Below are 56,218 nucleotides of genomic sequence, written 5' to 3' on the forward strand. Positions count from 1 at the left end.
GGCGGCAAGACGCAATGGCAGGCCGGGCAAAAAGATCAGCGATGCCCCAATCTGACTGCCCGAGCCGAATGCGCCCGCATTGCCGCCAAACGCATACGACACCTCGCCCGTCAGGTATTGCCAGCGCGCCGCGTACTTGACCATGTTGCTGGTCCACACGCCCTGGGCCATCATCACTTCCGGCCGAAACTGGTAGTAGGTCGGGAGCCAAGGGTTGGTAATGAAGGCGCTCAGCACGGCGTCAGCCAGCGGGTTGATCTGCCGCCCCATCGTCAACTTTCCGTACGTGCTCGACTGGAGGCCGACAAACGCTGTATTGAAGAACGGATAGGCGGGGTCGGTCACGCCGGAGTTCGGGAAGAAGCGGCTTTCTAATTGGAACAGGACCTTCGTTCCGCCGCCGATGTCTTCCACGCCCTTGAATCCGAAGTGGCTTTCGCTTTCGCCGCTTTGCATCTGGACTTGAGAATCGCCTTTCGTATTCGCGTGGGTCGTATAGCGAATGCCTTGGTCGACGAGACCATAGAGCGTGACCGTCGATTGCGCGGCTGCCGTGACGGAATACAGCGTCGCGGTCGACATGATGGCGGCCAACAGGCCCGCCTTGTGCCGATACCGCTCCTTCAATCTCCTTACCTGCCTCATGTAAAAGCTCCAGTCTTATGATTATGTCGTACTGCAAACTATACGAACCACATCCACTACGCTTTGATTACCCGCTGACCGTGCTGCTCCGGTCAAGGCGTCGCGCCCAAAACCACACGTTGCCGGGAAACCTTGGCGTCAACTGCCAGAAAATTTACATTCCGCGGCGCGAACGCATCGGCCGCCGCGGCACCCTTATTCCATCGCCTAGACAAGGCGTGGGGGATTTCCCTAGGGCTTGGCAAGAAGCCGGCCGATCCGGCCGGCGGCCTCAGGATCGAGGGTTTCGACTCCGCGTTTCCTCTTCCTGCAGCAGTCTCCACTGGATCTTTCCGCTCGCGGTGCGAGGCAAGCTCGCTGCAAACTCGATGATGCGCGGAACCTTGTAGGACGCCATGCGCTCGCGGGCCCACGACACGATGTCGTCTTGCGTCGCGTGCTCGCCGTTCCGAAGCACGATGACCGCCTTGACCGATTCGCCGCGACGCGGATCGAGCGTCGCAATGACACACGCTTCCTGCACGGCGGGATGCTCGAACAGCATGGCCTCGACCTCGGCAGGCCAGACTTTGTAGCCGGAGGCATTGATCATCCGCTTCAGCCGGTCGACGACGAAGAAATAACCGTCGCTATCGACGTAGCCGAGATCTCCCGTGCGCAAGTAACGCTGCCCGTCGATCAGAACGAATGCCTCGCGCGTGGCTTCCGGCGACTTCCAGTACCCATCGAACACTTGGGGACCGCTCACGAGAATCTCGCCTGTTTCGCCAACGCCCAGCGGTTCGAGCGTTTCTGGGTCGACCACGAGCGAATGCGTGTTGAAGACCGGCACCCCCATGCACTGCGGCTTGCTGCGCTTCGGCGGGTTGATGTGCGTCGCCGCCATCGTCTCGGTGAGGCCGTACCCTTCGACGTACGGAATACCCCAACGCTGCTGGATCTGCTGCGCGACCGCCTGCGGCATCGCAGCCCCGCCGCCGCTCAAATACGCAATGGAGCGCAGGTCGAACTGGTCGACGTCCGCGAGATTCAGCAGGTCGATGAGCATCGTGGGGACGGTGATCCATGCGCTGACGCGGTGGCGTTCTATCAGATGCGCGGCACAGGTCGCGTCCCAGCGGGTCATGACCGCCATCGTGGCGCCGATGAAGATCGGCATGTTCATGCAGTTCTGCATGCCCGTGACGTGAAAGAGCGGAACGGAGCACAGCATCACGCTCTCGCTCGCGAGGTCCGGCCACTTCGCACACGAGACCGTCGAATGCATCACGCTGCGATGGGTGTGGATGCAACCTTTGGGGCGGCCCGTTGTGCCGGAGGTGTACGGGATGCACGCCAGATCCTCGGGCCCGGATTCATGTTCGCGCGGCGTGCAGGCACGTGAAAGCGCGTCGTTCCAGCCGATGAGGGCAGCATCGCCGTCGATCTTTTCCGCATGAGGCTGCGAGCAAGACGATGTCAGCACGTCGGGCAGCGGCAGATCGATCCCCTCACGAAGATAATCGGCGTAGCGCGCGGGGATCACATGGTCCAACTGGCCGCGCGGCAGCGACCACACATGCTCCATGAGCTCTTCGCCGACGAAGGCGACGCGAGCCCCGCTATCTTCAAGAATGTGTTGCAGCTCCGCGCTCCGGTTCATCGGATTGACGGGCACGACCACCGCATCCGCGCGCAGCACCGCATAGAACGCGATGACGAACTGCACGCTGTTCTGCATGTACAGGACGACGCGGTCGCCCCGCGCGACGCCGCAGTGCTGCTGCAGGAATCCGGCCATCGCATCGACTTCGGAGCGCAACTGCCGATAGCTGACCGTACCGCCGTAGTAAAGGATGGCGGCCTTGTCCGGATGCCGGTTCGAGGAGACTTCGAGATTCGTGTAAAGCGATGTCCGCGGCGCGTCGACCAGCCGACGCGTTGAGTTTGCCGTCATGTCTACTCCGGGCTTGAGACGAAATGCAGTGAGTTGGCGCGAAAGTCGGTACAGACTGCGCCGCCGCATCCGAACCTGGCGCCGTGCGCCAGGCGGATGCGCCTTGCTACTTCTGAAGGAGCTGCCGGCTCCACTGGCCGATTGCTTCGAGCGTCTCGGCGGTTTCCGGCAGGAACGGGAACAGCGTGAACACGTGAACCGAATCGGCCACCATCTTCAACTTCACGTTCGCGCCCGCTGCCTTGGCCCGCTCCGCGAAGCGCGTCGTATCGCTTTCCAACACCTCTCCCTCCACGGCCGAAAGGAATACCGGCGGCAGATCCGCGAGGTCGGCGAACAGCGGCGACACCATCGGATCGGTCGGCTCGTGGCCCTGGAAGTAAGACGCGACGAGGTTCGAAAGCGTCTCGCGATTCGCGGCCGGATCGTCTCCTGAGTTCGCCTTGACGGAAGGACCACCAAGCGTGAGGTCGGTGAGCGGGCAGATCGCGATGACGCCGGCCGGCAACGGCAGCCCCGCGCGACGCAACGCGGCAGCCAGCGCCAGGGCGAGACCGCCGCCCGACGATTCGCCGCTCAGGAAGACCGTCGACGGATCGACACCTGAGGCGAGCAAGCCGCGATAGGCGCTGAATGCATCGTCGAAGGCCGCCGGATACGGATGTTCCGGCGCGAGGCGATAGTCGACCGTGTAGCACGGCCCGTTCAGGGCGTGCGACAGACGGCTTGCGTATTCGACCGAGCTTCTCGCCGAACCGAGCACGTAGCCGCCGCCGTGGAAATGCAGCACGGTCGCCTTTTGCGAAGCCCCTGCCGCCATCACCCGCAACGCGCTCACCCCATGGAGATCGACATCCGTCACTTCGGTGCTTGCCGGCGCAGGGAACTGCTCGAGCAGAAACCGTTCGTAGGCGGCACGCTGCCCCCGGTCGCCGCGCGCGATGTCATCCGGCTTGAACACGCCCTTCCAGAGATCGAACGCGCGCTGGCTCTCGGGCCGCGCCATCCGCTTGCCTTCGCGCGCCGCGCTCAGGCCGACGACCTCGCCCGGCGGCAGCTTGACGGCCTCGAGGATGTCGTGCCCCCAGGCGAACGACCACGACGCTTCAGCCAGCGGATCGATGCGCGAGAGGCCCTTCAGGCGTCCATTGCGTTGACGCACCCGCGCCTCGTCGGGCTCATGCGCCCAATCGACGACGAACCGCGCGCCCGCCTGAATCCGCGTCGTACGCGGCTGGCGCCGCCGCTCGTACTCGAGCAGCGCGTCCTGAACGCCAGACCGCCCATGGTTCTTGAGACAGGTGGCAAGCACCCACGCGTCTTCGATCGCCTGGCAGGCGCCTTGCGCGAGATACGGCACCATCGCATGCGCCGCGTCGCCGAGCAGCGCGATGCGCCCCGTGCTCCAGTGTTCGATCGGGTCCCGGTGGTACATCCCGGTGATGAACGTCGAGTCCACGGCATCGAGCATCTTCTGGACGGTCGGCTCGCAACCCTCGAACGAGCGCCGCAGTTGCGCGACGTCCCCGGATTGCGTCCACGACTCGCGGCTCACTTCGGTGGCCGGCACCGACGCAAGAATGCTGTAGAGGTCCTTGCGCACCCAGTACGAGACGATGTTCCTGCCCACGCCGAACCAGTTGTTCCCCGCCACCGGCAACTTCAGGCCGGTGAGCCTGTCGGCGGGGATCAGCGAGCGCCACATCAGAATGTTGGCGAACTGCTTCTCTTCGGGTCCCCGCAGGGCCGTACGAACGGCGGAGTGAATCCCATCCGCGCCGATCACGGCGTCTCCTCGGATCACCTCGCCGTTTTGCAGCGTGACGTAAGCGCCTTCGTCATCCTGAGAAACCGACGCGCACTCCACCCCGAGCCGCACCACATTGGGCGGCAAAGCCTTCGCGAGCAAATCGATCAAATCGGCGCGGTGAACGTTGTAGAGCAACGCGCCATACCGCGCCTCGGCCTCCTTGCCGAGCGGGGCGACGTACAAGAGACGCCCCGTCGACAACTCGAGATAGTCGAAGCGCTCGGGCACCGTCGCGACCTTCGCGAGCGCCGGTTCAAGCCCCAATTCCCGCAGCACGATCGTGCCGTTCGCGGCGATCTGGACGCCCGCCCCCACCTCGGTCAACTGCGGCGCACGCTCCAGTACAATCGGCTCGATGCCGTGGCGCAGCAGCGCCAGAGCGGTCGTGAGCCCGCCAATGCCTCCTCCAACGACGACAACTTTCATGCTAAGTTTCTCCTACTGGGTTAGTTAACCCAGTGTAGTTAATTAACTCGACACGGTAAAGTAATGGCGACGTCAGGGAAAACCCTTCGCTCGGATGGAGCGGAGACGCGGGCTCGACTCAAAGAAGAAGCCCAACGCTTGTTCGCGCTGCGCGGATTGGATGGGGTGTCCGTGCAGGACATCATCTCGGCCGCGGAGCAGCGAAACAGCGCCTCGCTGCGCTACTACTTCGGGAACAAGCTGGAGCTGGCGCGCGAGTTGGTGGTCGACGGCGCGCGTCTCATCGACGAGGACCGTCAAGCTCGGCTCGACAGACTGGAGGCAGAGGGCGCGATCAACGTGCGCTCGGTCTTGGGCGCGCTGCTCTATCCGATGCTCGAGTTGGCGGATCGCACGGGGCAGGCGACGTACATTCGCATGATCGCCAATCTGCAGTTGAACAATCGCGCGTTCTTGCGAGAGGCCCTGGAAAACAAGTGGAATCTGAGCTATCAGCGCTGCAACGCCCTGCTCCGTGAGCTGCTTTCAGAGATTCCGCCGGCGATCGTCGATCACCGGCTGTCGCTCGTGGGCATCTATGGCAATGCCGCGTTGGCTGCGTGGGAAGCCAGTCGAGACAATGAGGATTCCGGAACGCTTTGGTCTCCGCAATATGCGGTGTCGAGCTTGATGGACACCTTCGAAAACGTGCTTACCGCGGAGCCATCGGGAGAAACGCAGTCGCTCTTGGGAGCGACTCCAACGACATCGGCCTGATGATAAAGGCGCTGCTCTCGGACGATAACCGCTGGAGCTGGCCGGCCTCGTCTGTGCGGAATGACTGTGCCGCTGATGCACACTTGCAGCCCGCGGAATATCCACTCTCCGACGCGTGTTTACGTAGGCATGAGCGGCTTCCAGCCTCCTGATCGCGCCGCGCCGCTCGCCTCGCAACGCGCCGCCAGGAGCAAATCGCCATGTTCAACGTTCTTTCCAACCGGATCCTGATCTGCGGCAACGCCTATCACGAGTACACATTCGTGCCGTCGCTGAACCGATACGTATACCGGCGCACGGTCGATCTGAGCCGGGTTTGCATTCAATAAGCCATCCGCCAACCACCGGCTAGCACGTCGACGGTTCGTTCTGCCAAATCACGTCGGCTTCTTCATACGAATGGCATTGGGTAGGCAGACTTTCCCCCGCGCTTCGATTGCCTTGCGAAGTCCGTCGTTTAGCGCTTCCGCGATCTTCTGTCGACGTGTATGCCCAAGCTATGTCCACGATCTCACACTTCAATTGGGATTCGGCCTAGCGGGCACAGCGAATGCTCCACCTGCATTGTGGGCGGCGACTCCGTCAAGATCGGCCACGAAGATGGCGAGCGTCTTCATAGCTCAAAGGCCTACGATTGAAAACTTGGCACACCGCTCCAATTGCCGTGGCGGAAAGCAAGGGGACGGCACATGAATGTAGCGAATGGAAGGATCAGACGAAACGCTCCGAAGCGTGTTGTTCTGTTCAGGCAGGCCGAGCTTGCGCACTCGGGTGCAGGTAGCCCGGATGCACACATCAAGGTCGCTCCGCATGCGCGGGGCAGACGTCTTGCGCTTTGGGTTGCGTTGGCTGTCGGGGTCATGGGTATCGTCGCGTATGGCGATCGGTTCGACTATGATCAGCTGCTCGGGATCATCGGACCCACGTCGCCAGCGCAACACACTTCTTGGTCCGGTCCTGTCGCGCTACCATCGCCGCCTCCCGCTCGCGACACCGCGGTTGCCAGTGCTGCGCTCGCCCCGCCTGTGTCTTCCGCTCCGTCCGATTACCGCGCTGGACCTGGTCCGGATTCTGTTGCGCCGCAGTCGGTTACGCGAGCGCCTGGTCAAGCAAGCCATGCCGCCACACAGAATCGCCGCCATTCGGCGCCGCACGTGAGTGCAATCGCGCGGCATGCGCCCGAGATCACCCAACCCACATCTCCGACGCAACAAGCGTCTTCGTCCGGTGATGTCGCGGAATCATCGTCACCTCCTGCCCAGGGAACTGAAAGTGACAGTGCTGAGCTCGCCCCGCCCGTGCCTTCCGCTTCGTTCGATCACGGCGGTGCGCCTTCCCCGGATTCTGCTTCATTGCGGATGGCTGAAGGACAGCCTGTAGGCGTTCACGGCGGAGGTACTTCGGGGGCAGGCAGTTCGGGCGCAGGCAGTTCAGGCTCAGGCAGTTCAGGCTCAGGCAGTTCAGGCGCAGGCAGTTCAGGTGCAGGCAGTTCGGGCGCAGGCAGTTCAGGTGCAGGCAGTTCGGGCGCAGGCAGTTCAGGCGCAGGCGGTTCAGGCGCAGGTAGTTCGGGCGCAGGCGGTTCGGGCGCAGGCACGGGCGGTCACGGCACAGGCACTTCGGGCGCAGGCACTTCGGGCGCGGGCACTTCGGGCGCGGGCACTTCGGGCGCAGGCACTTCGGGCGCAGGCACTTCGGGCGCAGGCACTTCGGGCGCAGGCAGTTCGGGCGCAGGCAGTTCGGGCGCAGGCAGTTCGGGTGCAGGCACTTCGGGCACAGGCACTTCGGGCACAGGCACTTCGGGTGCGGGTAGTTCGAGCGCGGGCGGTCACGGCACAGGCAGTTCAGGCGCGGGCAGTTCAGGCGCAGGCAGTTCGAGCGCAGGCAGTTCAGGCGCGGGCAGTTCGGGCACAGGCAGTTCAGGCACAGGCAGTTCGGGCGCGGGCAGTTCGGGCGCGGGCAGTTCGGGCGCAGGCAGTTCAGGTGCAGGCAGTTCAGGCGCAGGCAGTTCGGGCGCGGGCACGGGCGGTCACGGCTCAGGCAGTTCAGGTGCAGGCAGTTCGGGTGCAGGCGCGGGCGGTCACGGCGGAGGCGGTTCGGGCGCAGGCGGGTCAAAGTAATCATCGGCCGCCTTGTTTTCAGCCGCCCTTTCGTGCAAGAGACGAAGGTCATGGCGGCTCGCGGCGCCTGACGGGATGTCGTGCCATACTCCCAGACCGTGTCCATCCGCAACGCCACGTTGGTGATGACTCCATCTTCCGCATCCATCGGCTTTAACTACAACCCGCTCGATCGCCGCTCCGAAAGTCGCGACGATCACGCCTTCATCGAGTCTCTCCGCAGCGCCCCGTCCGCGCGCTTTCTCGTGTTCGAGGCCGATATCCCCTTGCTCAAACACGGCAGTGAGCACGACGCATGGTTCCTGGCAAGCGAAGCGGCCACTTTCGGCGAACCGCTTCACTGCGTCTTCCTCGGGCAGGAGAGCGATGGCAGCGGACGTTTCGCGCTCGATTTCAAGCTCGGCCTCGAACTATCCGACCCATTGCCAGGCGCGGTCCACCATCGGGTCGACCTGCGCTCGATCGCCCTGCAAGGCCTCGTCTCTCCCGCGGTCCTGGGAATACTGGGCCAGGCGAAGTCGATGCTCGACTGGCATCGCCGCCATTCCTTCTGCGCCAACTGCGGCTCGATGAGCCGCGCCACGGCGGCCGGCTGGCAGCGAATCTGCGATGCCTGTGGCGCCCGCCACTTTCCGCGGGTCGACCCGGTCGTGATCATGCTGGGGATCGACGGCGAGCGTTGCCTGCTCGGACGTCAACGCCAATTCGCCCCTGGAATGTACTCGGCGCTCGCGGGTTTCCTCGAGCCCGGCGAGACGGTGGAAGACGCGGTGCGCCGCGAGGTGCTCGAGGAAACGCGCGTGAAGTGCACACAGGTCGTCTACTTCGCTTCGCAACCGTGGCCGTTTCCTTCGTCGCTCATGATCGGCTGCTTCGCTCAGGCGAGCGATATGGAAATCGTTGTCGATACCAGGGAACTCGAAGACGCCCGGTGGTTCTCCCGCTCCGAAGTCGCGGCGATGCTCGCGGGCACGCATGCGAGCGGACTTTCCGCGCCCAAGCCGTTCGCCATCGCCCATCATTTGCTGCAGGCGTATGTTTCGCAGGGTCCCTCAATATTGCGCAGCTGATCGAGTCATCGAGTGCGGCAGCCGCTCAACCAAAGACGCGCCGCCGCTTTCGTCACTCAGGCGGCGAAGTCGGTCGACGTCGAAAGCGCCTTCCACGTTTCCGTTTCCTCCGTCACGTAAGCGTTTTTCGCAGCGATCGCAGCCAGGGTGTCCGTGCCAAGCGGAAGGCGCAACGGCGGGTTCGACGCGTCGACCAGCGTAATCATCGCGGCCGCGAGCTTCGTCGGGTCGCCAGGCTGGTTGTGATTCATTTGCACGGCCTTGCGGCGAACCGTACCGGAGGTTTCGTCGTAGTCGTCGATCACGTCCGGCGCAACGACCAGCGACGACGCATCCAGAAAGTCCGTGCGAAAGTACCCTGGCTCGACCACTGTCGCGTGAACGCCCAGCGGTTTCAACTCGGCATACAGCGCTTCCGTAATGCCTTCGACGGCGAACTTCGTCGACGAGTACACGCCAAATCCCGCTGCGGCCCGATAGCCGCCAATCGATGAAATATTGATCACGTGGCCCGAGCGTTTCGCGCGCAGGGTCGGCAACACAGCACGCGTGACGTTCAGCAAGCCGAACACGTTCGTGTCGTACATGCGACGGACGTCCTTGTCGGCGGATTCTTCCACCGCACCCAGCAGACCAAAGCCGGCGTTGTTGACCAGCACGTCGACACGGCCGAATTTCTCAACCGCCGCCTGCACCGCCGCCTTTGCCTGGGCCTCGTTGGTCACGTCCAGCTCAACCGCCAGCAACGCAGCCGAGTCGCCAAGACGCTCGACGATGGCCCGGACATTACGTCCGGCGGCCACGACTGCGTTGCCGTCCGCGAGCGCCGCTTCGGCGATCAATGCGCCGATCCCTCGCGACGCGCCGGTGATGAACCATACGCGCTTGAAACCACCTTGTTGAAGGCTAGCCATGATGTCTCTCCTACGTGTGTGATGAAGTGATGCCATGGTAGGCGTGACGATTGACACGAACTAGCCGTAAATAACTAGAGTGATAATCAACTTTTATTTGCGAATCCAGGGCCCCGGAAATGAACGGAATTCGTGCCATCACCACTTTCGTACGCGCCGCGGCGCTCGGAAGCCTGCGCAGCGCGGCGGTCGATCAAGGTATTTCGCCGCAGGCCGCGAGCCATGCGGTGTCGCAATTGGAGAAGGAGTTGGGTGTGCGGCTCTTTCATCGGACCACGCGCAAGCTGAGCCTGACTGAGGAAGGCCAACGACTTCTCGACAGCGTGCAGCCGGCGCTCGCGACTCTGTCGTCCGCGCTCGACGAGGCGCGGCGCTCGAAAGAAGAAGTGGGCGGCATGCTGCGCGTAAGCGCGCCGCGCGCACTCGGGCTCCCGGTTCTGTGGCCGTACTTCGAGGAATTCCAGAGGCTCTATCAGAACGTGCAACTCGAAGTGCAATTCGACGATCAGTTCACCGATCTCGTGGCCGATCGCTCCGATGTGGGATTTCGCGGCGGACCGCCGCCATCGGGCGGCTCGATCGCACGCCGGCTGGTGCCGATTCAGCTGATCGTGTGCGCGTCGCCGGAATATATCGAGCGCAACGGCGCGCCGCAGACTATCGATCAACTGGCTCAGCATCGCTGCACGGGGTACCGGCGCGCCAACACGGGCAAGCTCGCGCAGTGGCAGTTCCGTATCGGCGATGAGATCGTCTATCGCGACGTGCCCGCCGCCATCTGCGTGAACGACACGGAAATGGAAACGCAGGCGGTGCTGTCGGGGCTCGGCATCGGGCAGTTGGGCAGCTTCAACGCAACGGCTCATATCAGAAGCGGCCGGCTCATTCCGTTACTGACGCAGCACGTCACGGAATACGGCATGGTCTACATCTACTACAAGCATCGAACCGAGCAGTCGCTGCGCGTGAAGACGTTCATTGACTTCATGGTCGGGCGTATGGACGGCAACCGAAACTTCTTCCTCGATCCGTCCGAGCTTCGCGCGGGGTAAATGCACGATTGTGCACGTTTACATTCTTGATTGTGCACGGTATGATGCGCCCATGAACGACAATGTCCCCCTCGCACGACGCGACGAGATTGCACATCGGCTCGCCAACGGCCAGCCGGTTGTAGCGGCTACGCTCGCCGTCGAATTCGATATTTCGGAAGACGCTATCCGCCGCGATCTCCGCGCACTCGCCGCCGCGGGACTGTGCCGCAGGGTCTACGGAGGCGCCTTGCCCATCACGCCCGCGTCCGCTCCCATGGCGGCTCGGATGGATGAGGCGCGTGAAAGGAAAGCGGCATTGGCTCGCGCAGCAGTGGCGCTGATCCAGCCAGGCGAGCTCCTGTTCTTGGACAGCGGCAGCACCAATCTCGCCCTCGTTGAAGTCCTGCCCGAAGACAGCGAACTCATCGTGGCCACCAACTCCATCGACATTGCCGCCGCCGTGCTTCGCCGCTCCGATCTGCAACTCATCATGATGGGTGGAGCGGTCGATCCGGCAGTCGGCGGGTGCGTCGATGCGAGTGCTGTGCAGAGCGTCTCGCAAATGAATATCGACCGATGCTTCATCGGTACGTGCGCCATCTCGTCAAAAGGCGGTATCAGCGCATTCAGTCTCGCCGACGCGACGTTCAAACGTGCGGTCCTTGCTGCCAGCGCGCGCAGCGCGGTTCTGGCGACGACTGACAAGTTCACCACCCGGGCAGCTCATCGGGTGACAGCCATCGGAACGATCGAATGCATCGTCGTCGAACACGATCTGCCGCGTGCGGAGCATGCGTCCCTGTCCAAGGCGGGTCCGAAGGTGCTGGTGGCCAAGCCTGCCGACCTATGACCTATAGGCGGGCGCCATATCGCCCCTGCCCCCCTGCAACCGGGAATATTGAGTGAAATGACTTCAGATCAACCGGCAGCCAGGCTTGCCACTCGTCTTGCATTCCTCGTGGCCGGATTCGGCGTCGCCTGCTGGGCACCGCTCGTGCCATTCGCCAAGCATCGGCTTGGCGCCAATGACGGCGTGCTCGGCATGCTGCTGCTTTGCATCGGCCTCGGCTCGGTGATTTCCATGCTATTCACGGGTGCGATCAGCGCGCGATATGGGAGCAAATCCGTCATCGCAATTGGAGGGATCGGACTGGCGGTCATCCTGCCGTTGCTGACCGTGGTCAGTACGCCGCTGACGCTGGCTATCGCCTTGCTTGCGTTCGGTGCGGCTCTTGGCTCACTCGACGTCGCCATGAATATCCACGCGATCGAAGTCGAACGCATGGAAGCACGCCATTTGATGTCGGGGTTTCACGCGTTATTCAGTGTCGGCGGATTTATCGGCTCCTCGTTGATGACGTTTCTACTTTCCATGCACATCGGAACGCTCGCGAGCACCGTGCTCTGTGCCGTCCTGATGTTTGCCGCCATCACGACTGCGCGACCGCGGTTGCTCGACACCGCCCAGGAAAATGACGCCCCTCTGTTCGTCATGCCGCGTGGTGTGGTCCTGTTGCTGGCCGCGCTCACCGCCATCACGTTTCTGGTCGAAGGCGCGCTGCTCGATTGGAGCGCCTTGCTCATTACCGGAAAAGGGCTAGTGGATGCCGCTCGCGGCGGCGTGGGCTATATGCTGTTCTCGATCGCGATGACCGTAGGCCGCTTGAGTGGCGACGCGATAACGGCGCGTCTGGGCGATCGCACTGTGATGTTCTGGGGCGGCGTTCTCGCGACGGTGGGTTTCGTCATCCTGTTGACGACGCCGGTTTTCGTGGTCGCGATGTCCGGCTTCCTGCTGGTCGGCATCGGTGCATCCAATGTCGTACCGGTGTTGTTCCGCAAAGCGGGCGCGCAACGCGCGATGCCGTCCGCACTCGCAGTCGCGGCGGTCACGATTACCGGCTATGCCGGTAATCTCGTGGGTCCGGCGGGTGTCGGCTTCGTCGCCAATCGAGTCGGATTACCCGGGGCATTCTGGGGATTGGCTGCGCTGCTCTGTCTCGTGCCTTGTTGCGCTCGCATGGTGACAACTCCGCGCAGCACTCAATCCTGATTAGAAGTGCGGAACAGTCGATGCGAAGGCGTCGATCTTCATTGCGCGCTCGGTCAGCGCCGCCAGGCGCGGAAAATTCTTCGCGGTGACGTGTTCGGGAAGGACAAACATGGACGCTGCCTGATAGCAGATGGCGGTCATGATATCGGCCTGGCCGAACGTGTCGTTCACGAGCCAGCCGTCTCCGGTCTCCTTTTCGAGCAAGGTCAACCCGATGATCGCCTGTTCGGCGAGGCCCTCGAACACCGATTGCAGTTGATGCTCTTTCGGGCGAAGGGTTTCGTCGTATAGCAAGCTGAGCTTCGGGTAGATGTTCATGCCAATTCCCACGAGCCGCAACGCCCTGAAACGCGCCGGGCCGGACGGTGGGATGAGCGCCTTCTCGGGCCCGGCCATCTCGTGCAACACGTCGATGATGGCGCTGCTATCGATCATGGTTTCGCCGTTATCGAAAACAAGCGCCGGCACTTTACCCATCGGGCTGTAGCGACGCACCTCGTCTTTATCGGTGTAGGCGTTGAGGTTGAGATGCTCGAATGGAATGCCGAGCAGTTTCATCGTGATCGCAGTCCGGCGCGTAAATCCGGAAAGCCAAGGGCCAACAAGCTTCATCATTTTCTCCATGTCACGGTTAGTGTCAGAGCATCAGAACGGTTCTTTGAACGGGCGGACATCCAACTCCTGCGTCCATGCAGAGGGATGCTGGAGATGGAGCTGCCAATAAGCCTCGGCGATCGCGTTGGTATTGAGCATGCCGTTCTCGCCGAGTTGGTCGAAGGCGCCAGGGAACAATGATCGCACCCGGTCGCCGTCGATCGCGCCATCGACGACGACGTGCGCAACATGAATACCCTGCGGTCCGAACTCGCGCGCCATGCTCTGCGAGATCATGCGCAGACCCGCCTTGCTCGCAGCGAAATGGGCAAAACCAGGCATGCCGCGCAGCGCCCCCGTGGCCCCGGTGAAGAAGACGGAACCGCGACCGAGCGGCACAAAACGCCGCGCCGCCTCACGGCCCACCAGAAAGCCGCCAAGCGTGTTCATCCGCCAGAAGTCCTCGAACGTCGAGGCATCCATCTGCCGAAAGTCGATCTTCAGGTTCTTGCCGGCGTTATAGGTGACCAGGTCGGCGGGAGCGCCATTCTCGTCGTGGGTCATTGCGGCGTCGAACAGCCCGATTACCTCATCTTCCCGCGTCGTGTCGATGGCATAGGCGGTCGCGCGGCCACCGTTTCGCCGGATCGTGGCAGCAACCTTCTCCACTTTCTCGAGCGAGCGTCCGGCGACCAGGACGTGGCGATTGTTGGCCGCGTAGCAACGGCTGATCGCCGCCCCAAGACCATCCTCGGCGCCGACACCCACAACTACAGCCTTGGCAAGCGACATAAAGCCCTCCTTTTCCTCGAGTTCGTCAACGATTGCGATGGATGAACAATACCGAGGGCGCGCAAAGGGATAAACCGCTGCTACGAGTCCACATTATTTCGCCTGTGAAACAATGCACGTCAGTGGAGAAAGCGAGGAGTCGGATCGTGGACAAGTTTCAGGCCATGCAGGCGTTCATTCGAGTGGTCGAGAGCGGAACCTTCACCAAAGCTGCGCAGATGCTCGATTTACCCAAGACGGCCGTCACCCGTCTGATCGCGTCGCTCGAAGTCGAGCTGGGAACGAAGCTGCTCAACCGGACGACGCGCAAGGTGTCGACGACAGCGGATGGCGCCGCGTACTACGAGCGCGCGCTGCAATTGATGAGCGATCTCGCGGAGCTCGAGGGCTCGATGTCGCGTGCGAAGAGCAGCCCTCGAGGACGCCTGCGTGTCGATTTGCCTGTGCCGTTGGGTCTATCCGTGATCCTTCCCGCGTTACCGGCATTCGTCGAGCGTTATCCGGACATCGAGTTCGAGTTTGGACTCAGCGACCGCCCGGTCGACCTCATTGCAGAGAACGTCGACTGCGTCGTGCGCGCGGGGGATATCTTCGATCAATCGCTCGTGGCGCGACAGATCGGCGACGTCAAGCAGATGCTGTGTGCGACGCCGGCATACTGGGACAAGCGCGGGCGGCCTTCGCATCCGTCGGACCTCGAGCAAGGCCATGTCGTCATCCGAACCATCGCTTCGCGAACCAACCGGCCCTTTCCGATTGTGGTAACGAAGGATCGTGAACGCGTGGAAGTGCAGAATCGGCGCGGACTCACCGCGAACGACATCATGGCGTGTCTGACCATGAGCCTGGCCGGGCTCGGTGTCGTACACGCGTTGACGTTTTCCGCCACACCCCACCTTCGAAGCGGCGCGCTCGAAGCCGTCCTGCACGACTGGGTATCGGATTCCGTTCCCGTTTTCGTCGCGTATCAGCCGAACCGGCACTTGAGCACGAAGGTTCGCGTGTTCATCGACTGGCTCGCCGAACTGTTCGCGAGCAATGAATCGACTGCGAAGAGCCAGCGCTCATGACGACTTCTTCGCGACGCGAGCGATCAGCTCATCCACTCTCGAAAGGAACAGCTTGAGAATCGGAGAGGTATTGGCCTGGCTGTAGCCGATGACCAGGTCGATCGTCGGCGCCTCGCCTTCGAGCGGACGACTGACGACCGACCAGGGCATCAGGCTCTCGACATAGGCCGGGATCAGCGCCAGGCCTCGCGTCGAGGCGACCAGCGACATGACCATCGCCGGGTTGTCCACACCCTGTGCCGGCGTGACCTGAACGCCTGAGCGGTCCAGATAGCCGTCGATCACCGCGCGCGCCACTCTAGCCTTGTTAGCCATCGCGATGAATGGTTCGCCAACGAGGTCTTGCGGACGGATTGCCGCGCGAGACGTCAGCGGATGGTCACTCGGCATGAGCACCACGATCGGTTCCCGGCCAACGACCCGGTAGCTGAGATCGAAGTCCGGTTCGGCTCGCAGGAATGCCAAATCCAGCTTGCCGCGCGCGAGTCCTTCGGCGAGGTCCGGCGAATAGTCGCTGGATACGGTGACATCGATGTTCGCTAACTCGCCGCACAGAATGTGCATGGCCTCGGGCAGCCACGTCATTTCCTGCCCGGTGAGGAAGCCGAGGGCGAAGCGCGGCTTCGTAGGTTGCGCTGCCCTGCGGGCCGCTTCGACTGCCGCTTCCACTTGGGTCAGCGCCAGCCGTGCGTGATCGAAGAACGCCTTGCCTGCCGGGGTCAGCTCCACACCGCGCGCGCTGCGACTCAGCAACTCGACCCCGACCTGATCCTCCAAGTCCCGAATCTGCCGGCTCAGTGACGGCTGCGACGTGTGCAGCCGCCGTTCGGCTGCCTCCGTCAAGCTGCCCGTCTCGGCAACGGCAATGAAATACCGCAGGTGTCGCAGTTCCATTCAGGTCCCATGCCTCCGAGGTATGCCATCCAGCCTACAAAGTCTTTTTCAATCTTGCCACAAGTGCCTAGATTTCCTCCTGTGGCGACGTGATGACTAGTGCTTCCAGCGCTCGAGCCGGTTGCGGGTCAGTCATCCTCATACGTCCCGGTTATACCTCACAGGAGCTTGAACATGACCGCCTATACCCATCAAACAGCTCCGACGCAGTATGTCGAAGCCAAAGGCATCCGCTTTGCCTATCGCCGCTTCGGCAAGCCGGGCGGCGTGCCGCTGGTATTCAACCAGCACTACACGGGGACCATGGACTACTGGGACCCAGCGGTGACCAACGGCCTCGCCAAGACCCGGGAGATCATTCTCTTCAACAACGCCGGCGTCGCTTCGAGCTCAGGCGTTGTTCCCACCAGCTTTCCGGAGATGGGCGCCAATGCGATCGTCTTCATCAAGGCGCTGGGTCTTTCCAAGGTCGACGTTCTGGGCTTTTCCATCGGCGGCATGGTCGCTCAGGAAATCGCCTTGCAGGGCGGCGATCTGGTACGTCGAGTGATCCTGGTCGGCACGGGTCCACGCGGTGCCGATATGGCGGCCAGCCAGTCGCAAGCGATCTTCTCCGGCACCTACGATCCGCCCGAGCACCTCTGGCTGTCCGTCCACTTCTCGCCCACCGCCTCCAGTCGCGCAGCGGGCCTGGCCTTTCTCGAGCGCAAGTGGGAGCGCAAGGATCGAGATCCGGAGATGAGCGCGGAAGGCATCGCCCACCAGGGCGAGGCCATCGGCAAGTACATGGCCCAACAAGAAGGCGTCCTCGATTACTTGAAGAGCATTCGCCAGCCCACCCTCGTCGTGCAGGGAAGCAATGACGTGATCATCCCGACGCACAACTCCTACGTTCTGCAGCAAAACCTGCCTAACGCCCAGTTGATCGTCTACCCGGACTCCAATCACGGCTCTTTCTATCAATACCCGGAGCTGTTCGTGGCCCAAGCCACCCAGTTCCTCGACGCGGCATTCGAGACGCCCGACGGCGCGGCCGAAAGCCTGCCTTTCCCTTCACAGCCGTCTTCCAACTGAGCTTCGACTCTCTCCCCAACTTGCGAGGACACATCTCATGGCAAACCTGACCAACAAGACAGCGCTCGTCACCGGCGCATCCCGTGGCATCGGCGCGGCCATCGCTAAGCGGCTCGCCGCCGACGGCGCCAGCGTGGCGATCACCTATACCAAGGGCGCCGATGCCGCCGCTCAAGTCGTGAAAGCGATCGAAGCCGCCGGCGGCAAGGCCGTCGCGATCCAGGCGAATGCGACCGACGCCAAGGCGGTCAACGCCGCGGTGGAGCAAACCGTCAAAACCTTCGGCCGGCTCGACATTCTGGTGAACAACGCAGGCACAGCGATCCCCAAACCCTTCGAAGAGGCCACCCTCGAAGAGATGGATCAGATGCTCGACCTCAACGTGCGCGGCGTATTCATCGCCACCCAAGCCGCACTCAAGCACCTGAAGGACGGAGGCCGCATCGTCAACATCGGCTCCTGCGTGGGCGAGCGGGCGACGACGCCAGGCCTGGCGGCCTACTCGGCGACCAAGGGCGCCGTGAAAATGTTCACGCAAGGCCTGTCGCGCGAAGTCGGGCCACGTGGCATCACGGTCAACAACGTCCAGCCCGGCCCCATCGATACCGACCTGAACCCCGCCGCAGGCGACTGGGCGGTACCGCAGATCGCCAATACGGCGCTAAAGCGGTACGGCCATGTCGATGAGATCGCCGCGCTCGTGGCCTTCGTCGCCGGCCCGGAGGCAAGCTACATCACGGGTGCCAACCTCACAGTCGATGGCGGCACCATCGCTTGAGAACCGCTTTGCTGCACATCCCAAGTACGAGCCGACAAAGCGTTGCAGAGCACCTGCAACCCTTAGTCGGCTCGTCAAGGAGAAGCCCATGGCTAACCAACCTGTTGTACTGATCACCGGCGCGCTTGCCGGCATCGGCCGCGCGACCGCCGTCGCCTTCGCCCGCGAGAAGGCAAACGTCGTCGTCTCCGGCCGCCGCATCGAAGAAGGACAGCAACTCGCCGAAGCGCTGCGTTCACTGGGCGCTCAAGCCGAGTTCCTGCAATCGGATGTGCGCTTCGAAGACGACGTGCGAAAGCTGATCGACGGCGTCGTCGCACGCTTCGGGCGCCTGGACGTGGCAGTGAACGCAGCCGGCACGGAGGGCAGCCCCGCTGTGCTGTGGGAACAAACGCCCGAGAGTTACGCAGCCGTGTTCGACACCAACGTGCTAGGCACGCTCCTAGCGATGAAACACGAACTGCGCGTCATGTCGGCGCAAGGCAGCGGCAGCATCGTGAACATCTCGTCGACGATGGGCGCGCGCGGCGCGGCGAATCTTTCCCTCTACACCGCCAGCAAGCACGCGGTGGAAGGACTCACCCGGTCAGCGGCCATCGAGGCCGCGGCGTTCGGGGTGCGCGTGAATGCCGTCGCACCGGGTCCTGTCGAGACCGAGATGCTGAACCGCCTCACCGACAACGCGGAACGCAAGGCGGCCTTTCTCGCGGCTTTGCCGCTCAAGCGGGCGGGCACTCCGGAAGAAATAGCGGACGCCATCCTCTTCGTCGCCTCGCCCAAGTCGAGCTTCATGACGGGCGAAGTCCTCAGAGTCAACGGGGGCAAGACCGCCTCCTAAGGAGGGTTTCAGATGCTTTACGAAATTCGCACTTATACGTTTAAGCCGCTGCACGGCGCCGATTGGCTGGCTCTGTACAAGAGCGAAGGCCTGCCGCTTCAGCAGGAGTTTCTCGGCGAACTGATCGGCTTCTTTACGACTGAGATCGGCGATATCAGCCAGATCGTGCACATCTGGGCCTATAAGAGTCTCGACGATCGACTAGAGCGTCGAGACCGGATGGCAGCGGATAGCCGCTGGCAGGAATTCGGCCGCAAAGTGAAAGCGCTCGACATTTTCCTCAGCATGGAGTCGCGCATCATGCGTCCGACAGATTTATCCCCTCTTAAGTAGTCTTTCTTGGCAAACGGATATTGAGCTCATGCCAAGCTGACGATCAACAGGAAGGAATCCGAATCATGTCCAATCTTTCGGGTAAAACCGCGCTGGTTACCGGCGCGTCACGCGGCATCGGACGCGCCAGCGCGCTCGCGCTGGCAAAGGCCGGCGCCCAAGTCCTTGTCCACTACGGCAGCGGAGAAAAGGAAGCGGCGGCGGTTGTCGCCGAAATCCGCGAAGCAGGCGGGAAAGCCGAGAAGATCGCAGCCGACCTGCGAGCACCGGACGGTCCGCACGCGCTGGCCGCGCACGTTCGCACCATCATCGGCGGCCGATTGGACATCCTCGTCGCCAACGCTGGCATCGCGAGAGTGGGCACGATCGAGGAGATCACGGTCGAGGACTTCGACGATCTCTTCGCGGTGAATGTGCGTGCGCCCTATTTCCTCGTGCAGCAGTTGCTTCCGGTCATGTGCAAGGGCAGCAGTGTCGTGCTGCTCTCCTCGCTCGCTGCACGCGCCTCCGTGGGAACGCTGGCCGCCTATGCGGCCACCAAAGGCGCCATCGACACCCTGGTCAAGCATTTCGCCTCAGCGCTGGGCGAACGCGGCATCCGGGTCAACGCCGTGGCGCCGGGCGTGGTTCCGACTGACATGTCCAGTTTCGCCAAGACCGACGCAGGGCGGGATTTCACCCTGAGCATCCAGGCGCTCAAGCGCATGGCCGAGCCGGACGACATCGGCGCCGCCGTCGCGTTCCTCGCTTCCGACGATGCTCGTTGGATCACTGGCGACACGTTGCACGTCGATGGCGGCTCGAAGCTGTGAGCCTTGCCGGCATTTCGCCCACTTTCAGGAAGAAATATGAGCACGCTATTTTCTCCGTTCACGCTGCGCGGCGTGACGCTCCCTAACCGCATCGTCGTATCGCCGATGTGCCAGTACGTGGCCATCGACGGCAAGGCGCATTCCTGGCACATGATTCACCTCGGCAGCATGGCGCTGTCCGGCGCGGGGATGCTGACCATCGAGGCAACCGCTGTGGAGGCCGACGGACGCATCACGCCCGGCGACCTCGGCCTCTGGGACGACGCCACCGAAGCCGCGCTGAAGCCCATCATCGAGGCGATTCGCCAGCACTCGAAAGTCGCCGTCACCCTGCAACTCGGCCACGCCGGACGCAAAGCGTCGAGTCACGTTCCCTGGGAAGGTGGGCAGTTGATCCCGGTAGCCGAAGGTGGATGGGTCACGCATGGGCCTTCCGCGTTGCCGCAGAAAGAAGGCGAAGCGGCGCCGGTCGCGCTCGATGCGGCTGGACTGGAACGCGTTCGCCATGCGTTCGCTGAATCGGCCAGACGGGCCCAGCGGCTTGGCGTCGACGGCATTGAACTGCACGCCGCGCATGGCTATCTGCTGCATCAATTCCTGTCACCCATCGCCAATCAGCGCGACGACAATTACGGTGGCTCACTGGAAAACCGCATGCGCTTTCCGCTCGAGGTGTTCGATATCGTCCGCGCGATTATCCCGGCGCACAAGCCTGTGGGCGTAAAGGTTTCGGCGACCGACTGGATCGAAGGCGGCTGGGACGTGGAGCAGACCATCGCGTTCGCCCGCAAGCTCAACCTGCGCGGCGTCGATTGGGTGACTGTCTCATCAGGCGGCATCTCGCCGCTGCAGAAAATCACCGTCGGTCCTGGCTATCAGGTGCCGTTCGCGCAGGCCATCAGGGAAGCCACGGGGGTCAACACGATGTCCGTCGGCCTGATCACCGATGCGGAGCACGCGGAGGCGGTGGTGGCGAACGGTCAGGCGGATCTCGTCGCGATTGCCCGCGGCATGCTGTACAACCCGCGTTGGGGCTGGCACGCGGCAGCCAAACTCGGCGCCCATGTCGACGCGCCGCCGCAATACTGGCGCGCGCCTCCTCATGAACACGCGTCGCTTTTCGGCGACGTCGCGCACGGCGCGCGCTAGTCATCGTGCTACTAGCGCACTACCGCGGGCTTAGTGGTTACCGGTTGATTTGTCGGTCACATCGCTAAAACGACTTTGCCAAACGGCCGATCCTCTATCAGGTGACGCAGAGCTTCGCCTGCTTCGGCAAGGGGGTAGACCCGTTCGACGATCGGCTTGACTGATCCGCTTACGATCAACGGGATGATGTCCCGCCACGCCGTGGTGATCGTGGCCGGCGACTGGGCGAACAGGGAGAAGCCAGCCATCCACGCGCGTTTCCAGATCAGGTCCGTGACATCGATCGTCGTTCTGCGGCCAGCCGAGTAGCCCAATGTGATCAAGACGCCACCGGGAGCCAGGCTGCTCAACGCCTCACTCGTCACGGCGCCGCCGATGCTCTCGATGACGATATCGACGCCCTTGCCGTCCGTCATCCGGTGAACGCCGTCGGCGAGACCTTCCGCGCTAAGGTCGACCACATGCTCGAAACCAAGCTCGCGCGCCCTGGCGGCTTTCGCCGCGCTGCCGGCCGTCGAAAGCACCTTGCCGGCGCCCTTCGCCCGCGCAAGTTGATAGGTCGCGTTGCCGACCGACCCGCCGATCCCGGGCGCCAGCACCGTCATGCCCGGCTTGAATCCGGCCAGCGTCAGCGTGATCTGTGCCGTCAGATAGGCCACTGGAAGGCTGGCCGCGAATACGTCGTCGATCGTGTCGGGCACGAGCGCCAGCTCATCGGGTCTCACCAGCAACCATTCTTGCCACGCGCCATGCTCACGAACACCGTAGGGTCCGGTGAACATCACACGGCTGCCCACCGCAAGTCCTGAATCGCCCGCATCCTCGATGACACCGGCCCCCTCGTTGCCGAGGACCAGCGGCGCCTTGGCTCGAGGGTGGCCGCCCGACAGGACGGTGTATTCGAGCGGCGTGACGCCGGCGGCCGTCACTCGAACCAGCACCCGGTCCTTCACCGGTTGCGGCTTGGATAATTCGATCTGCCGCAATCCGCCATAGCCCGACAAGGTTTCCGCTTCGATCACACGCATGGATAGAGTCCTATAAAGTGACAAACCTGTAAGTTACTTTTATACTAGGTACAGATCTGTTACTTTGTCAAACAGAAAATCCGAATAAAAGGAGTTGGCGGATATGAAAGCAGAAGCACGACCTCGGCGAGGAGCCCCGCGCAAGGGCGAAGCGAGCGCACGCGAGCGCATCCTCGCGACGGCAAGCGACCTGTTCTACCGCGAGGGCATCCGTGCCATCGGCATCGACACGGTCGTCGAGCAATCCGGGGTGTCGAAGACGAGCCTCTATCGCGTATTCGACTCCAAGGACGCTTTGATCTCCGCCTTCGCCGCCGAGAAAGATCAATCGTTCTGGGCGTGGTGGGATGGCGTCGAAGAGAAGCACGCTGAAGATCCGCGCGCTCTGTTGGACGCGCTGCTATCTGGAATCGCGAAACGGATTGCGCATCCGGCCTTTCGTGGCTGCCCCTTTCTTAACCTGGTGACGGAGTTTCCCGACGACGACCATCCTGGCCGGGTTATCGCTCGAAACAACAAGGAGGAATTGCGAGCGAGGCTCGCGACGATCGTTGCAAAGCTGGGTGTCAGTGATCCCAAGCGCACCGCGTCACAGATAGCGCTGCTCATCAACGGCGCATACGTCACCGGTTTGATAGCGGAATCGAAGGATCTGAAGCGCGACCTCATCGACGCTGCGACGAAATTATTGGCCTAGTCGAACGCGATCATTTGCCGGAAGCGGTTCTTACACATGCCGCGGCCGAGAGCCGATGAATCCGATGTCCAAATTCACCTCCATCCCGACGCGATTAGCCGCTTTGCGATGTCAACACGACAGCGGCTTGCGGCGCGGCACGACCATGTTCACGACATGCACCAGCACGGCCTCGTCGTCCTGGTTCAGCGTGGTCGTTCGGAGCTTGATCAGACCCTGCTCCGGACGAGACTTTGATGGCCGCACCTCGAGCACCTCGCACTCGACGCGCAACTCGTCACCGGGACGCACTGGCCGGGGCCAGCGGCACTCGTCGAGCCCAGCGCCGATGAAGCCGCCAGCCGGCCTGAGTTCGGTTTCGATCATCAACCGCATCGTCACGGCTGCGGTGTGCCAGCCGCTGGCGGCCAGTCCGCCGAAAATCGAGTCGCGCGCCGCCGCCTCATCGAGATGGAAGGGCTGCGGATCGAACTCGGCAGCGAACGCCAGGACCCGCTCCTTGTTGATGCGCAGCCGCCCTGATCCGAACGTCTGCCCCACTGCAAAATCTTCCAGATAGCGCTCGGAGCCTGACAGAGTCTCTGCTTCTCCCATTTGCATGGCCGCCCTTCATAAAGTGACTAACCTGTAAGTTTCTATATAGTAGAAACAGGTCTGTAACTTTGTCAAGCGAGAAATCGGATCGGGAGGAGCGTGCAGCCGCGCCTGTATGTTTCCAGCGCCGCTACGAGTTTGCACTTGTGTGCATATTCATCGGATTGGGTCTTCGTTTCGCAATTGCGGATGCTAAGAGCGTCTCGCGTAACCCCTACTCCAGTTTCCCCGCCGCTCGAGCGAGCATCGCGTCGGCAATCTGATGGTTTTCGCGCGCTTTGAGCGCTTCGCCCGCGCCCTGTATGTCCCTTGTTTCCTTGTTCTGGCTGAGCTTGGTTTTGCCGACCAGTCGCGTGATGTCGATCTGCAGGCCGACAATCGACTTGAGCAGGGTATCGATGTAGTCACTCGGGGCGTCGCCCATCTTCCAGGGCTTGGCTTCCGAAGCCTCGTGCGTACGAGTCAACCGGCCAACGAGGCCTCGCACAAACCGTTCGTCATCCTGAATGGTGATGCGTCCGTACGCGTGGACGACGATGTAGTTCCAGGTCGGCACCTGCTTGTGGAACTCGTGTTTGCTCGGGTACCAGGTTGGGGAGATGTAGGCATCGCCTGCCCGAAAGACCACGAGCACCTCGTCGCCGTTCGCGACGTCCTGCCATACCGGATTGGCCCGCGCGACATGCGCGCGCAGCACGCCCAGGTCGCCTTCACCCGATGCCAGCTCGAACGGAATGTGATTGGCGTCCAGTCCGCTTTTCCCATTTGTGATCAGCGTGCCGAATGGATATTCGGCAATGCGCGCGTGCAGGATCTCGGTGCGAGACTCATCGAAGTGGGCGGGTACGTACATGCTGGTTCCAAGAAGTGTTGAGGTGTTGAACGGTACTGTTTCGAACTTCCCCTGTACGCATTCTGGCGCAGAACTGGTTTATCCTGAAGAGCCAGTTTAGACCTTTTTTATTGGACCAGAATTATGGCGAGAACGGCCCGGGTCGCGGACATTCCCTCTCTCGGCACCTTGGACCGCGCGGCGGGCAGCCTGAGCCGCCAGCTGGCGCAGGCCTTGCGAGAGGCCGTGCGCCAAGGCGATATCGAGCCCGGCGATGCGCTGCCTTCCACGCGCTCGCTTGCGGCATCGTTGCAAATGGCGCGCGGCACGGTGGTCGACGCCTACGAGCAGTTGATCGCCGAGGGCTTTCTGGAATCGAAGGGAGGCGCAGGCACGCGCGTCGCACAAGCGCTGGCCGAACCACATCGCGCAAGCGCACTACGCGCAAGTGCCGCCGCCCGGCGGACAGCCCGATCCAGCTTGCCCGAGCCCGCCGCGGCGTTCGCGCAGATCGCGCGCGAGTTCAGGCCGCTGCCTCCGGCACCATTCGCGATTTCCGTACCGATGGGTTTGACGGCGCCCGCCGACATCTGGCGCCGGCTCGGCAACCGTCTGCGTGCCAAGGGACCCGGAGCGCCGGCCGGTTACACCGATCCGCTCGGCGCGCTGCCGCTACGTGAAGCGATTGCCGGCTATGTGCGCAAGTCGCGCTCGGTGCGCTGCGAACCCGATCAGGTCATCGTTACCAGCGGGACACAGCAGGGACTCTATCTCGCGCGCCAGGTGTTACTGGGTTCGCGCGATCAAGCCTGGGTAGAGAACCCGGCCTATCGTGGCATTACGGCCATCCTCGAGAGTACTGGGCATCGCGATGCGATGGTCCGCGTACCGGTCGACGCCGAAGGCATCGACGTCGAGGCCGGAATCCGTTTGGCGCCTCATGCCCGGGCTGCGTTTGTCACGCCGTCGCATCAATATCCGTTAGGGATGCCGATGAGCATGGCTCGGCGCAACGCGCTGCTGGCTTGGGCGCGTGTCAACCACGCGTGGGTCGTGGAAGACGACTACGACAGCGAACTACGCTACGAGGGCTATCCGTTTCCATCGCTGCAGGGATCGGCCCCGGATCGCGTGGTTTATCTCGGCACGTTCAGCAAGATCCTGTTTCCGTCGTTGCGGGCAGGCTATGTGATCGTCCCCGATGAGCTGGTCGATGCCTTCTGTGGTGCGCGGGTGCTGATGGACCGCCATCCGCCGAACGCCGACCAGCACGTGCTGGCGGCCTTCATGGCAGAGGGCCATCTGGAGCGCCACATCCGCAGAGTTCGAACCGTGTATGGCGAGCATCGAGCTCAGTTGATAGAAACGCTCGAAGCGCTGCTCCCCAAGGATTGGGCATGGCTGGAACCCGGCGATCAGGGCATGCACCTTGTGCTTTGGCTGACGGAGGGCGTGGACGACCGCACGGTGGTTGAATTAGCCGCCCGCGCTGGAGTGGCTGTGCGCGCCGTATCGCCGATGTTCGCGCCGGGAACAGGGCGGCCCGGCCTGGTGCTTGGATTCGGGGGATTCAGCAGTGCGCAAATGAAGGCGGCTGCGCAACGTCTTGCCGCGGTGATCGCTGAAGTGATGAATTCACGCAAACGAAAACGGCGCGCTATACGAAAGCCATCCGTCGTGAGTGGCTGAGATCGAAAGCAAGGCGGCCAACTTTAGCGGCCACCTTACTGACGCACCGAATGCCGCCGCGCATCCTCAACAACGCAATTAAACGATCTTTATGTCGGCGTCGAAACCGCGTGGGCCAGTGTGAGGACGTTTCTTCAGCTCCACTTCCGGCTCACCGGCACGGAGGCGGTGGGCCAGTTCCTCGGGGTCGACGTCTACACCGATCGGGTTCTCGGTAAACTCGGGCGAATAGAGGAACGCCATGGACTCCTCCACCGTGTCGAAATTTTCGACCTGGAGTTCAAGCTGATTGCCGTCCGGATCGCGGTAGTAGAAGGAAGTGGTCGGCCCGTGATTGGTGCACCAGACAGGCTCGATTCCGTGTTGCTTGGCGCGCTCATAGTTGGCGATAAGATCGGCCAGCGTGTCGTAAGTGAACGCGACATGGTGTACGCCCGCTACCCCCGCTTGCTGATCCTGAAGTCCCGGAAGGTTCAGCACCGCAATCCGGTGATGTTCCTCGTCGTAGGTGAGAAAGTTCAGGACTTCGTTGGAAAAAGCTGAATGCGCACAAAGCAGGGCTTTGTAGAAGTCGACGACCTCCTGATAGCGTGACGTGCGCACGACAAAATGCGCCAGCTTACTCGGGGGCGTTGGCGTTCTCGTTTCTTGCATCGTTATCTCCGTAAGCCGGCCGAACCGGCCGAACCGGCAGGTTGCAGTGGATCAATGAGCCGTGCCAGACCATCACGGCCTTGACCTTGCCACGAGGGTTACGACAAGGCCGATCAGACTTGAGCCGGATTGCATCAACAGAACACTTTGTCGGCGCCACTATTCCGCGCTTGCTTCACATTCATGCAGGCGAGCTTTCAGCGAAAAGCCCCTTCCCCAAGAAGGGAAAGAGGCTGAACAGCGCTCCAGAAACGGTTAGGCGAGGTCAATCAGTTTCCGGGTCTTCAAGCACGTCATACGGATTCAAGCCTGCCTTCTCACGCCTGCCAGGCGTACTGCTGGAACATCTCCTCGAGCGGCGGGTTGGCGACGCTGGCGGCATAGTTCGTCATGGTCGATGCGGCGACGACCAAAACCACTTCGAGCACCAGCACCTGGTCGAAACCTGCCGCCGTGAACGAAGCAACATCTTGATCGTCGAGGCGGCCACGCTTGTCGATCAGCGTGCGAGCGAGGTGTGAAAGCGCAGCGAGCTTGGGGTCCTGCGGCAAGCGGCGTGCGCGGATTGCCTGAACGTCCGCCTCGCTGAGACCTTCCTTAAGCGCAAGGAAGCTGTGAAAAGCGACCGGCCAGGCGCTGCCGTTTGTGACGGCGTTTGTCAGCAGCAAGGTCTGGACCTGTGCCTCCGTAAAGCTGCCACCGTGAGCTTGCTGGAATACACCGACCAGGCCATTGATCAGCTTCGGCGAGCCGGCAATCGCGCCGACGAGGTTGGGGAGCATGCCAAATGCCTCGAAGAGTCCCTTCAGTGCGGGCTTGGAAGCTTCCGGTGCGGACTCGAGCGTATAAACGGGAAAGTTAGCCATGATTCTTCCTCAAGAGAGTTAGCGCGTGTTTCAGGAGTGTTCACACGACAACCGAAGATTAGTGACGTGGCGTAACCCCGCCAATTACATCGCAGGTAATAGAAAGGCGTGAAGCGCATCGCCGAGTTGGACCTTTCCACGCTGAAGGTCAGAGCGCGGAATCGCGTGGCGCGCGCCTGCGCGCACGGTGCCGCTTCACGGGCTCCCGCTTTCCTGCAAATCAGTTCCCCGCGTCACGGGTTCCCATCTGTCGAGATCGCGCTCGAGATCCACCAGTTTTGCGCGCACCAGATCGAGCGCGTCGCCGCCGAGCACGAGATGCATGGGTGATTGATCCGATTCCAGTGCGGCGATGATCGCCTTTCCCGCCCGCACCGGGTCGCCGCGCTGCTTGCCGTGCCCGGCGAGCACACCATCGCGCGCTTTGCCGGCCGTCTGCTCATACGCAGGCAGACGCGCTTTCGACTGCTTCATCGATTCGCCACGGAAGTCGGTGCGGAACGCACCCGGCTCGACGATCGTCACGCCGATGCCCAACGGCGCCGTTTCCTTGGCGAGCGTCTCGGAGAGCCCTTCCACCGCGAACTTTGTCATGTGATAGAAGCCCACGCCCGGAAACGTGGTCAGGCCGCCAATCGAGCTCACGTTGACGATGTGTCCGCGGCCACGCTCCCGCATGCCGGGCAATGCCGCCTTGATCATGTTCCACGTGCCGTAGACGTTGGTTTCGAACATGGCTCTGACTTCGGCGTCATCGCCCTCCTCGATCGCGCCGAGATAGCCGTAGCCCGCGTTGTTGACGAGAACGTCCACCGCACCGAAGCGAGCCTGCGCAGCCGCGACGGCCGCCTCCGCCTCATCGGGCCGCGTGACGTCGAGCTGCACAGCGGCAACGCGCTCGCCATGCTCGCGGACGATCGCCGCGAGGCTCGACGGATCCCGAGCACCGACGACGACGCGATACCCCGCCTTCAGCACCTGTAGCGCCAACGCCCGTCCGAGTCCTTTCGAACATCCCGTGATGAGCCAGACTGCGTCCTTCGTAATCATGCTTTCATCTCCCGTTTCGTTCGTCCCTTGTCGTTCCGCGCATCGACGAGGGGCCAGGCGTTACGGCAACGCCTTGACCTTATGGTAGGGGCGACTATTCTTTCGATCATCCCGCACAATTCGCATGAGTCATGCAATCCAATCGAATGATCGCGCAACGAAGCCTCGACGATCTGTCCGCCTTCGCCCACGTTGCACGCACGCGCAGCTTCACGCGCGCGGCGGCCGATCTTGGCGTGTCGAACTCGATGCTGAGTTACACGATCAAGCGGCTCGAGCAGCGGCTCGGGATCGTGCTGCTGCGGCGCACGAGCCGCAGCGTGGCAACCACGGAAGCGGGCGAGCAGCTGTTGCAGAGGCTGGAGCCCGCGCTGAAGGCGATCGACGACACGTTGACCCGCCTGGGTCACGCACGCGACAGCGTGTCCGGTACGCTGCGCATCACCGCGACGCGACAGGCTTACGAGGCTGCGATCCGGCCGGTGCTGCCGCAATTCTGCTCGGCATACCCTGAGGCGACGGTCGAAGTGATCGTCGATTTCCGCTTTCGCGACATCATCACCGATGGCTTCGACGCAGGCATACGGCTAGGGGAAAAGCTGCAGCAGGACATGGTCGCATTGCGCGTCGGTCGGGAGCTGCGGATGGCCGTGGTAGCGTCGCCGGATTATCTGGCGCGGCATCCTGCGCCGAGCACCCCGGAAGACCTGTCGCAGCACCGCTGCATCAACTACCGGATGGAAACCGCTCAGACGCTCTATGCTTGGGAGTTCGAACAAAATGGCCGGGCGCTGAAAGTCGGCGTAGACGGGCCGCTGACCTTCAACGATCCGGACATGATGCTCGACGCCGCGACGGAGGGGCTCGGCGTTGCTTATGTGCTGGAGCATGAAGCGGCAGAGCTGCTGAAATCAGGCCGGTTGCTCAGACTGCTGGAGGATTGGACGGCGCCCTTCCCGGGGTTCTTTCTGTATTACCCGTCCCGCAAGCAGGTATCGCCAGTGTTATCGGCATTTCTGAAGCTCTTGCGCATGTCTTCGTGACCACGGTCCAGTCTGCGAATCGTCAACTTAACTCGCTGACCATCGCGGCAATGAAGCTTTTGAGTTTGGGCGTTTGACGACGATCCGGGTGATAGATCAAGTGAATTGGACGCGACGGGGTGTCGTAGTCCGGCAGCACCTTGATCAGGCGGCCAGAACGCAAGCCCTCGCGCGCGAGGTCCTCAGCGATAAAAGCGATGCCGAAACCTTCCAACGCCGCGGTAAGGAGCGCCTTGGCGTCATTTACCCGCAGGCGGTGTTTGGCACTCGCCTTATAGGTTTCTTCGCCACGCACAAAGTGCCAGTCGTTGGGGGTGGGTCCGGAACTGGACGCGTAGGCCAGGCACTCGTGAGTATCGAGATCGAGGGGTGTTGCAGGCACACCTCGTTCCCGAAGGTATTCAGGTGATGCACATGCAACAAGACGAAATGGCGCTAACTCGCGGGCCATCAAACTGGAGTCCGCCAGCGGACCGATACGAAATACCGCTTCGAACTGCTCCTCGACGAGGTCGACAAAGCGGTCGCTCAGCACAAGATCGACCTCTACTCCGGGATGCTGCTTCAGATAGCGTGTGATGACGGGCATCAGACTATAGGTCCCAAAGGACACGGGCGCATTGACCCGCAAGCGCCCGCGAGGCGCACCTTGCGCCTCGTCGGCAAGAGAGTCCGCCCAATCGACGTCGGCCAGAACCAGCTTGCAGCGATCGTAATAGACCTGGCCGAGTTCCGTGAGGCTCTGGCGACGCGTGGTTCGGTTGAGCAGCCGCGTACCAAGGCGTGTTTCCAGCCACGTTACGTGCTTGGCGATCATCTGAGGCGACAGACCCAGAACAGCGGCGGCCGCGGCGAAAGAGCCGGCCTCTGCCGTCTTGACAAAGGCAGTCATGCTGGCGAAACGGTCCATTCCACACTCCTGGTGTGCACACCCTATGTCTGAGCGATGTTTATGCGTGACCTTGTAGCGAATAGTATGCGGCCATGGGTCTACGGCTGCAGAGACGCCTTCCTCCCGAACTGCGGGCCAGGCAACCACACAAAGGTTTTTATGCTGGAACGTCGTCACTTTCTTGGAGTCGCGCTCGGCTCGATACTGGTCTCCAGTCTCGGGAACGCTCAAACGAAGGAAGGCGGGTCAGGCGGGCCGAACCGGCCGAACGTCGGCAACGGGCCGTCGCCGGGAACTTCTGCTGCTCAGCGGCTGAATGAGCTCGGGCCTGAAAATACGGGCATGGCCGCCTTCGCAGGCTTGTGGAACGTCACCGAAACCGTGTGGGACAAGCCGGGCGCCGATCCGGTCACGACCACCGGGCTCGTCGCTGAACGTCGCATGGTCGGGTCTTATCTGCAGGAATTCATCCGACCGGCGTCCGACGTGCATGGCCAAGACATTAAACGCATCGACTACCTGAGTTTCCAGCGCGTTGAAGGCCGGTGGAAGTATGTGTCGATCGAGATGCGAGCGCCGGTGGGCATCATGCCCGCCTACAGTTTCGACCGTGGTGACGAGGCAGCGGTGGTTCTGCTCCACGATTCCTTCGCAGTCACGGGCGGCGGTGCAGAAGTCGCCGGTCAGATGCTGCGGATGACGACGACGATCACGCGCGACGGCCCAAACCGCGATGTCAGGGACCAACACTTCATCCTCGCCGATGGCATGGGCACAGCCTGGCTCGCGCACCGTTACGCTTATACGCGCCGGTCTTGAGACCGATTTGCGTGGATCGCCACGCATGATGGATGTGTATAGACCGGGGACATGGTTGACACATTAGGTTGTGGTGCCCAGTCGGCGCAAATCAAGTGTCATGAGCCAGTGGTGGGCGAGATTCCGGTTTGTGGCCAGTCGCATTTCCTATAACGGAGGGCGATCAATGGACCCCATCACCACGGGATCGTTTCGTTTTCCCAGCGCGTGAACGTTCCTGTAGGACCGTCCGGGCCCAGCAGCGCGACACGCACCGCCTCGCGAGCCCCCGCCTCGACTGTCTCCGTGCCCGCATAGCCGTTGAGGTTCGTCTTGGTATAGCCAGGGGAAACGGCGTTGACTTTGATTCCCTCCGGCTCCAACTCGATCGCCATGGCGACTGTCAAAGCGTTGAGCGCCGTCTTGGACGCTGGGTACACGGGGCCGAAGATCGCACGGTAGGTGTAGGCCGGGTCCGAGTTCGTCGTTAGCGACCCGACGCCGCTCGACACGTTGACGATGCGGGCGCCGGGCGTGTCGCGCAGGATCGGCAGCATCGCTTGGTAAACAGCGAGAACGCCGAACACGTTGGTATCCCACACTGCGCGCATTTCATCGATGGACACGGTACTCGGGCGGGTCGTCTTCGCGTACTCCTCGATAGGCTGGCCGGGCAGCCTGCTCGTATTCGAAATGGCAGCGTTCTGGATGAGCACATCAAGGCGGCCAAACTCATTGCGCACGCGCTTCGCCGCGGCGGTGACCGAAGCCTGATCCGTCACATCGAGCTGAAGCGCGCGGGCGTCCGGCCCAACTTCGTTAGCGGCAGCCTCGCCGCGCTCGAAATTGCGCGACCCGACCAGCACCGTGAAGCCTTGCGCCACGAGATCCTTTGCGATCTGAAGACCGATTCCTTGATTCGCCCCGGTGACCAAGGCGACGGGTTTGTCCTGCATAGCAACCTCTTTGTGGTATTGCGCTGTAGCGCGCGGAAGTCATCTCACGCTCGTTCGGCAGGGCTCTCGGCCGCCCAGGCTTCGGCATCGGCGCCGGCCAGGATGCGCATCGGGGACGACGGGTCAGTCGCCGCGCGCCACACGGCTTCGGCGACGTCCTGTGCACGCGTGACCGGGGCAGACGCATCCGCCATCCTCGCCAAGACGCTCTTGGCGAGATCGGCATACGCCTCGTGATCGAAGCCATGAATATAGGTGCGCGCGTTCTCGCCGAAGCGGGTCTCGGGCGCGCGGCCCGGCAACACCAGACGCGCCCTCACGCCGAACGGCTCCAGCTCCAGCGCCATCGACTCGGTGAACGCGTTCACCGCCGCCTTGCTAGCGCGATACGCGGCGATCAAGGGCAGTGCCTTCAACGTCACGCTCGACGTGACGTTCACGACGACGCCTGCCCTGCGCTGCCGAAACTGAGGCAACACCGCTTGCGTCAACGCAATCGTGCCGAAGGTATTGGTCTCGAAGATCTCGCGCACCGTCGCAATCGGGACGAGTTCAGCCGGGGACGCCGCGCCGAAGCCCGCGTTGTTGACGAGCACATCGATCGGCCCTGCGGCCTCGACCGCCTGACGAATGCTCTCCGGATTCGTGACGTCGAGTGCCACTACGCGCAGGCGTTCCGAAGGCGGCAGCACGTCGGCTTGCGGCGTACGCATCGTGGCGACGACCTGCCAGTCGCGGGCGAGAAAGTAGCGGGCAATTTCGAGGCCGAATCCGGAAGAGCAGCCGGTGATCAGCACGGTTTTCATGGGAGGTCCTATGGGATGGTTTGCATATGCCCATACGATAGATCGCCAAAACCGTACTTGCTACAATCAAAGATCCGAAATTCATTTGCAGGAGTCCGGCGATGTCCACCGATCCGTTGGCCGAAGTCGTGACGCTGCTGCAGCCGAGCGCGCGGTTCTCCAAACTCGTCCACTGCGCCAGCCCGTGGCGCGTCAGTCGCTCGGATGCCGGCCAGCCTTTCTATTGCGTAGTCCTTGAGGGCGGGTGCCGCATTGCGATCGACGGACACGAGCCCATCGAACTCCTGTCGGGCGACTTCGTCCTGATTCCCGCGGCCTACGGCGTCGCGACGTCCAGCCTCGAGCCGCCGCCACAGGGAGTCCAGACCGCGGCGCCCATCGCGCTGGGCAACAACGAATTCAGAATCGGCGCCCCGGGCAACCCGATCGACGCGCGAATGATGGTGGGCCACTGCAGCTTCGGCTCACCGGATGCGTCCCTGCTGGTCTCGCTGCTGCCGCAAATCGTGCATGTTCGCGGCGAACAGCGCTTGGCCACGCTCGTGGAGCTCGTGCGAGAGGAATCGCGCGAGCAGCGGCCCGCGCGCGAAGTCGTGCTGTCACGCCTGTTGGAAGTGCTGCTGATCGAGGCGCTGCGGTCGATGGCGGGAACGAGTGCGTCGCCGGGCCTGGTGCGCGGTCTCTCGGACGGACGCCTCGCGGCTGCGATACGCGGGATGCACGAACACCCGACGCACGCTTGGACCGTTGCCGAACTCGCGAAGGAGGCCGCGCTTTCGCGCTCGACCTTTTTCGAGCGCTTCAGCCGCGCGGTCGGCGTTGCGCCGATGGAGTATCTGCTCACCTGGCGCATGGCGCTCGCGAAGGATCTGCTGCGTCGTAACGAAGGCCGTGTCGCGGAGATTGCGCAGCGCGTCGGCTACAGCTCCGCGAGCACGTTCAGCGTCGCCTTCACGCGGCATGTGGGCCGGCCGCCCACGCAATATGCTCGCGAAGAACAGGCGGCGCTGGATCACCCTCTCGATCCGCAATACTCGCGCGTTGCGTAGCGCCCCACTCCGCCATCAAGCGACGACTCAAGCCGGCGTCTTGCCAAGGCGGGCAATCCCCGCTTTGGCGATCTGTGCGTCCTGATCCGACTTCACTCCCGATACGCCGACCGCGCCGACGCACTCATCGTTCACGATAACCGGCACGGCGCCTTCGAGCGTGGCGGTAAGCGGTGCGCTCAAGAAGGCGTAGCGCCCCCCATTGATCATGTCCTCGTACACTTTCGACTCGCGTCGGCCCAGCGCCGCCGTGCGCGCTTTCTCGGTCGACATGTAGGCGCTGCCCGGGGGCGCACCGTCGAGGCGCAAAAGGGCAAGCGGATGGCCGCCATCGTCAACGATCGCGACGGATACCTTCCAGCCATGCTCCTCGGCTTCTCGGCGAGCGCCGAGAAGCATCGCTTCGACCTCGTCGAGCCCGAGTACCGGTTTAGTGTTCATATACGCTATCCCTTGGGTTGTAGTGTGAAGACGTACGGTCGATGTATTTACTGGGTGACCCTTCCATGTTCGGCGGAAATCACGTAGCCGTCTTCGCTCAATGCATGAATGAGGTTGCTCTCGCGTTGTTCGCCGAGCGGCATCAGCGGTACTCGAGTCAGTCGCCATGTGGGTTCGCCATAGCGCCGTGCCAGTACGGCCTTGATAGCCGGAATTAGCGGGAAGGACTCGACAATCTTTCGTCGGCGGGTTATTGCAGCTTGCAGCGAATCCGCCGCCCCCGTCTTCGCGCCCAGGTAAGCCTGCTTGATCGCACGCGTATTGATGTTTCCGGTCGCTGTGATACAGCCGACGGCACCTGCACGCAGACCTTCCAAAAGGAAGGACTCAGAGCCCGGAAAGACGCTTAAGGAAGGAAATGCCTCGATAACCGCCAGCGTATTTTTAAAGTCTCCAGAACTGTCCTTAAGGCCCACCATGATGGAGTCATACCTCTTTAACAAACGCTCGATCAAGTGCAAGCTGAACCCGACCTGTGCAATTGGCGGGATATGGTAGAGATATACCCGCAAACCATCATCGCCGACTCGCTCGATCAGTTCGCTAAAGTATGCGAACAAGGCGTCTTCATCGACACCCTTATAGTAAAAGGGAGGAAGCACTAGAGTTCCTGCGCATCCTGCCGTGACCGCCGCCTTCGTCAAACGAACAGCATCGGTGATGGAACAGGAACCGGTGCCGGGCATCAGTTGCTCGGGACTGATGCCGTTCTCGATCAGAAAATCAAGCAGGTCGAGCCGTTCAGCAACGCTCAGCGAATTCGCTTCGCTGGTAGTGCCTAGAATTGCCAGGCCGTCAGCCCCTTCGTCGATCAAGTGCCGGCAGTGCGCCAAGAACAACGAACGGTCGATTTGTCCATCTGGTTGAAATGGGGTGGCGACGGGTACCCATACTCCTCCGCACGGCATACTCATGATCTAAGCTCCAGTAAAGGCAAATGGCGGACTAAGCAACATCTCGTCATCCCCATTGATAGAGGTTGGCGGGATTACTCGAAAAAAGTGCTTGCTGTTGATCCTTCTCAGGCAGCCAATCAGTCACGGCATTCAATAAGTCAGCGTCATGCGGCATCGGTCCATTGACCATGACATGGGGCCAGTCGCTTCCCCACACCAACCGATCCATACAATGCTTCGCAAGCCAGCGCGCAATTTGCACGGCCGTTTCGTAAGGCGGCCCATTCGTGTCGATACGATAGGGGCCTGTTACCTTGGCCCAGGCGCGGCCGGATTTAAGCAGCGCCAACATGGACTTCATTCCCGCATGGTCTGGACTTACACCTCGCGAGAGGTATCCCATGTGACCAAAGACGATGGGGACCTCGAGCGAACTTAGTGCTTCGTCAAACCCTGGATACGTGTCCACATGGACGAGCAACTCCAGGTGCCATCCCAGAGGCGCGATGCGATCTTGTATGCGATGAAGTTCGCCTATAGGTAAATTGGTGCCAGGGGACTTTACGTCTACGAGGTTAATGCGAACCCCCTTAACACCGATCGCGTCCATGTCTCGCAGCTCGCCGTTCGACTCCTGGCCACTCAGAACGACGACTCCACGACCGGCATTACCGAGACCTTTGAGGGCTTCCAACAGCAGCGTGTTGTCGGTGCCATAGACGCTTGGCTGAATAAGCACGCAACGGGTCAGCCCCAAGCTCCGTCGAAGGGCCACGTAATCCTCCAGCGAGCAATCCGGCGGTGTATAGATCCGGTCAGAGCTATAGGGATAACGGCTTGCGGGACCAAAGATATGAAAGTGGCTATCGCACGCGTTGGGCGGTAGCGTGACACGCGGCGCTACCAGGTTCGACAAGGGTCCAGCACATTGAGGTGCACTATCGGCAATCGAATTTCTATGACGCGATTCCGGGGAAGGTGACATTGCAGATTTCTCGAAAGGGATAGTGACCTACGCTTTTCGTAATCTTTAAATAAGCAACGGTGACGCACGGAATTCCGCCATCACCATTATTTAGACTCTGGAATTGACGTCCTTATCAATACTCCAGTACTAAAATAGTATGCTTGCCTGGAAATGATCAGAAGCTGGAATTTCCATTAGGCTTATCGGCTTTTCCTATGGCTCATCAGCCGAATCTCGGTAGAGCACAGCGCGCGGCGCTGCGTGTGTTCGAACATCATTGGCTTCATGTCCGCCTCAGGAAGCACCTTGTCAAACATACGAGGGCCATGTGGTATAACCTGCTAGAGACGATCAAGACTGCCCCCCTTTTATCCCCTTTGGTAATTCCGATGAAACGCACACCTTCGGACTGGATGAATCGAATCGGCAGACGGATTAAGCTGCGCGACCTTTACGTCCTGTCTACCGTTGTTCGCTGGGGAAGCATGGCGAAGGCCGCGTCTCATTTAGGAATGTCCCAGCCTGCCGTATCGGAGGCCATTGCCGGCCTGGAGGCTGCGTTGGGGGTGCGGCTTCTGGATCGCCATGCGCAAGGCGTCAAATCCACGATCTACGCGGACGCGCTTATCAAGCGTGGTCAAGTTGTCTTCGACGAGTTGAGGCAAGGCATCAACGACATCGAATTTCTCGCCAATCCGGAGGTTGGCGAAGTTCGTATCGCTTGCGCGGAATTTTTGTCGGCAGACTTGCTGCCACGGGCTATCAGTGAGTTCTCACAGCAATATCCGCACGTAATCTTTAGCGTGGTTCAGCAAGACACCACTACATTGGAGTATCGTGAGTTGCAGGATCGAGTCGTTGATATTGTGCTCGCTCGCTTCCCTAAGAACTTCGTGGACGACGACTTGAACGTCGAGGTTCTGTTTGAAGATTTGCACTGCATCGTCGCGGGAGCAACCAGCCCTTGGGCAAGTCGCCGGCACATTGCCCTTGCGGAACTCGCGAATGAACCTTGGATTATTCCGCCTTCTACCATCGTCGAAAAACTGCTTCGCGTGGAGTTCGACCGGCGAGACATCAGATTGAATGCGACCGTGAATGCAGCTTCCATTTTGCTTCGCAATCAACTGCTTGCGACGGGGCGCTACATCTCGGTCATGCCTTCTTCGTTGCTGTCGGGAAATGCCGAGAGGTGGTCAATCAAGACACTTGAAGTGGACGACGTTCATCTGACACCGCCGCCGATCTCGCTCGCTACGCTCAAGAGGCGTACGCTAAGCCCGGTAGTCGAGCGTTTCATCGAGCATCTGAGAAGCATTGCAAAAACGATGGTCCTCCCCGCGGAGTGAGCGTCAGCACTAGCAACGCTGCCTATTCCGGCCAACTCAGCAGCCGGGCCGACGCGTTCCCGATTACTCGGCAGCGAGCTTAAAAACTGCAACCGAATGCACGAGGCCCTGGGCTTGCATTTTTAGGTGCTCGGCGGCTGCGGCACTCTCTTCGACAAGCGCCGCATTCTGCTGTGTGACTTGATCCATCTGGCTAACAGCCATGCTGATCTGTGCAACGCCGGCGCTCTGCGCTGAACTGGCCGCACTGATCTCGTTCACGATGTTTGAAACCCGTTTGATAGCACCGACAATCTCCAGCATGGTTGATCCCGCGTGTTCAACCAGCGCCATACCTTGATCCACACGTTGAACGCTGCCTGAAATCAGATCCTTGATTTCCTTTGCCGCTTGTCCACTGCGCTGGGCAAGATTCCGAACCTCACCAGCGACTACGGCAAATCCGCGCCCCAGTTCTCCTGCGCGTGCGGCTTCGACTGCTGCGTTCAGCGCCAGAATGTTGGTTTGGAACGCCAAGTCATCGACCAAGCCAATAATGCTTGCGATCTGTTTTGAACTGTCGTTGATACCACTCATGGTCTGTACCACTTGCCCAACGACCTCGCCTCCCGTAGTCGCAATGTCCGAAGCTGCTACGGCCAGTTGATTGGCGTGTTCGGCATTCTCTGAGTTCTGGCGAACAGCTTCCTTAAGCTGTTCCATAGACGCGGAGGTCTGCGCGAGCGCGCTGGCTTGTTTTTCTGTTCGCTGACTGAGGTCAAGGTTGCCTTGAACGATCTGCTCGCTGGCGGCCGCTACAAGTTCGGCTCCCTGTCGAACGTCCTTGACTACGTTGGCAAGGCTCGCCTGCATGCCCCTAAACTGCGCCATCAGGCTAGTATCGTCTGTCGCCTTCAGAGCAATCGCGACACTCAGATCACCAGCAGCCACCTGCCGCGCGAGTCCGGCTGCCTCAGCCGGCTCGGCACCCAGTTGCCGGCTGATAGAACGGACAACCCAAGTCCCAAAAAAGATGGCAAAGCACACGCCGCAGGAGATGGCGATGAGGAACGATTCGCGCAACCTTGCATTCCGCTCCTGCGAATTCGTGAATGTTTGCTGAGCTTCCTCGATGTGGAATTTTTGGAGGGCCTGATTGCTCTGCCTCGCAGGCACGAACAAGGGACCCGCTGTATCAACCAGAAGGCGTCTGGCGTCTTCCTCGTTATCCATCCTCAGTGCGTCCAGCGTCGAACGCAGGCCACCGCTGATGAACCGTCCTTGCGCGTCTGAAAAGGCCTTCGTCAAACGGGTTTCATCTGGACCTTGCACGCGCTGCAAATAGGTATTCCAGGTCTTGTCGATGTCTGAGATATTCGACTCGATGACGTCAAGGTGCGCCTTCTGAGCGGCGGCATCGTGTGTGTGCACCGCAATAGCAAGAGAAAGACGCGTACTCATCAAGTGGTCGCCGATCTCGCTCAGCACCAGCGCGGGTTTCATATGAGCCTCATAGATCGACTCCATGCCTTCCTCAGCTCTCTGCATTCCCCATAGCCCGAGCCCTCCAATGACGACGAGCAGCGCAGACAGGACACCAGTCAGTACCGTCAGCCGTGTGGCTACTTTCCATGTTTTCACGATCTTTTCACTCGTATTGTTCAGGTTCCTGCCCCACGTCGATGTCGTATAGCAACCGTGACGACGACCGCTCAATATCGAAATGGCGAACTTGCTAGAAACGATGCCGGATCCCAACCATGGCACCCAGCTGATTCATTCCAAAACCGGGAGTGCCTCCCCCGAGGCTGATCGTATATGCGGCCTTCGCGCTGTTCTGCAGGAACCCCAAGTTCGCATATAGCGCCGTCCGCTTGGAAAGAAGATAGGTGACGTTGGCCATCTCCATGTTGGCCCTTGTATCCTGCCGAGAATTAACGATTCGCTGGACCAACCCTTCGACAGAAAGTGCGGGTGTAACTTGATACATCGCTTCCAAGGTCACCTGATCGGATGTGATTCCCGCGCCTGTGGGCGTCTGAGGTTCGACGTGGCGATGTTCCCAGAGCGCGCTGACTTTGAGCGCGCCGAACTTGTAGTAAGTATTTGCAAGAAGACGTGTGTCTCGATTGGATCCCGCGGTGAAAGGGAGCGGTGCTACACCGTTGAACATATTCACCGTCGAGCCCGGCCCCCCATTCTGACTGTCGTATCCAATGCCAATGCCCCATGGGTCGCCGGTGTAGCTCAGCATCGCAGACCACTCCCTGCAAGCAGAAGCATTACCTGGCAGGCTGCCGGCACAGGCGCCTTCTCCTGGCGTGTTGGAGCCTCCGGTCGGCGAATTGTCACGCCCGAATGAGTAGGTAAAACCGGCATTCAGGTTGCCGATGCTTTTGCTGTAGGCAATGGTGTTATCAGACCGGGAGTTCGGAATCCAGGGATCCAAAGATCCGAATCCGTAAATATTTGACCCGACCGAGTCGAACGAAAAGAGTTCTTGCAGCAGCATTGAGTATTGCCGGCCAAGCGTCAACGTGCCGTAAGGGCCGTCGATTCCAACAAACGCTTGCCGTCCAAACAGTCGCCCTCCTTGCTTCAAGTTACCCGTTCCGACGTCGAATCCATTCTCAAGCGTAAAGATCGCCGTCCAGTCTCCGCCTAGCGACTCCTTACCAGTTATGCCCCATCTCGACGGCACCGTACCGGTATTGATGGGCTCTCTTACGACAGAGGCGCCCGCGGCGTTCGCGTGATTCACATATTCGATTCCGGTATCCAAGATTCCATAAAGCGTCACGCTCTGTGCCTCCGCATTCGGACAGACGACGCCCGATAGGCAAGCGCATCCGAGCGAAGCCAATACCATTTTCCTCATGTCTTCCTCCATATTTATATGTATGTATTACGCAATGCGAATTAAACTACTCAAACTGCCTTCTTATTGGTTTTATCCTTCTTATGGACGAACGAATCCAACGCACTGGCTCTTGGATAGTGCGAGTGCGTAACGCTCGGATGTCTTGTTAGATAGTTGATGCCGAGAACGAGTGACTCGCGACGGCTCGAGATGCTGAAGAAACTTTCACCAGAAACGGTTCAGAACGGCGTTTCGCCGAGGCCGATACGATCGGCTCGCTTGACGCCGATGTCCCGCGCCGATTTAGTGCGGAAGAGGATTCAGTTGATTCTTTGCCGCGTCTTTGTCTCGCGTTAGCAGGGCGATTGTCGAGAAAATCGTCGCGAGCACCCAGATTACCGGGCCAAGAACACCAGGCCAAACGGGCATATAGCCTGGTACGACAACGAAGAGGATAAAGCCAACATCCGCGACGCCGACAACGGCGAAATTAATCCAATAGCCCCATACGCTGTTTCTCCAGTTCAACGTGACAGCGACGGCAATGGCGGCGATCGAAAAGAATAGTAGGTTCCATGCGGCCTGAAAGACTCGTCCCTGTAGCATTGACGGATCCAAGGACCGGCCAAGGACATACACCGAATGTGCCGCCATAAAATGCAAGCAAGCCCAGATGATGTACAGGACCGCACCGATCTTTGAATTTGTATTTGACGTGCTCATAAAACCTCCAGTGAAAAAACCAGTTGGTTGTGTTCCTCGACGCGCGATGGTGCGCGCCGGGCTGCATACGTGGCCTTAGTTAAATTCGGACTATTGACGCATCCTCGAAGTGCCTCTTGTAGCACTCCAGCGCAGCGTTGGAATCGAACTCTCCCGCCATTTTCCCCACGACTATCGTCGCCACAAGGTTACCGATCACCGTAAGCGTCGCTCTTCCAATCGACATGAACTGTTCAACGCCGAGAAGAAGCGCGACTCCCTCGACGGGCACAATGTGCGTCGATGCCACCGTTGACGCGAGCACAACAAAAGCGCTTCCGGTGACACCAGCGGATCCTTTAGATGTGAGCATGAGTACCAACATGATCCCGACCTGCTCCGACATGCCAAGATCGACGCCGTAGACTTGCGCAATGAAGAGCACGGACATCGAAAGATAGATAGCCGCACCGATTTGGTTGAATGAATAGCCCGTCGGCATAACGAGCCCGACTGCGCGCTTGGAAACTCCGAGCGCTTCCAGCTTCGCCATAAGCGTGGGCAGAACAGTCTCGCTTGGAACGGTTCCGAGCACGAGAATGAGTTCCTCCTTGCAGTACTTCAACAGCCGCCACAGGCTCAAGCCGTTCAGGTGAGCAATCAAACCCAGCACGACAAAGACGAAGAAAGCCATTGTGAGGTACACGTACCCGACCAACTTACCGAGCACAAGCAGCGAGCCGAGGCCATATTTTCCAACGCTGAAAGCGATCGCACTAAAGGCGGCAATGGGGGCGTACTTCATAACGATCTTGATAATGCCAAATAGCACGACGCCAAATCGCTCGAAAAATTCTTCAAGGGGCTTGCCGCGAGCCTCCATCAATGAAAGCGAACAGCCAAAGAAAATCGAGAATGCGATGATTGGCACCAGATCCCCGTTCACGAAGGCTTTAACCGCGTTATCCGGGAATATTGCAACCACGGTATCGACCCACGTCGTCGCAGCCGCCTTCGATGCAGCTGGCAACGCCGATTTTGCAACGGCGTCAACGACAACTCCGGCACCAGGTTTCGCAAGGTTTGCAACCAACATACCCAGCGCGAGGGCCACGGTGGTGATAATTTCAAAGTAGATAAGCGCCATCAAACCGATGCGGCCCGCCTTACGGAGGTCACCCGCACTGGAAATGCCCGTGACGATCATGATGAACACGATGGGTCCGATCACCATCTTGATCAGACGCACGAAGATATCCGCCAGAGGCTTGATGCTTGTTCCGACACTCGGAAAGAAGTGGCCAACCAAAACACCTAGGAGTACCGCAACGAGAACTTGGAGCGTACGTCCTCGATACCAACGGTGGTGCTGATTCACTGCAAGTACGGACATGCTTGTCTCCATCCTTTATGTTTTGATAGCTCATGCGCCGGAGGCATATTGACAGTATTGCCGCAGGCTTGTGTTGAGCGAGCCTGCTTCTCGACGCACACTGGCTCGAACGATCAGCGATTCCCGCTTCGGAGAAAGAGACTAGTCTTGCCGACTATGTCTTCGCCGATCCGTCGATATCCGGTGAAGCCACGGCAGCACCAAAACGACGACACCGACGGCTCCCAAATAACCAACGAGGATCCGCCGTGTCAGCAAGTCCCACGAGCTCTGGCTCCCGTGTTCAAACACCACATTGGCAAACGCGCCAGCCAAGCAGGTTAAGAAGCAGTTTAAAAGTCCAGGGACGATGACACCGGCTCCGCGCAGATACTGCATCCTCAATTTGCCCATCAGATTCATGGTGTCGCATTCTTCCGACGGATTTCAGATGTCACCGGCATCGACCGTGTGAGGTGCAGCGCCCGGGCCGACCACCTTGCTTGGCATCGTAGGCGGGACCCTTCGAGTGCGGAAGCCGGATATTCAACTACCCCTATAGGAAAGAGCGATGGCTCCCCCGCCCGCTCGATTGCGCACGCCTGTTCGACGCCAAAGACCCAGCTCGCCCCATCGGTCTTTCCGATAGGGGTAGATGAAATTGCAGCTTCCGCACCGCCGCGTCGCTCCCTAGGATGCTCAGCAGGTTGGGCCGTCGGAAGATCCTGCGATCGCACCGAAACAAGGCCCAGTGCCACATACAACTGAGAGTAAGCAAAACATGACTGAATCAAAAGTAATCGTGATCGGCGCCGGTCCGGTGGGCTTGACGCTGGCAATGGACCTGGCATGGCGAGGCGTCGAGGTCGTGGTGGTCGAGGCGCGTGCGGCCGGAGAGCCCCCGGCAGTCAAATGCAACTCCGTTTCGTCGCGCTCGATGGAGGTGTACAGGCGGCTCGGCGTCGCCAAGGAAATTCGCGAGGCCGGTCTTCCTGCGGACCACAACACCGATGTGCTCTCGACGACGAGCGCCACTGGCATCGAGCTTTCACGGCTTGTATTGCCGTCTCGCAATGGCCGGAAGCAAGGCGTCTCCTCGCCTGACAGCGGGTGGCCCACTCCAGAGCCTTCACATCGTGTGAACCAGCTGTTCTTTGAACCCGTCATCTACGAGCACGCGTCGAAGCAGCCGCGGATCAAGATCCTGAGCCGGCACGAATTCGTCGAGTACGTTCAGGAGAAGGATCGCGTCGTCGCCCGAGTACTTGATCTGGACTCGGGCGGACTCAAGGAAATCGCCGGTGCCTATTTGGTCGGTTGCGACGGTGGGCGCTCCATCATTCGCACGATGATTGGCGCCACGTTCATCGGCACGCCGCAGATCCAGAAGGTACAGTCCAGCTTCATTCGCGCACCGAAGTTGATGTCGATGATCGCGAATCCGGCGTGGATGTACTACGTCCTGAACCCTCGACGCTGCGGCACCATTATCGCGATCGATGGCAAGGAGCGCTGGAACGTTCACAACTTCCTCTACAACAACGAAGACTACGACGAGGTCGACCGGGACTGGGCAATCCGCCAGCTCCTGGGGGTGGGCCCGGACTTCGAATACGAAATCATCTCGAAGGAAAACTGGATGGGTCGGCGAATGGTGGCCGACAAGATGCGCGACAAGCGCGTTTTCATTGCAGGCGACGCCTGCCACCTGTGGATCCCCGCCGCCGGCTACGGCATGAACGCAGGGATCGCAGATGCGGCCGATCTGGCGTGGATGCTGGCGGCAGTGCTGCAGGGCTGGGCTGATGCGGGAGTCCTTGACGCCTATGAAGCGGAGCGCAAGCCGATTACCGAACAGATCTCTCACATCATCACGGAAGTGGCCGTCGCCGTTATGCAGCAGCGTCGCGACGTCCCCGCGGATATCGAGGAGGATAGTCCCGCAGGCGAGGAGTCGCGCAAGCGTGTGGGTGCGCAATCGCACGATCTCGAACTCAAGCAGCAATGCTCGGCCGGCCTCAACTACGGCTACTACTACGCCGACTCCCCGATCATTGCGTATGACGGCGCGAAGCAGCCGGCGTACTCGATGCACGAGTATCAGCCGTCCACGGTCCCTGGTTGCCGTGCGCCGCACGTATGGCTCGAAGGCCGACGCTCTCTGTATGACGAACTCGGTCCGTACTACACCCTCGTTCGGGTCGATCCGCTCATCAATATCGGGCTGCTTGTTCAGGCAGCTCACAAGCGCGGGGTCCCGATCAAAGTCCTCGACCTGAAGCTGTCGGAGGCGGACGGTCAGTACGAAATGGGTTTGACGCTGGTGCGCGCGGATCAGTACGTCGCCTGGCGCGGCAATTCGGTACCGACCGACCCCACGGAGCTGGTTGACGTCATTCGCGGCGCAGCACGCGTGCGCGAGGACACGGAGGTCTGAATGTCAGTGAGCAACAGCACATCCATGGCAAGAGCGGACTCCGCGAAGCATATCTCCTTCGTCGCATACAGCGACCAGGGTGGCCGACCGGATGGCGTGCAAGTCATCGTGCACAAGGGCTTTGCGTATGTCGGTCACATGTTCAGCGACGGGTTTAGCGTCCTGGACGTCAGAGATCCGCGAAAACCGGAGGCTGTGGCGTTCGTGCCGATGCCGAAGAACACGCGCTCGCACCACCTCCAGGTCGCCGACAACCTGCTACTCGCAATCAATGGCCCCAGCATTTGGACCCTGGCTCAGTTTCAGGATCAGAGCAAGTATTTCGCGAGTACGCTCACGACCTCGTTCAAAGACAGCGAGCTCGCCTTCGCTGCCGGCGTCCGGATCTACGACATCAGCGTGCCATCGGCGCCCCGGCAGATCGCGTTCCTTGAGATACCGGGTCTCGGAGTGAACCGCATTTGGTGGACCGGTGGACGATACGCCTATGTCGCTGCCCACGAAGAAGGCTACACGGATCACGTCATGGCGGTGATTGACCTCTCGGTCCCGGAGCGACCCGAGATCGTGAGCCGATGGTGGTTGCCCGGACAATGGAGCGCGGGCGGCGAGAAGTCCGAGTTGCCGAAGGGTAAGCGGCGTGCAGCCCACCATGCGATCGTTGCGGGTGACTTTGCCTACGGCGCATGGCGAGATGGCGGATTCACGATCCACAATATCCGTGACCTGGCCAAGCCCGTCATGCTCAGTCACTCGAATTGGAGCCCTCCATTTACAGGCGGAACGCATACCGCGCTGCCGGTCCCCGAAAGAAACCTGCTGGTCGTTGCGGACGAGGCGACCACCGTGAACTGCGCAAACGGCGTTCCGCGGATTTGGGTGGTGGACATCCGCCGTCCGGAATCGCCCGTGCCGATTTCGACGCTGCCGGTGCCCCGAGAGGTCGACTATTGCGCCAAGGGAGGAAAATTCGGCCCTCACAACCTCCACGAAAACCGTCCAGGATCGTTTCAGAGTTCCGACATCGTTTTCGCCACCTACCTCAATGCAGGAGTTCGGGCATACGACCTTCGCGATCCGTTCCAGCCGACAGAGTTCGCGCACTACGTGCCGCCACCGCCTGCACGCATGGTTGATTCTCGGCCGAACGCTCCCGCAGTCGTGCAGTCAGGCGATCTCTATGTGGACAAGGAAGGGTTGATTTACCTGACTGACCCGAATGCCGGTCTGCACATTCTGCAGTTCGAAGGCTAGCAATCCAACAAGTCGCGCGTGCATCGAGCGGCTGTGCGCCGCTCGCCTGAATTGAACTCACTTTACCGAACAGTCGTGAACATGAACTATCCGTCAACACATATCGTATTGGGAACAGCGACGCCGGGGGGCGGCTTCCCGCTTTACGGGCACGCGGCCGCTGGCGTTGTCAACGAGACCGATCCCTCGCTGCTCGTACAAACACGAAACACCGCCGGCAGCGCAGAAAACATTCGCCTGCTGGAAGCGGACGAACTCGACATGGCGCTGGTCGCAGGTGAGCCCGCCTATGAGGCTTTCGCCGGAATCGGCCGGCCCGCGTCGAATTTGAAAATCATCGCGGCAATCTATTCCAGCCCGGGCATGTTCGCTGTCAGGGGCGACAGTTCCGCGACGTCCGTGCGCGATCTAGTCGGCAAACCGATCGCGTGGGGAACGCGTGCATCCGGTATCACCCTGCTCGGCAAGTACGTGATGGACGGTCTGGGTCTGGATAGAGAAACGGACTTTGAACCGCACTTTCTCGAGAAGGCCGCCGACGGTCCAATCATGCTCGCCGACGGCAAGGTTGCCGCGCAATGGGGAGCGGGAATCGGCTGGCCAGGCTTCACCGCGATCACAACGGCGGGCGGCCGGCTGATCGGACTGACGCCCGACGAGATCGAGAAGGTTCGCGCCAAGCACAACTTCTTGAAACCCATTCTCGTCCCCGCCGGTTCCTACCCCGGCCAGGCCGAGCCGATTCAGGCAGTCGGATCGTGGAGCTACATCCTCGGCAGGGTGAGTCTGGATGAAGACGTGGCCTACCGCTTTGCGAAAGCGCTGGACCTCGGTCATGCCAAGCTGGTCCAGCGCGTTGAGCAAGGCGCCGAGACTCGGCCTGAAAACACCTTCGCCGCGTCTCCCGGCCTCGAACGGATTCACCCCGGCGTCTTGCGTTATCTCGCGGACAAAGGTGTGGTGACTATCGCCTGACGCCTTCTACTCATGCGACCGGCGGCGTCAGATAGGGATTCTCCTTCCCCGGCTCGTATCGCTGCGCCTTGAGTTCCATGCGCGCAATGTTCTGCAAGTGAACCTCGTCGGGGCCATCCGCGAAGCGCAGCGCTCGGCCCCACGTCCAGCTATCGGCCAATGGCGTGTCGGGACTCAGGCCCATCGCGCCAAACACCTGCATCGCGCGGTCGCACACTGCCGTGTGAACGCTCGGCACGAGCACCTTGATCATCGAGATCTCCTTGCGAGCGTCTTTCGCGCCCACGTTGTCGATCATCCACGCGGTTTTCAGCACGAAGAGCCGCGCTTGATCGATTTCGATGCGCGACTTCGCGATCCACTCCGCGACCGTCCCGTGTTCAACCAGCGTCTTTCCGAATGCGGTGCGCGCTTGGGCCCGCTCCACCATCAACTCGAGCGCCAGCTCGGCCGCGCCGATCGAACGCATGCAGTGGTGAATCCGTCCCGGCCCAAGGCGCGCCTGCGCGAGCGCAAAGCCGCTACCCTCTTCACCGAGGAGATTCGATGCGGGCACGCGCACGCCCTTGAACTCGATCTCGCAGTGGCCTTCCGGCGCCACGTGATTGACGACCGTGATATTGCGAATCACCTTGACGCCCGGCGTATCGCGCGGCACGAGAATCATGCTTTGCTGACGATGGCTCGGCGCGTCCGGGTCCGTTTTGCCCATCACGATGAAGACCTGGCAATTCGGGTGGGCGGCATTCGTGATGAACCACTTCCGGCCGTCGATGACATAGTCGTCGCCGTCGCGGCGAATCGACGTCGTGATATTGGTCGCGTCCGACGAGGCCACGGCCGGCTCCGTCATCGCGAACGCCGAGCGGATCTTGCCGTCGAGCAACGGTTCGAGCCACTGCTCGCGCTGAGCGGGCGTGGCGAACATATGGAGCAGTTCCATGTTGCCGGTGTCGGGCGCATTGCAGTTGAACACCTCCGATGCCCACGATACGCGCCCCATGATTTCGGCAAGCGGCGCGTACTCGAGATTGGTGAGGCGCGTACCGGGCTCGTCATCGCGCAGATGCGGAAGGAAAAGATTCCAGAGACCCTCTTCACGCGCCCGCGTTTTGAGGTCCTCCATGAAGGAGACCGGATACTGGCCCGCGCTGACTTCGTCATGCCATTGCCGGATGCGCGGGACGATGTGTGTGTCCATGAACGTACGCACTTGCGTGCGCAGAGCTTCGACCTTGGGGCTGTAGGCAAAATCCATTTTTACTCTTCCTGAATCGTGATTAAAGGCGTCGGCGCACGGCGTCGAACGCGTGGCTAAATCGTCAGTCCGCCGTCGACGACGATGCACTCGCCATTGGTGTAGCTCGATGCATCGGAGACGAGATAAAGCACCGTCCCCGCCATCTCGCGCGGTTCCGCGTGACGCCGCAGCGGGATGCGTGACATCCAGTGTTCATACGTGGCCTGATCGGCGAACAACGCCCCCGCGAATTTGGTTTTGGTCAGGCCGGGAAGCAGCGCATTCACGCGAATCCCCAACGGCCCGCACTCTTTCGCGAATGCCTTCGTCATGTTGACGACCGCGGCTTTCGTGATCGAATAGATGCCCTGCTTGTCGCCTGGCTGCAGTGCGTTCACCGAAGCCGTGTTGACGATCGCGCCGCCGCCGTTCTCCCGCATCAGCTTGCCCCCTTCCACGGACATGAAGAAGTAGCCGCGCAGGTTCACTTCCACGGTCTTTTCGAATGCCGTCAGATCGGTATCGAGAATGTGGCCGTAATACGGATTCGTCGCTGCGTTGTTGACGAGAATGTCCAGGCGGCCATGCCGTGCGCGAATGTGCTCGAAGATCGCGAGGATGTCTTCGAGGCGCCCGACATGGCACGGCTGCGCTTCGGCGCTTCCGCCCGCCTCTTGGATCTCGCGCGCCACCGCTTCGCAATCCTCGAGCTTGCGGCTCGACACGATCACATGCGCGCCCTGCTCGGCGAGCAGCTTGGCGATTTCCTCGCCGATACCGCGGCTCGCGCCGGTCACCAAAGCAATCTTCCCTTTCAGGTCGAACAAATTAGTCGTCAAGTTCGTCTCCTACCTATCTATGTTTCGGTTTAGGGCCTGCCTTCAGATCAGGTCCATGCCCATCTTTGCCAGCGCTCCAGCCATCTCCCCTACTTGTCTCGCCTTTTCATTCGATGCGTTACCACCCAAGGCCCGTTTCTTCACGCCCTGCGCAATCGCGGCGAGCCGGAAGAAACCAAACGCCAAGTAAAAGTTCCAGTTCTCGATCGACGACATGCCCCGCAGTTCGCAGTAGCGCTCGACGATCGACGCCTCGTCCGGCACCCCCAACGCCCTTCGGTCCAATCCACCGAGCCCGGCGATATGCCCGCCAGGCGGCAGTCGCAAACACATGCAGAAGTACGCGATGTCGGCGAGCGGATTGCCGAGCGTCGACAGTTCCCAGTCGAGCACCGCGCGAACTTGCGGCGCATCGTGCATGAAGATGAGGTTGTCGATACGGAAGTCGCCATGCACGAGCGACGGCTTTCCGGTCTCCTCCGGGCAGTGAGCAGGCAGCCACTCGATCAGCGACTCCATGGCCTCCAGATCATCCGTCTGCGCGGCGCGATATTGCTTGGTCCAGACGTCGATTTGGCGCGCGAAATAGTTGCCGGGCCGGCCGTAGTCCGACAAGCCGGCTGCGTCGATGTCGACGTCGTGGAGCGCCGCCATCGTGCCGAGCAGAGCGTCGTAGATCTCGCCACGCTTCTCGACCGGCACTTCGGGCAGCGCCGGATTCCAGAAAATGCGCCCGTCTTCGTAGCTCATAACGTAAAACAAGCTGCCGATGACGTCACGGTCTTCGCACAGGTGATAGGCACGAGCGACAGGCACAGGTGTACGGCTCAGCGCCGACAACACGCGAAACTCGCGATCGACGGCATGCGCGGACTTGAGCAGCGTGCCGGGCGGTTGACGCCTCAGCACGTAGCGACCGCTTTGCGCATTCAAGAGAAACGTGGGATTGGATTGCCCGCCGGCAAATTTCTCGACGGACATCGGGCCTTGAAACCCGGGCACGTGCGCGGTCAAATAACGCGTGAGGGCTTCGATGTCGAATTGAAGGCTGGCGTTCATGATCTAGCGGAAGTCCTTGTCTGAATGAGGTCAGCCGTAGGTGACGAATTCGTGCCGGTCGGCACGTTCGAGATGGGGCACGCAATTGAAGCTGGCCAGCGACATCGCGCTTTCGTTAAAGACATACTGGCAAACGCTGCTGTTTCGAATCTGCATGTTCAGTGCAATCGCGGCCGCATCGGGCGCCTGCAGAACCTGTTGCGCCGTGACCGCGATCGGACCACCGGAACTCACCACCAGAACACGCCTGGCGCCGCTGCGCTGGATGTCGCTGCGCGCACGCTCGACGCGCGCCTGGAACTGCTCCCATGTCTCCGGAACGCGGCCTGGCAAGCGGTCGTCGGCCCAAAGCTGCAGCACGTGCTTGAGCCCTTTGTAGAAGTCCTTCTTTGAGCTTGCGGCCGACATACCCGATGGCGTGTCCGCTTCACCGAGCGCCGCGAACAACGCCTGGAAGTCGTATTCGTTCAAGCCCGCGTCTTGCGCGATCTCGGCTTGCGGGCCATCCATGGCGTCGAGAATGGCGTCGACGGTCTGCCGATGCCGCCGCATCGTTCCAATGACCACGCGATCGAATCGCAACTTGGCCTGCGCGAAATACTCGCCCAGCCAATGCGATTGGGTACGCCCTGAAGGTGAGAGTTCGTCATAGTTTTCGGCGCCGAACGACGCCTGGCCATGCCGGACTAAATAGAGTTCTGCCATGCCATCCTCGCTTCAACTTGGATAGCAGATTACCTAGCGCCGCGTCATTCAGGAAATTTATTGTTGTGATAGCGGGCTATAACTATTCGTGACACCGGCTGCGCAGGCTTCACGCCTGCTTCATCCGGTCCCGGCTAACGGTTCTTCTCCCGCATGAGAGCGCCAATCTGCTCGCGCAGCCAACGATGAGCCGGGTCCCCCGTCACGCTTCGATGCCAGTAGCAATGCGTCTCGAGATGCGGGAGGTCGAACGGCAGTTCGAGGATACGCGCGTCATACCGCTGCAGCAGCACGAGGGGGGCCGTGAGGACGAGATCGGTTCGCATCGCGATCAACGGGGCGACCAGGTAGTGTTGAACCCGCGTTTGAATCGATCGCCTCAGACCCATCTTGTTCAGTTCGGCGTCGACGAGACCCGTTCCTTGCGGGCGGCTCGATACATGGACATGGCCGAACCCGAGGTAGTCGTCGATCGTCAGCTTTTTCTTGGTGTACGGATGGCCGTGGCGCAGCATGCAGGCGTAGCGGTCACGGCCCAGCGGCTCTTGTTCGAGGTAGGGGTCGTCGATCAATGGCGCGTCGATCGCCAGATTGACCGCGCCGCTGGCCAGCGCTTCCGGCACCTCTCGACGCGTCGTGAAGTAGCTTTCGATGCGCATGCCGGGCGCGAGCCGCTGCAGCACCTCCTGCAAGGCCGGCAGAAGAAGCGCCTCCGTGAGGTCGGTCATGCTGAGCCGGAACGTGCGCTCAGAGGTGGCGGGGTCGAAAAGTCCGCCCACGTGCGTGCTCGAATCGAGCAACTGCAGCGCCTCACGCACCCGGCCGATGATGTTCTCCGAAACGGGAGTCGGGATCATGCCGCTCGACGTGCTGACAAAGAGCGGATCGTCGAACGCTTTGCGCATCCGCGCCAGCGCGTTGCTGACCGCGGGCTGAGTGATGAACAGCATCTCGGCCGCGCGTGTCAGGTTGCGCGTCCGGTAGACCGCTTCGAAGACCACGAACAGATTCAGATCGACCTTTGACAGAGGCATGTCACATTCCCACGAAGATTGCTGGCGCCGCAGCGAATGATAAGCCGACGGAATCTCCGGCCCAACCGTAACGCAATCGAAAGCGAACCCATACCAAGGTATGTACCCAGCCGACCCGCTAGGACGATGGGCGCGCTGTCGCGATCGTCTTATCGTCGACGCACCAGGGGGGCGATTTTCACGGCACGCCTTTCCCCACTCGATCATCATTCAAACCGGAGATAGACATGGGTATGAAAGTCGCGGAGATCATCGTCGAAGTTCTCGAGCAAGCGGGCGTCAAGCGCTGCTACGGCATCGTAGGCGACACGCTCAACCTCTTCGCCGAGAACCTGGAGCGCAGTTCCATCGAATGGGTCCATGTTCGCCACGAGGAGGCCGGCGCCTTCGCCGCGGGCGCGGAGGCCAACTTCACCCACAACCTGACGGCGTGCGCGGGCAGTTGCGGCCCGGGCAGCCTGCACTTCATCAACGGCTTGTACGAGTGCAATCGCAATCGCGCCCCTGTCGTCTTGATCGCGAGTCAGGTGACGATGAACGAAATGGGCTTCGAGTTCATCCAGGAGGTGGATTTCAAGTCGGTCTTCAAGGAATGTTCGGTGTTCTGCGACATGATCTTGACGGCCGATCAAGCCAGAAAGAAAACGGTGATGGCTTGCCAGGCCGCCTTGGCGAAGCGTGGCGTCGCCGTGCTGATCGTGCCGGTCGACATCTCTCACGCCGAGGTTTCCGACGACTTTCCGTATCGCGTTCACCATAGCCGTCCGACAACCCGCCCGAGCGACGCGGAGATCGACGAGATCGCGCGAACCCTCAACGCCGGCAAGAAAATCGCGATCTATGCCGGGTCCGGCTGCGAAGGCGCACTCGACGAAATCGTGGCGGTCGCCGACCGGCTCAAGGCGCCGATCGCCCACACGTCTCGCGCCAAATGTTTTCTCGAGCCGGGCAATCCGTACAACATCGGCATGACGGGCATCCTCGGGAACGAGGCCGGCTATAACGCGGTGCTCGAATGCGACACCCTGCTCCTGCTCGGAGCCGATTTCGCGTGGCGTCAGTTCTACCCCGACGCGGCCAAGATCATTCAGATCGATCTCGACCCCACCCATTTGGGCCGGCGCCATCACATCACGCTAGGCGCGGTCGGCGACATTCAGCCCACCCTGGAGGCGTTGCTGCCGCTCCTCGAACGCAAGGAAGACGCTTCGTTTCAGGAGAAATACGTCCAGCGTTACACCGACACGATGGCGTCGGCCAAAAAGCAGCTCGTGCCCGGACACAACGACAGCATTCCCGGCTCGTATCTGACGAAGCTGATCGACGAATACGCCGCCGACGACGCGCTCTTTTGCGGCGACGACGGCTCGCCGATCGTGTGGGCGCTGCGCTTGCTCCAGGCCAACGGCAAACGCGAGATCTTCGGCAGCCTTCTGCACGGCACCATGGCGACCGCCCTGCCGAGCGCGATAGGCATCCAAAAGGCGGCGCCGGACCGCCAGGTCATCGCCATGTGCGGAGACGGCGGCATTACGATGCTGTTCGGCGAGCTGCTCACCACGATCCAGGAAGAGGTGCCGCTCAAGATCGTCGTGTTCAACAACGGCAAGCTCGGCTTCGTGGAAATCGAGCAGAAGTCCGAGGGCATGCTCGACACGTTCACGAAACTCAAGAATCCGGACTTCGGCAAGGTGGCCTCCGCCATTGGCCTCTGGGGGAAACGGGTCGAACACGCGTCCGAGCTTCCGTCGGCCATCCAGGAATGGCTCGCCCAACCCGGCCCCGCGCTGCTCGACGTCCTCACCAATCCGCTCGAACTGGTCAAGCCGCCGTACTTCGAAGCAAAGCCCGTGATCGGCATGGCGCTGTACTCCGTTCGCGCGGTACTCAACGGCCGCGGGGCCGATGTGCTGGAAATGGTGCGTGAGAACTTTCTTTGAGCCTTTGGCGCACGTAGAGCACGATCGCGGAATGACACCGCGCTCGGCAGGCCGCCCCCTACATCTTGATGACGTCCATCACGGTCTTCTTCTTGTCCTTGAACTGGTAGATCGTGATGGCCGCGTCTTTCAGATCGCCATGCGGGTCGAACGCGATCTTGCCGATCACGCCGTCGTACTGCGTGGCAGGCATCGCGGCCAGGATCTTCGCGCGATCAGTCGAATTGGCACGCTTCATCGCGTCGTAGATCACGTAGACGGCGTCGTAGGCAAACGGGGCGTACGCATCGATCGGCACGTTGTAGCGCGACGTATAGCGTCGCTCGAACTCCTGCCCCTTCGGCATCTTCGAGAGCGCAAGTCCGGCCTCGGAGCACACGAGGTTGCCGATGGCGTCGCCGGCCAGGCTCACCATCTTGTCCGTGCATGCGCCATCGCCGCCGAGCACGCTTGCCGTAATGCCGAGGTTCGCGGCCTGCTTCACGAGCGGCCCGGCCGTCGCGTCCGAGCCGCCGTACATGATGACGTCAGGCCGCAGCCCCTTGATCTTCGTGAGAATCGCACGGAAGTCGGTGGCCTTGTCGTTGGTCGCTTCGCGCGTGACGATGGTGGCCCCGTGCGCCGTCGCGGCCTTCGTGAACTCGTCGGCCAGGCCCTGCCCGTAGGCCGTCGAATCGTCGACCACGGCGATCCGTTTCGCGTGCAACGTGTCGAGCGCGTAGCGTGCGAGCGCCGGGCCCTGCAAGGCGTCCGTCGCGACGACGCGATACGTCGTCTTGTAGCCCTGCTGCGTGAATGCGGGGTTCGTCGAGCCCTGGGAGATCTGCACCACCTGCGCTTCGCTATAGATGCGCGAGGCCGGAATCGATACGCCGGAGTTGATATCGCCGACCACCGCCGCGACGCCTTCATCGACCAGCTTCTGCGCGACCTGGGTCCCCGTGCGCGGATCGGCGGCATCGTCCTGCGAGTCCAGTTGCAAACGCACCGGCTTGCCGCCGATCACCGGGTGCTGACTGTTGATTTCGTCGATGGCGAGACGCGCCGCATTCTCGCTGTCCTTGCCCATGTTGGCGAGCTGGCCGGTGAGCGGCGCGGCGTGACCGATCAGCACGACGGCAGGCGTGGTGTCGGCGGCGTGCGCGGACGCCTGAATAGCGGCCAGCGCAACGGCGCCGGCGATCAAGCGGGTGGAGCGATAAGTTGGGTTCACGGTCTGCCTCACTTCGGATGTATTGGGTGAAAGGACGCGCAGTCGATAAGCGTTGCGCCTGAAAACCAGTATTCGTTCGCCGTAATTGCGCGTCCAACGACAAATTTCTTTCGCTGCCGATAAACAAACGTTATGCCGGCACGACCGGCACGATTGGCGCGCCGGTCCGCAACAACGCTTCGACGCTGCGCCCGATTGCGAGAATCGACGCGTCGGCAAGCGCCGGTCCGCAGATCGACAAGCCGACCGGCAGTTCGTCGTCACGATGGCAAGGCAGCGTCAGCGCGCAGCCATCCATGAAATTCACGACGCTGGGATTGCGCAGCACCTTCGCGTTGGTGGCAAAGAACGTCTCGTCGTCGTGTTCGACGTCGGCCAGCGCAGGCGGCACGATCGCGACCGTCGGCATCAGCCATGCGTCGAACCTTGCGAGCCTGACTCGCGCGTCGCGCACGAAGCGCTCGCGCGCGGCAAGCAGATCGATATAGTCGGCGGCGCTGCGCCCTTCGCCAATGCGCAGCCGCTTGAGCACGCGCGGGTCGTAGGCATCGGGCTCGCGCGCAACGTGCTCGCGATGCCATGCCCACGCCTGCGCGGCCGTGATGCCGGCGAGCGGAAGGCGGCCACCCACCTCATGCAACTCTGGGAATGCGAAGCGCTCGACTGATGCGCCCGCGCGCCTCAGCATCTCGATTGCGCGATTGAACGCCGTGCTCACCGTGCCGTCGAGGTCGTCCGAAACATAGTCCGACGTGATGCCGAAGCGCAGTCCGTTCAGCGCGCGCGGCGACGTATCGAGGGACTGCCCCGAGACGACGGCATCGACGAGCACGCAACAGTCGACACT

54 protein-coding genes (2 of these 54 only partly in view) are annotated in these 56,218 nt (G+C 61.2%); 23 read left to right on the top strand and 31 right to left on the bottom strand.

Annotation, left to right across the window (positions count from 1 at the left end; genetic code table 11):
• The 3 genes from AAHK20_RS26680 to AAHK20_RS26690 all read right to left on the bottom strand — a co-directional run.
• On the bottom strand, positions 1-645 hold the 5' portion of the coding sequence (locus AAHK20_RS26680; protein WP_449184478.1) for a porin. Its footprint begins 501 nt before the window's first position; the window shows 645 of its 1,146 coding nt (coding positions 1-645); its start codon is at positions 643-645; its stop codon lies beyond the left edge, outside the window.
• A 271-nt stretch (positions 646-916) separates the two neighbouring features.
• Entirely contained in the window at positions 917-2,581 is a 1,665-nt protein-coding gene (locus AAHK20_RS26685; RefSeq protein WP_449184479.1) for a long-chain-fatty-acid--CoA ligase, read from the bottom strand.
• Between the two features lie 106 nt (positions 2,582-2,687).
• A complete protein-coding gene (locus AAHK20_RS26690) occupies positions 2,688-4,817 on the bottom strand; it encodes an alpha/beta hydrolase fold domain-containing protein (protein WP_449184480.1) in 2,130 nt (709 codons plus the stop codon).
• A 138-nt stretch (positions 4,818-4,955) separates the two neighbouring features.
• Between AAHK20_RS26690 and AAHK20_RS26695 the strand changes: the two genes are divergently transcribed.
• Both AAHK20_RS26695 and AAHK20_RS26700 read left to right on the top strand, forming a co-directional pair.
• The gene (locus AAHK20_RS26695) at positions 4,956-5,573 is read left to right on the top strand and encodes a TetR/AcrR family transcriptional regulator (RefSeq protein WP_449184481.1); all 618 of its coding nucleotides are present in this window, start codon (positions 4,956-4,958) and stop codon (positions 5,571-5,573) included.
• Between the two features lie 200 nt (positions 5,574-5,773).
• The gene (locus tag AAHK20_RS26700; RefSeq protein ID WP_449184482.1) at positions 5,774-5,902 is read left to right on the top strand and encodes a hypothetical protein; all 129 of its coding nucleotides are present in this window, start codon (positions 5,774-5,776) and stop codon (positions 5,900-5,902) included.
• Positions 5,903-6,758: 856 nt separating this feature from the next.
• Here the strand turns inward: AAHK20_RS26700 and AAHK20_RS26705 are convergent.
• Positions 6,759-7,838 (bottom strand): hypothetical protein, encoded by a 1,080-nt coding sequence (locus tag AAHK20_RS26705; RefSeq protein ID WP_449184483.1) that lies wholly within the window; start codon positions 7,836-7,838, stop codon positions 6,759-6,761.
• Between AAHK20_RS26705 and nudC the strand changes: the two genes are divergently transcribed.
• Positions 7,816-8,760 carry an NAD(+) diphosphatase gene (nudC, locus tag AAHK20_RS26710; RefSeq protein WP_449184484.1) on the top strand — a complete coding sequence of 315 codons (945 nt, stop codon included), beginning with the start codon at positions 7,816-7,818 and terminating at the stop codon, positions 8,758-8,760. The two genes, AAHK20_RS26705 and nudC, sit on opposite strands and share 23 nt — an antisense overlap.
• 56 nt (positions 8,761-8,816) lie before the next feature.
• Here nudC and AAHK20_RS26715 read toward each other — a convergent pair whose 3' ends face one another.
• Complete coding sequence (locus tag AAHK20_RS26715) at positions 8,817-9,674, bottom strand: oxidoreductase (RefSeq protein ID WP_449184485.1); 858 nt, start codon at positions 9,672-9,674, stop codon at positions 8,817-8,819.
• A gap of 119 nt (positions 9,675-9,793) precedes the next feature.
• Between AAHK20_RS26715 and AAHK20_RS26720 the strand changes: the two genes are divergently transcribed.
• From AAHK20_RS26720 to AAHK20_RS26730, 3 genes are read left to right on the top strand one after another with little or no spacing between them, the layout of a single operon-like run.
• Positions 9,794-10,726, top strand: coding sequence for a LysR family transcriptional regulator (locus AAHK20_RS26720; RefSeq protein WP_449184486.1), 933 nt, complete (start codon positions 9,794-9,796; stop codon positions 10,724-10,726).
• A gap of 52 nt (positions 10,727-10,778) precedes the next feature.
• Complete coding sequence (locus tag AAHK20_RS26725) at positions 10,779-11,558, top strand: DeoR/GlpR family DNA-binding transcription regulator (protein ID WP_449184487.1); 780 nt, start codon at positions 10,779-10,781, stop codon at positions 11,556-11,558.
• A gap of 57 nt (positions 11,559-11,615) precedes the next feature.
• The gene (locus AAHK20_RS26730; protein ID WP_449184488.1) at positions 11,616-12,761 is read left to right on the top strand and encodes an MFS transporter; all 1,146 of its coding nucleotides are present in this window, start codon (positions 11,616-11,618) and stop codon (positions 12,759-12,761) included.
• Here the strand turns inward: AAHK20_RS26730 and AAHK20_RS26735 are convergent, their stop codons facing one another.
• Positions 12,762-13,373 carry a glutathione S-transferase family protein gene (locus AAHK20_RS26735; RefSeq protein ID WP_449184489.1) on the bottom strand — a complete coding sequence of 204 codons (612 nt, stop codon included), beginning with the start codon at positions 13,371-13,373 and terminating at the stop codon, positions 12,762-12,764.
• Positions 13,374-13,406: 33 nt separating this feature from the next.
• On the bottom strand, positions 13,407-14,147 hold the full coding sequence (locus AAHK20_RS26740; RefSeq protein WP_449184490.1) for an SDR family NAD(P)-dependent oxidoreductase: 741 nt from the start codon (positions 14,145-14,147) through the stop codon (positions 13,407-13,409).
• Between the two features lie 146 nt (positions 14,148-14,293).
• On the opposite strand from AAHK20_RS26740, the gene AAHK20_RS26745 reads away from it, so the two are divergent.
• Entirely contained in the window at positions 14,294-15,217 is a 924-nt protein-coding gene (locus tag AAHK20_RS26745; protein WP_449184492.1) for a LysR family transcriptional regulator, read from the top strand.
• On the opposite strand, the gene AAHK20_RS26750 is transcribed toward AAHK20_RS26745, so the two are convergent.
• On the bottom strand, positions 15,212-16,111 hold the full coding sequence (locus AAHK20_RS26750; RefSeq protein ID WP_449184493.1) for a LysR family transcriptional regulator: 900 nt from the start codon (positions 16,109-16,111) through the stop codon (positions 15,212-15,214). The two genes, AAHK20_RS26745 and AAHK20_RS26750, sit on opposite strands and share 6 nt — an antisense overlap.
• Positions 16,112-16,285: 174 nt before the next feature.
• Between AAHK20_RS26750 and AAHK20_RS26755 the strand changes: the two genes are divergently transcribed.
• The 6 genes from AAHK20_RS26755 to AAHK20_RS26780 all read left to right on the top strand — a co-directional run bounded on the left by AAHK20_RS26755 (position 16,286) and on the right by AAHK20_RS26780 (position 21,095).
• Positions 16,286-17,185: an alpha/beta fold hydrolase gene (locus tag AAHK20_RS26755; protein ID WP_449184494.1), complete on the top strand. Its 900-nt coding sequence runs from the start codon at positions 16,286-16,288 to the stop codon at positions 17,183-17,185.
• A 37-nt stretch (positions 17,186-17,222) separates the two neighbouring features.
• Positions 17,223-17,963, top strand: a complete 741-nt coding sequence (locus AAHK20_RS26760; protein ID WP_449184495.1) for an SDR family NAD(P)-dependent oxidoreductase — start codon at positions 17,223-17,225, stop codon at positions 17,961-17,963.
• Positions 17,964-18,051: 88 nt separating this feature from the next.
• A complete protein-coding gene (locus AAHK20_RS26765) occupies positions 18,052-18,801 on the top strand; it encodes an SDR family NAD(P)-dependent oxidoreductase (protein WP_449184496.1) in 750 nt (249 codons plus the stop codon).
• A 12-nt stretch (positions 18,802-18,813) separates the two neighbouring features.
• Positions 18,814-19,134 (top strand): NIPSNAP family protein, encoded by a 321-nt coding sequence (locus tag AAHK20_RS26770; protein ID WP_449184497.1) that lies wholly within the window; start codon positions 18,814-18,816, stop codon positions 19,132-19,134.
• Between the two features lie 65 nt (positions 19,135-19,199).
• A complete protein-coding gene (locus AAHK20_RS26775; protein WP_449184498.1) occupies positions 19,200-19,946 on the top strand; it encodes an SDR family NAD(P)-dependent oxidoreductase in 747 nt (248 codons plus the stop codon).
• A 36-nt stretch (positions 19,947-19,982) separates the two neighbouring features.
• On the top strand, positions 19,983-21,095 hold the full coding sequence (locus tag AAHK20_RS26780; RefSeq protein WP_449184499.1) for an NADH:flavin oxidoreductase/NADH oxidase: 1,113 nt from the start codon (positions 19,983-19,985) through the stop codon (positions 21,093-21,095).
• Positions 21,096-21,151: 56 nt separating this feature from the next.
• On the opposite strand, the gene AAHK20_RS26785 is transcribed toward AAHK20_RS26780, so the two are convergent.
• Complete coding sequence (locus AAHK20_RS26785) at positions 21,152-22,123, bottom strand: quinone oxidoreductase family protein (RefSeq protein ID WP_449184500.1); 972 nt, start codon at positions 22,121-22,123, stop codon at positions 21,152-21,154.
• A gap of 103 nt (positions 22,124-22,226) precedes the next feature.
• Here AAHK20_RS26785 and AAHK20_RS26790 point away from each other — a divergent pair, with 103 nt between their 5' ends.
• Positions 22,227-22,820: a TetR/AcrR family transcriptional regulator gene (locus AAHK20_RS26790; RefSeq protein WP_449184501.1), complete on the top strand. Its 594-nt coding sequence runs from the start codon at positions 22,227-22,229 to the stop codon at positions 22,818-22,820.
• A 111-nt stretch (positions 22,821-22,931) separates the two neighbouring features.
• On the opposite strand, the gene AAHK20_RS26795 is transcribed toward AAHK20_RS26790, so the two are convergent.
• Positions 22,932-23,420 carry a MaoC family dehydratase gene (locus AAHK20_RS26795; RefSeq protein WP_449184502.1) on the bottom strand — a complete coding sequence of 163 codons (489 nt, stop codon included), beginning with the start codon at positions 23,418-23,420 and terminating at the stop codon, positions 22,932-22,934.
• A gap of 208 nt (positions 23,421-23,628) precedes the next feature.
• Positions 23,629-24,267, bottom strand: coding sequence for an FMN-binding negative transcriptional regulator (locus tag AAHK20_RS26800; RefSeq protein WP_449184503.1), 639 nt, complete (start codon positions 24,265-24,267; stop codon positions 23,629-23,631).
• 123 nt (positions 24,268-24,390) lie between these two features.
• Between AAHK20_RS26800 and pdxR the strand changes: the two genes are divergently transcribed.
• Positions 24,391-25,935 (top strand): MocR-like pyridoxine biosynthesis transcription factor PdxR, encoded by a 1,545-nt coding sequence (pdxR, locus tag AAHK20_RS26805; protein ID WP_449184504.1) that lies wholly within the window; start codon positions 24,391-24,393, stop codon positions 25,933-25,935.
• 78 nt (positions 25,936-26,013) lie between these two features.
• On the opposite strand, the gene AAHK20_RS26810 is transcribed toward pdxR, so the two are convergent.
• The 3 genes from AAHK20_RS26810 to AAHK20_RS26820 form a co-directional block, all read right to left on the bottom strand.
• The gene (locus tag AAHK20_RS26810; protein WP_449184505.1) at positions 26,014-26,589 is read right to left on the bottom strand and encodes a VOC family protein; all 576 of its coding nucleotides are present in this window, start codon (positions 26,587-26,589) and stop codon (positions 26,014-26,016) included.
• Between the two features lie 317 nt (positions 26,590-26,906).
• Positions 26,907-27,455 carry a carboxymuconolactone decarboxylase family protein gene (locus AAHK20_RS26815; RefSeq protein ID WP_449184506.1) on the bottom strand — a complete coding sequence of 183 codons (549 nt, stop codon included), beginning with the start codon at positions 27,453-27,455 and terminating at the stop codon, positions 26,907-26,909.
• A gap of 195 nt (positions 27,456-27,650) precedes the next feature.
• Positions 27,651-28,505 (bottom strand): oxidoreductase, encoded by an 855-nt coding sequence (locus AAHK20_RS26820; protein ID WP_449184507.1) that lies wholly within the window; start codon positions 28,503-28,505, stop codon positions 27,651-27,653.
• A 131-nt stretch (positions 28,506-28,636) separates the two neighbouring features.
• Between AAHK20_RS26820 and AAHK20_RS26825 the strand changes: the two genes are divergently transcribed.
• Positions 28,637-29,548 (top strand): LysR family transcriptional regulator, encoded by a 912-nt coding sequence (locus AAHK20_RS26825; RefSeq protein ID WP_449184508.1) that lies wholly within the window; start codon positions 28,637-28,639, stop codon positions 29,546-29,548.
• A gap of 22 nt (positions 29,549-29,570) precedes the next feature.
• On the opposite strand, the gene AAHK20_RS26830 is transcribed toward AAHK20_RS26825, so the two are convergent.
• On the bottom strand, positions 29,571-30,458 hold the full coding sequence (locus tag AAHK20_RS26830) for a LysR substrate-binding domain-containing protein (RefSeq protein WP_449184509.1): 888 nt from the start codon (positions 30,456-30,458) through the stop codon (positions 29,571-29,573).
• 141 nt (positions 30,459-30,599) lie between these two features.
• Between AAHK20_RS26830 and AAHK20_RS26835 the strand changes: the two genes are divergently transcribed.
• A complete protein-coding gene (locus AAHK20_RS26835; RefSeq protein WP_449184510.1) occupies positions 30,600-31,259 on the top strand; it encodes a hypothetical protein in 660 nt (219 codons plus the stop codon).
• A 176-nt stretch (positions 31,260-31,435) separates the two neighbouring features.
• Here AAHK20_RS26835 and AAHK20_RS26840 read toward each other — a convergent pair whose 3' ends face one another.
• Both AAHK20_RS26840 and AAHK20_RS26845 read right to left on the bottom strand, forming a co-directional pair.
• Positions 31,436-32,194: an SDR family oxidoreductase gene (locus AAHK20_RS26840; protein WP_449184511.1), complete on the bottom strand. Its 759-nt coding sequence runs from the start codon at positions 32,192-32,194 to the stop codon at positions 31,436-31,438.
• Positions 32,195-32,238: 44 nt separating this feature from the next.
• Positions 32,239-33,000, bottom strand: a complete 762-nt coding sequence (locus AAHK20_RS26845) for an SDR family oxidoreductase (RefSeq protein WP_449184512.1) — start codon at positions 32,998-33,000, stop codon at positions 32,239-32,241.
• A gap of 101 nt (positions 33,001-33,101) precedes the next feature.
• Between AAHK20_RS26845 and AAHK20_RS26850 the strand changes: the two genes are divergently transcribed.
• A complete protein-coding gene (locus AAHK20_RS26850; RefSeq protein ID WP_449184513.1) occupies positions 33,102-34,049 on the top strand; it encodes an AraC family transcriptional regulator in 948 nt (315 codons plus the stop codon).
• Between the two features lie 27 nt (positions 34,050-34,076).
• Here the strand turns inward: AAHK20_RS26850 and AAHK20_RS26855 are convergent, their stop codons facing one another.
• From AAHK20_RS26855 to AAHK20_RS26865, 3 genes are read right to left on the bottom strand one after another with little or no spacing between them, the layout of a single operon-like run.
• Entirely contained in the window at positions 34,077-34,490 is a 414-nt protein-coding gene (locus tag AAHK20_RS26855) for a GlcG/HbpS family heme-binding protein (RefSeq protein ID WP_449184514.1), read from the bottom strand.
• A 47-nt stretch (positions 34,491-34,537) separates the two neighbouring features.
• Entirely contained in the window at positions 34,538-35,464 is a 927-nt protein-coding gene (locus tag AAHK20_RS26860) for a dihydrodipicolinate synthase family protein (RefSeq protein WP_449184515.1), read from the bottom strand.
• Positions 35,465-35,510: 46 nt separating this feature from the next.
• The gene (locus AAHK20_RS26865) at positions 35,511-36,431 is read right to left on the bottom strand and encodes an amidohydrolase family protein (protein WP_449184516.1); all 921 of its coding nucleotides are present in this window, start codon (positions 36,429-36,431) and stop codon (positions 35,511-35,513) included.
• 371 nt (positions 36,432-36,802) lie between these two features.
• On the opposite strand from AAHK20_RS26865, the gene AAHK20_RS26870 reads away from it, so the two are divergent.
• Positions 36,803-37,762 (top strand): LysR family transcriptional regulator, encoded by a 960-nt coding sequence (locus AAHK20_RS26870; RefSeq protein WP_449184517.1) that lies wholly within the window; start codon positions 36,803-36,805, stop codon positions 37,760-37,762.
• A gap of 63 nt (positions 37,763-37,825) precedes the next feature.
• Here the strand turns inward: AAHK20_RS26870 and AAHK20_RS26875 are convergent, their stop codons facing one another.
• The 4 genes from AAHK20_RS26875 to AAHK20_RS26890 all read right to left on the bottom strand — a co-directional run bounded on the left by AAHK20_RS26875 (position 37,826) and on the right by AAHK20_RS26890 (position 42,696).
• Positions 37,826-39,382: a methyl-accepting chemotaxis protein gene (locus AAHK20_RS26875; RefSeq protein ID WP_449184518.1), complete on the bottom strand. Its 1,557-nt coding sequence runs from the start codon at positions 39,380-39,382 to the stop codon at positions 37,826-37,828.
• A gap of 94 nt (positions 39,383-39,476) precedes the next feature.
• On the bottom strand, positions 39,477-40,619 hold the full coding sequence (locus AAHK20_RS26880; RefSeq protein WP_449184519.1) for a porin: 1,143 nt from the start codon (positions 40,617-40,619) through the stop codon (positions 39,477-39,479).
• A 285-nt stretch (positions 40,620-40,904) separates the two neighbouring features.
• Positions 40,905-41,324 carry a hypothetical protein gene (locus AAHK20_RS26885; protein WP_449184520.1) on the bottom strand — a complete coding sequence of 140 codons (420 nt, stop codon included), beginning with the start codon at positions 41,322-41,324 and terminating at the stop codon, positions 40,905-40,907.
• A 79-nt stretch (positions 41,325-41,403) separates the two neighbouring features.
• Positions 41,404-42,696 carry a cation:dicarboxylate symporter family transporter gene (locus tag AAHK20_RS26890; RefSeq protein WP_449184521.1) on the bottom strand — a complete coding sequence of 431 codons (1,293 nt, stop codon included), beginning with the start codon at positions 42,694-42,696 and terminating at the stop codon, positions 41,404-41,406.
• 760 nt (positions 42,697-43,456) lie between these two features.
• On the opposite strand from AAHK20_RS26890, the gene AAHK20_RS26895 reads away from it, so the two are divergent.
• The 3 genes from AAHK20_RS26895 (at position 43,457) to AAHK20_RS26905 (ending at position 47,341) form a co-directional block, all read left to right on the top strand.
• Positions 43,457-45,112: an FAD-dependent monooxygenase gene (locus AAHK20_RS26895; RefSeq protein WP_449184522.1), complete on the top strand. Its 1,656-nt coding sequence runs from the start codon at positions 43,457-43,459 to the stop codon at positions 45,110-45,112.
• Complete coding sequence (locus tag AAHK20_RS26900; protein WP_449184523.1) at positions 45,113-46,366, top strand: LVIVD repeat-containing protein; 1,254 nt, start codon at positions 45,113-45,115, stop codon at positions 46,364-46,366. It abuts the gene before it with no gap.
• Positions 46,367-46,447: 81 nt separating this feature from the next.
• A complete protein-coding gene (locus tag AAHK20_RS26905) occupies positions 46,448-47,341 on the top strand; it encodes a TAXI family TRAP transporter solute-binding subunit (RefSeq protein ID WP_449184545.1) in 894 nt (297 codons plus the stop codon).
• A 10-nt stretch (positions 47,342-47,351) separates the two neighbouring features.
• Here the strand turns inward: AAHK20_RS26905 and AAHK20_RS26910 are convergent, their stop codons facing one another.
• The 5 genes from AAHK20_RS26910 to AAHK20_RS26930 all read right to left on the bottom strand — a co-directional run bounded on the left by AAHK20_RS26910 (position 47,352) and on the right by AAHK20_RS26930 (position 52,218).
• The gene (locus AAHK20_RS26910; protein ID WP_449184524.1) at positions 47,352-48,599 is read right to left on the bottom strand and encodes an acyl-CoA dehydrogenase family protein; all 1,248 of its coding nucleotides are present in this window, start codon (positions 48,597-48,599) and stop codon (positions 47,352-47,354) included.
• A 56-nt stretch (positions 48,600-48,655) separates the two neighbouring features.
• The gene (locus tag AAHK20_RS26915; protein WP_449184525.1) at positions 48,656-49,420 is read right to left on the bottom strand and encodes an SDR family oxidoreductase; all 765 of its coding nucleotides are present in this window, start codon (positions 49,418-49,420) and stop codon (positions 48,656-48,658) included.
• A 42-nt stretch (positions 49,421-49,462) separates the two neighbouring features.
• Positions 49,463-50,479 (bottom strand): phosphotransferase, encoded by a 1,017-nt coding sequence (locus AAHK20_RS26920; protein ID WP_449184526.1) that lies wholly within the window; start codon positions 50,477-50,479, stop codon positions 49,463-49,465.
• A gap of 30 nt (positions 50,480-50,509) precedes the next feature.
• Positions 50,510-51,184, bottom strand: a complete 675-nt coding sequence (locus tag AAHK20_RS26925; protein ID WP_449184527.1) for a histidine phosphatase family protein — start codon at positions 51,182-51,184, stop codon at positions 50,510-50,512.
• A 134-nt stretch (positions 51,185-51,318) separates the two neighbouring features.
• The gene (locus tag AAHK20_RS26930; protein WP_449184528.1) at positions 51,319-52,218 is read right to left on the bottom strand and encodes a LysR family transcriptional regulator; all 900 of its coding nucleotides are present in this window, start codon (positions 52,216-52,218) and stop codon (positions 51,319-51,321) included.
• Positions 52,219-52,445: 227 nt separating this feature from the next.
• On the opposite strand from AAHK20_RS26930, the gene AAHK20_RS26935 reads away from it, so the two are divergent.
• The gene (locus AAHK20_RS26935; protein WP_449184529.1) at positions 52,446-54,158 is read left to right on the top strand and encodes a thiamine pyrophosphate-dependent enzyme; all 1,713 of its coding nucleotides are present in this window, start codon (positions 52,446-52,448) and stop codon (positions 54,156-54,158) included.
• A gap of 58 nt (positions 54,159-54,216) precedes the next feature.
• On the opposite strand, the gene AAHK20_RS26940 is transcribed toward AAHK20_RS26935, so the two are convergent.
• Both AAHK20_RS26940 and AAHK20_RS26945 read right to left on the bottom strand, forming a co-directional pair.
• Positions 54,217-55,371, bottom strand: a complete 1,155-nt coding sequence (locus AAHK20_RS26940; protein WP_449184530.1) for a branched-chain amino acid ABC transporter substrate-binding protein — start codon at positions 55,369-55,371, stop codon at positions 54,217-54,219.
• Positions 55,372-55,501: 130 nt separating this feature from the next.
• Positions 55,502-56,218, bottom strand: the 3' portion of a protein-coding gene (locus tag AAHK20_RS26945) for an amidase (RefSeq protein ID WP_449184531.1). Its footprint extends 660 nt past the window's final position; the window shows 717 of its 1,377 coding nt (coding positions 661-1,377); the start codon falls outside the window, past its right edge; its stop codon occupies positions 55,502-55,504.

Source organism: Trinickia camelliae, from assembly GCF_053525655.1.

Excerpts from the sequence above, each read along its gene's own strand:
- AAHK20_RS26685 (WP_449184479.1), bottom strand. The coding sequence starts at position 2,581 with ATGACGGCAAACTCAACGCGTCGGCTGGTCGACGCGCCGCGGACATCG.
- AAHK20_RS26690 (WP_449184480.1), bottom strand. The coding sequence starts at position 4,817 with ATGAAAGTTGTCGTCGTTGGAGGAGGCATTGGCGGGCTCACGACCGCT.
- AAHK20_RS26700 (WP_449184482.1), top strand. The coding sequence starts at position 5,774 with ATGTTCAACGTTCTTTCCAACCGGATCCTGATCTGCGGCAACGCCTAT.
- nudC (WP_449184484.1), top strand. The coding sequence starts at position 7,816 with ATGACTCCATCTTCCGCATCCATCGGCTTTAACTACAACCCGCTCGAT.
- AAHK20_RS26705 (WP_449184483.1), bottom strand. The coding sequence starts at position 7,838 with ATGGATGCGGAAGATGGAGTCATCACCAACGTGGCGTTGCGGATGGAC.
- AAHK20_RS26715 (WP_449184485.1), bottom strand. The coding sequence starts at position 9,674 with ATGGCTAGCCTTCAACAAGGTGGTTTCAAGCGCGTATGGTTCATCACC.
- AAHK20_RS26720 (WP_449184486.1), top strand. The coding sequence starts at position 9,794 with ATGAACGGAATTCGTGCCATCACCACTTTCGTACGCGCCGCGGCGCTC.
- AAHK20_RS26725 (WP_449184487.1), top strand. The coding sequence starts at position 10,779 with ATGAACGACAATGTCCCCCTCGCACGACGCGACGAGATTGCACATCGG.
- AAHK20_RS26730 (WP_449184488.1), top strand. The coding sequence starts at position 11,616 with ATGACTTCAGATCAACCGGCAGCCAGGCTTGCCACTCGTCTTGCATTC.
- AAHK20_RS26735 (WP_449184489.1), bottom strand. The coding sequence starts at position 13,373 with ATGAAGCTTGTTGGCCCTTGGCTTTCCGGATTTACGCGCCGGACTGCG.
- AAHK20_RS26740 (WP_449184490.1), bottom strand. The coding sequence starts at position 14,147 with ATGTCGCTTGCCAAGGCTGTAGTTGTGGGTGTCGGCGCCGAGGATGGT.
- AAHK20_RS26750 (WP_449184493.1), bottom strand. The coding sequence starts at position 16,111 with ATGGAACTGCGACACCTGCGGTATTTCATTGCCGTTGCCGAGACGGGC.
- AAHK20_RS26755 (WP_449184494.1), top strand. The coding sequence starts at position 16,286 with ATGACCGCCTATACCCATCAAACAGCTCCGACGCAGTATGTCGAAGCC.
- AAHK20_RS26760 (WP_449184495.1), top strand. The coding sequence starts at position 17,223 with ATGGCAAACCTGACCAACAAGACAGCGCTCGTCACCGGCGCATCCCGT.
- AAHK20_RS26765 (WP_449184496.1), top strand. The coding sequence starts at position 18,052 with ATGGCTAACCAACCTGTTGTACTGATCACCGGCGCGCTTGCCGGCATC.
- AAHK20_RS26770 (WP_449184497.1), top strand. The coding sequence starts at position 18,814 with ATGCTTTACGAAATTCGCACTTATACGTTTAAGCCGCTGCACGGCGCC.
- AAHK20_RS26775 (WP_449184498.1), top strand. The coding sequence starts at position 19,200 with ATGTCCAATCTTTCGGGTAAAACCGCGCTGGTTACCGGCGCGTCACGC.
- AAHK20_RS26780 (WP_449184499.1), top strand. The coding sequence starts at position 19,983 with ATGAGCACGCTATTTTCTCCGTTCACGCTGCGCGGCGTGACGCTCCCT.
- AAHK20_RS26785 (WP_449184500.1), bottom strand. The coding sequence starts at position 22,123 with ATGCGTGTGATCGAAGCGGAAACCTTGTCGGGCTATGGCGGATTGCGG.
- AAHK20_RS26790 (WP_449184501.1), top strand. The coding sequence starts at position 22,227 with ATGAAAGCAGAAGCACGACCTCGGCGAGGAGCCCCGCGCAAGGGCGAA.
- AAHK20_RS26795 (WP_449184502.1), bottom strand. The coding sequence starts at position 23,420 with ATGCAAATGGGAGAAGCAGAGACTCTGTCAGGCTCCGAGCGCTATCTG.
- AAHK20_RS26800 (WP_449184503.1), bottom strand. The coding sequence starts at position 24,267 with ATGTACGTACCCGCCCACTTCGATGAGTCTCGCACCGAGATCCTGCAC.
- pdxR (WP_449184504.1), top strand. The coding sequence starts at position 24,391 with ATGGCGAGAACGGCCCGGGTCGCGGACATTCCCTCTCTCGGCACCTTG.
- AAHK20_RS26810 (WP_449184505.1), bottom strand. The coding sequence starts at position 26,589 with ATGCAAGAAACGAGAACGCCAACGCCCCCGAGTAAGCTGGCGCATTTT.
- AAHK20_RS26815 (WP_449184506.1), bottom strand. The coding sequence starts at position 27,455 with ATGGCTAACTTTCCCGTTTATACGCTCGAGTCCGCACCGGAAGCTTCC.
- AAHK20_RS26820 (WP_449184507.1), bottom strand. The coding sequence starts at position 28,505 with ATGATTACGAAGGACGCAGTCTGGCTCATCACGGGATGTTCGAAAGGA.
- AAHK20_RS26825 (WP_449184508.1), top strand. The coding sequence starts at position 28,637 with ATGCAATCCAATCGAATGATCGCGCAACGAAGCCTCGACGATCTGTCC.
- AAHK20_RS26830 (WP_449184509.1), bottom strand. The coding sequence starts at position 30,458 with ATGGACCGTTTCGCCAGCATGACTGCCTTTGTCAAGACGGCAGAGGCC.
- AAHK20_RS26835 (WP_449184510.1), top strand. The coding sequence starts at position 30,600 with ATGCTGGAACGTCGTCACTTTCTTGGAGTCGCGCTCGGCTCGATACTG.
- AAHK20_RS26840 (WP_449184511.1), bottom strand. The coding sequence starts at position 32,194 with ATGCAGGACAAACCCGTCGCCTTGGTCACCGGGGCGAATCAAGGAATC.
- AAHK20_RS26845 (WP_449184512.1), bottom strand. The coding sequence starts at position 33,000 with ATGAAAACCGTGCTGATCACCGGCTGCTCTTCCGGATTCGGCCTCGAA.
- AAHK20_RS26850 (WP_449184513.1), top strand. The coding sequence starts at position 33,102 with ATGTCCACCGATCCGTTGGCCGAAGTCGTGACGCTGCTGCAGCCGAGC.
- AAHK20_RS26855 (WP_449184514.1), bottom strand. The coding sequence starts at position 34,490 with ATGAACACTAAACCGGTACTCGGGCTCGACGAGGTCGAAGCGATGCTT.
- AAHK20_RS26860 (WP_449184515.1), bottom strand. The coding sequence starts at position 35,464 with ATGAGTATGCCGTGCGGAGGAGTATGGGTACCCGTCGCCACCCCATTT.
- AAHK20_RS26865 (WP_449184516.1), bottom strand. The coding sequence starts at position 36,431 with ATGTCACCTTCCCCGGAATCGCGTCATAGAAATTCGATTGCCGATAGT.
- AAHK20_RS26870 (WP_449184517.1), top strand. The coding sequence starts at position 36,803 with ATGAAACGCACACCTTCGGACTGGATGAATCGAATCGGCAGACGGATT.
- AAHK20_RS26880 (WP_449184519.1), bottom strand. The coding sequence starts at position 40,619 with ATGAGGAAAATGGTATTGGCTTCGCTCGGATGCGCTTGCCTATCGGGC.
- AAHK20_RS26885 (WP_449184520.1), bottom strand. The coding sequence starts at position 41,324 with ATGAGCACGTCAAATACAAATTCAAAGATCGGTGCGGTCCTGTACATC.
- AAHK20_RS26890 (WP_449184521.1), bottom strand. The coding sequence starts at position 42,696 with ATGTCCGTACTTGCAGTGAATCAGCACCACCGTTGGTATCGAGGACGT.
- AAHK20_RS26895 (WP_449184522.1), top strand. The coding sequence starts at position 43,457 with ATGACTGAATCAAAAGTAATCGTGATCGGCGCCGGTCCGGTGGGCTTG.
- AAHK20_RS26900 (WP_449184523.1), top strand. The coding sequence starts at position 45,113 with ATGTCAGTGAGCAACAGCACATCCATGGCAAGAGCGGACTCCGCGAAG.
- AAHK20_RS26905 (WP_449184545.1), top strand. The coding sequence starts at position 46,448 with ATGAACTATCCGTCAACACATATCGTATTGGGAACAGCGACGCCGGGG.
- AAHK20_RS26910 (WP_449184524.1), bottom strand. The coding sequence starts at position 48,599 with ATGGATTTTGCCTACAGCCCCAAGGTCGAAGCTCTGCGCACGCAAGTG.
- AAHK20_RS26920 (WP_449184526.1), bottom strand. The coding sequence starts at position 50,479 with ATGAACGCCAGCCTTCAATTCGACATCGAAGCCCTCACGCGTTATTTG.
- AAHK20_RS26925 (WP_449184527.1), bottom strand. The coding sequence starts at position 51,184 with ATGGCAGAACTCTATTTAGTCCGGCATGGCCAGGCGTCGTTCGGCGCC.
- AAHK20_RS26930 (WP_449184528.1), bottom strand. The coding sequence starts at position 52,218 with ATGCCTCTGTCAAAGGTCGATCTGAATCTGTTCGTGGTCTTCGAAGCG.
- AAHK20_RS26935 (WP_449184529.1), top strand. The coding sequence starts at position 52,446 with ATGGGTATGAAAGTCGCGGAGATCATCGTCGAAGTTCTCGAGCAAGCG.